Here is a 41053-nt window from a genome sequence, read left to right on the forward strand (position 1 = left end):
GATGCCGAAAAACAACTCGCTATTACTAAAGAAAGAAGCTTGTTAATTGGGCAAATGCTACAGGAAAAAAACAAAGGCGCAGGTACACAACAGCCTACAAGAAAAGAGAAAAAAGAATATCACTGTGATACTTTAGAACAATTATAGGCTTTAGAAAATTCAGAAAGATAAAAAAACATAATATGATACATAAAAACATATATATAATGCTGCTCGCAGTTTGTGCTTCGGTACAAATAAAAGCACAGCAAATACCGGCACCAAAAGAAACTAAATCAGTTTTGATTTTAAATGCTACTGCACATTTAGGTAACGGAACAGTGATTGAAAATAGCGCGATTGGTTTCAAGGACGGAAAGATTACTTTAGTAGCCGATGCCAGAACAATCAGGCTTGCTGCCGATGCATTTGATACTACTATTGATGCCAGCGGAAAACATGTTTATCCGGGATTTATTGTTCCTAATGCAACATTAGGTCTGGTAGAAATTGATGCGGTAAAATCATCTGATGATGAAGAAGAAATTGGAAGTTTTAATCCAAATGTAAGAAGTATAATTGCTTACAATTCAGAATCTAAAGTAGTAGAAACTGTTCGTCCGAATGGTGTTTTAATCGCTCAGATTACGCCTCGTGGAGGCAGAATTTCAGGAACATCTTCAGTAGTACAATTAGATGCCTGGAGCTGGAAGGATGCTATCATAAAAGAGAATGACGGAATTCACCTTAATTTTCCATCAAACTTTAAAAGATCAGGATCATGGTTTGAACCCGGAATAATCGAAGCAAACAAAGATTATCCTAAACAAGTTGAAGAAATAGCTGCATTTTTAATTAATTCTAAAGCTTACAATCAAACTCCTTCAAAAGAACGAAATGTAGTTTTAGAAGCAACAAAAGGACTTTTTGACGGAACACAGACGCTGTATATCCATGCAGATGAAGAGAAACAAATTGTAGATGCCATACAATTGGCCGTTGACAACCAGATTAAAAAAATTGTTATTGTTGGAGGTTTTGAAGCCTACAAATCTGCTGATGTCTTGCAAAAATACAATGTTGGTGTTTTTCTAAGACGTGTTCACGATATGCCGGCAAGTGATGACCAAGATGTAAATCTGCCTTATAAAATGGCTAAAATACTTACTGATAAAGGCATTGTGGTTGGCCTCGAAAACAGCGGAGATCACGAACGTATGAGCGTAAGAAATCTTCCTTTCCTGGCAGGAACTTGTGCTGCTTTTGGTCTGGATAAAGAAAAAGCTTTACAGCTTATCACTTCAAATACGGCAAAATTACTAGGTATTGATGCTACTTGCGGTACATTAGAAACGGGTAAAGATGCAACGTTATTTATTTCTGAAGGTGATGCACTCGACATGAGAACCAATAAATTAACGACTGCCTTTATTCAGGGCAGATCCATTAACTTAGAAACTTTTCAAACTAAATTGAACGATAAATTCAAGGCAAAATTTAATCAGAAATAGATAAACATCTCTTCTTAAAAAAGGCATCATTTGAAAATTCATTTGATGCCTTTTTATTTAAAATCAAAATCATTTTTTATCAATTATTTGAATATTTAAGCATTATTAATCTTAAAATTGAAATTATTATGATTGTTTTTTGTTAACAAAGCCACTAAAAACCTACTTTTTAAAAATTTTCATTAATAAATTCCAAATTTTAAGTTCTTTTTAACAAATACACGCAAAATATAGGGGGTTAAATTTAAAAATTAACAAAAATTAAGTATTGAACTCTATTTTTTATAGGGGTGTCAATTGATTTTATACTTTTATAAAAAATTTAAAACTAAATAACTATGCGAAAAATTATTTTAAGTGTGATTCTTATCACTATTTTGGTACTAACCTTTATATCAAACTTTATCTTAAAAGACAGTCCAATTCCGGCTGAAGCGGTAAAGTTCGACACAGGAGATACAGCTTGGATGATCGTAGCAACTGCATTTGTATTGCTTATGACACCAGGATTAGGTTTTTTCTACGGAGGAATGGTAGGTAAGAAAAACGTTATCAGTACGATGTTACAAAGTTTCATGGCAATGGTAATTGTTACTATCTTATGGGTTGTGGTTGCATTTGGATTAGCTTTTGGTCCTACTATAGGAGGAATCATAGGAAATCCATCTACTAATTTATTCTTTGAAGGCGTTGGTACCAACACTGCATGGAGTCTTGCCCCAACTATTCCGTTTATGTTATTCGCGTTGTTTCAAGCAAAATTTGCCATCATTACACCAGCATTAATTACTGGTGCATTTGCAGAACGTGTACGTTTCTGGGCTTATTTATTATTTATGGTTTTATTTATTTTAGTTATATATGCACCTTTAGCTCACATGACATGGCATCCTGATGGAGTTTTCTTTAAAATGGGAGTATTAGATTTTGCAGGAGGAACAGTAGTACACATGAGTGCTGGTTGGGCTGCATTAGCCGGAGCAATCTTTTTAGGAAAAAGAAAAATTCAGAAAGTTAATCCTGCCAGAATTACTTATGTATTATTAGGTACAGGTTTACTATGGTTTGGATGGTTTGGTTTCAATGCAGGTTCTGCACTTGGGGCAAACGGTTTAGCCGTTCAGGCTTTAGGAACTACAACTGTTGCTGCTGCCGCTGCTGCTATGGCCTGGGTTTTCCTTGATAAAATCATCGGACATAAATTATCTGCTCTTGGAGCTTGTATTGGAGCTGTTGTAGGTCTTGTTGCTATTACACCTGCTGCCGGTTTCGTAAGTATTCCTCACGCTATTTTTATCGGGGCTTTCTCTGCAATTGTTAGTAATCTTGTAGTCAGCAAATTCCCTAAAGGTAAAATTGATGATGCCTTAGACGTTTTTGCTTGTCACGGTGTTGGTGGAATGGTAGGTATGCTGTTAACAGGAGTTTTTGCTTCAAAAGCTATTAATCCTGCTGTTGGAGACAATCAAGGTTTAATCTTTGGAACCCCAACTTTATTCATCAACCAATTAACTGCCTTAGTAATCGTTTCAATCTTCGCTTTTGTAGGTTCGTATATTTTATTCTTTGTTGTAAATAAAATTACACCTTTAAGAGTTACTGAAGAAAAAGAAGAATTAGGATTAGACATTTCTCAACACGGAGAATTTTTATAAGAAATAAACCAAAACCAAAATAAACCAAAATTAAAAAAGCACTCTGAGTTAGACTTAGAGTGCTTTTTGCTTTAATTATTTTAGAGGAAAGAAGATAGATTAAAGAGAATAGAATGAAGAGTAGAATATAGAAAATAGATGCAAGAAGTTAGAAGCAAGAGTAAATGCAAGATAACAAAGCGAAAGAATAGAAACAAAAAAATTGCTAATACAAAAAAGCACTCTGAGTTTGGTAATCAGAGTGCTTTTTGCTTTGAATTAATTTCAACCTTAATATTATAATTTTAGATTTTAGAATTCAGCTTTTAGATTCCCTACCTTCTTTATTCTATTTTCTATTTTCTTTATTCTATTCTCTTTCCTCTAAAAAAATATTATTTAAAATTTCCAATTCCTTCTTTTAGCCAATGCAAATATTCATCTGCATTTACATAACTAATTGTTGGTTTTGTATTGTTTAAATTCTTGCCTTCTAAATCAGTTATAATATATAATGGCTGAGTATTCGTTTTATATTTTGAGATCATAAAATCAGTCCATTTATCTCCAACAGTAATAATTTTATCGCCTGATTTAGTTACAAATTGCTCTTCTTTTGGCAATTCACGTTTATCATCTACATAAAGAGAAATCAAAACAACATCGTTTTTCAGGATTGGTAAAATCGTAGGTTCTGACCACACATTATTTTCCATTTTTCTGCAATTCACACAAGCATAACCTGTAAAATCAAGCATAATTGGTTTGTTGATTGATTTTGCATAAGCTAAACCATCTTCATAATCGTGAAAAACCATAATACCGTGCGGCCCTAATTCAGCTCCGTCAGGCAATCCTTTTATAGATTCGGCATTTCCTGCTGAATTAGCAGAACCTCCTACTCCAAACGGGCTTTCGCTATATTGTGGAGGAGGCGGAAAAGCGCTGATTAACTTTAATGGTGCTCCCCAAAGTCCCGGAATTAAATATACTGTAAACACTAATGTAAGCAATCCTAAATACAATCTGCCAACTGAAATATGTTGTAACGGACTATCGTGCGGCAATGTAATTTTTCCGAATAAATATAAAGTCAAAGCTGCAAAAATAGCGATCCAGATCGCAATAAAAACTTCTCTTTCTAATAAGTGTAATTGTAAAACTAAATCAGCATTTGATAAAAATTTAAATGCTAAAGCCAATTCTAAAAATCCTAAAACCACTTTTACAGTATTCAGCCATCCACCAGATTTTGGTAAAGAATTTAACCATCCCGGGAACATTGCAAATAACATAAACGGCAAAGCCAAAGCCAATGAAAATCCTAACATTCCAATAATTGGTGCAATTCCTCCATTTGAAGCCGCTTCTACTAATAAAGTCCCTACAATTGGTCCTGTACAAGAAAACGATACAATTGCCAGAGCTAAAGCCATGAACAATATTCCTATTATTCCGCCTCTGTCTGCTTGTTGATCTACTTTATTTCCCCATGAATTTGGCAACATAATTTCGAAAGCTCCCAAAAATGAAGTAGCAAAAATGATCAATATAATAAAGAAGATTAAGTTAAACCACACATCTGTAGACAAAGCGTTTAATGCATCTGCACCAAATATCTTAGTTACAATTAATCCTAAAATAACATAAATCGCAATAATTGAAAGTCCGTAAAAAATAGCATTTCTAATTCCTTTTGCCCTGCTTTTACTTTGTTTAGTAAAGAAACTTACCGTCATTGGGATCATCGGGAAAACACAAGGCGTTAATAACGCTGCAAATCCTGATATAAAAGCAATAAAAAAGATCGACCATAAACTTCTTGCCGGAGTCGGACCAGGCATATCTTCTTTTGATGGAGTTTCAGCAACAGCATTTTTTGTAGTTTCAACCTTAGCCGTTTCAATTGTTGGTTTTACTGTATCAACTGCTAAACCTTCTACTTTAGTTTCATCTTTCTTTACTTCTGAAACACTCGCAACCGCATCCATCTTAAAAGTGGAAGGAATTACAATTGAGAATTTTTTATTCGAATTGATACAAACTTCTTTACAAACCTGAAAATCAAATTCAACATCAACTGTTTTCAAATTCGGATTTATAATTGTTATTTCCTGTTCGATATGTGCCTTACCTTCAAAGAAAGTTTCATTTACACCAAAAACATCATTAAAAGCAGTTCTGGTTTTTCCTTCTTTAGCTTTTCCAACTAAATTATAGTTTCCTTTTTGATTTTTAAAGGCAATTTCCAAAGCAAGAGGTCCGCCATCCGGAGTAAATTGCGAATACATATGCCAGTCTTTTTCAATTGTTCCATCAAAAATTAAAACGGCATTATTCCCTGATTTCTTTTCAATTTTTGAAGTCCATTTTACCGGTTCCAGGATTTGAGCATTCCCTTTTGCAAAAGCAAACAAGAAAAACAGGAAAAACACAATGGTTTTATTCCAGATATTTTTCGACATTATCGTTTGATCGTATTGATTAGAGTTCATTATAGTAATTCTATTTTAAGTATTTTATTTGTGGTATTTTCAATTTTAAAACGTTCATCTTGTCTGATTCCAACAACCCAAACAATCTGATTATCTGAACATAAAAGCCATGTTTTTTCTTTTTCTATCAGGGATAACTTTTCATCTTTAAAAAGTTTACTCACTTTTTTAGACTTTCCATCCATCCCAAAAGGGTAAAAAATATCCCCTTCATTCCATTTACGTAAAACAAGTGGAAACTGGATTTTTTCAGCGTCCACAAAGATAGCTTTATTTGAATCTATTGTAATGTCGTCTACTTGACAAAGCTTCAATTTTAAGGGAAAATTAACTTCTTTATCGTTTGCCGAAATTTCAAATTCTTCCTTTTCTGCTATTTCAGAAATCGGGCTTAAAATTAAAGTATTCCTATTTTTTAGTAAACGAAACTCAGCCGAAAGCACTTGTTTTCCAGATTGTCCATCGACTAAATCATAAATATCGTTCCAGGCCAGAAAGCCAAATTCATTCAGCCACTGATATAAGTATGATTTATAATTAGGCAATTTTTTAAGCTGATTCAAATCAAAATGAATATCCTCACCGTCTTCTTTTGCTACTTGCTGATAAATCATAATCGAAGCATCTTCGACCATTTCCTGCGATTCCTGTAAATATGATTGTGTTTTCTTAAAAGCATTCAAAAAATTAGGATTGATTTCTTTCAGCATGGGAACCAAATCATGGCGAATCTTATTTCGAAGATATTTATTAGACGCATTACTGCTGTCTTCACGCCATTCGATATTATTTCCCTGAGCATATTTCAGGATTTCATCTCTGGAAAAAGGCAAAAGCGGGCGAATAATTCGATCGTTTTGTTCTGGAATACCTGTCAATCCTTCTAATCCTGTTCCTCTGGTTAAGTTGATAATAAAAGTTTCCAGATTATCATCGGCATGATGTGCGGTTAGAATATAATCGAATTTCTCTTTTTCTAAAAGTTCATAAAACCAACTGTAACGCAATTCACGTGCTGCAACTTGTGTCGATAGTTTATAATCTTTGGCAAAAGCCTCGGTATCAAATTGTGTGGTAAAAATCGGGATGTTATTTCGATCACAATAGTCCTGAATAAAACTCTGATCACCAAAACTTTCTAATCCGCGAAGTTGAAAATTGCAATGCAAAACAGCAATTTCATACGGTAACTGCTTTAACAAATGCAATAAAACCATGCTGTCCAATCCTCCGCTAATAGCCAGAAATAGTTTTTTTTCTTCCAAAAATGGAAATCTCGATGTAATGTGATTTTGAAATTTTGAAAACATTCGATAAATGTAAAAAATTAAATTCGATCTATTTTTAAATGAAATGTTAAGCGTGTATTTTGTTAATGCTTTTTGTCACGAATTGCACGAATTATCACTATTTTTTTTTCTGCCACAGATTAAAAGATTAGCACAGATTTTCTATATGAATTTCACGCAGATTTTAAAAAGATTTAAGCCGATGAGCGCAGATTAATTTTATAAAAATCTAACTAAATCTGCTTTGATCTTTTTAAATCTGCGTGAAACAAAATCACTTTAATCCTTTAATCTTTGGCTAACTTTTTAAAAATTACTGCAAAACTTCGTGCATTGCTTTCGCTTTCAACAAACATTCTTCGTATTCATTTTCCGGTATTGATTGTGCTGTAATAGCACTTCCTACAGAAAAAGAAACGTATTTATTTTCCTGATTATACAAAATACTTCTGATCACAACATTAAAATCAAAGTCGCCATCCGGTGTAAAATAACCAACTGACCCACTATACAAACCACGTTTGGTTTCTTCCAGGTTTTCTATAATTTTCATAACCGAAATTTTTGGGGCTCCGGTCATACTTCCCATTGGGAAAGTGGTTCTTAAAACATCGATTGGCGAATATTGCGGATCTAATTTTGAAGTTATTGTAGAAATCATTTGGTGAACCTGCAAGAACGAATAGATTCTACAAAGCTCTACAACCTTTACAGAACCTTTTTGCGCTGTGTGCGACAAATCATTCCGAACCAAATCTGTAATCATGATATTCTCTGCACGTTCTTTGGAATCAGATTCTAAAAATTGTTTTGATTTTTCGTCTTCAATTGGGTCCAAAAACCTTTTTGAAGTTCCTTTTATAGGCTGAGAAATCAAAGTCTCTCCTACTCTTTTCAGATAACGTTCCGGTGAAGCTGAAAGCAAAAAATGTTTATGATTTTTAAAAAAAACCGAAAATGGTGCCTTTGAAATTTTATTGAGTTTCTGAAATTTTTCAAGCGGATTTATAACTGCATTTTCCGCATAAAACTCCATACAAAAATTAGCCTCATACATATCGCCTTTATGAATATGATCGAGCATTTTCGAAACTTTTTCTACATACAAATCTTTTGAAATACGCTGTTGCACTTCTCCCGCCGTTCCGACTTCGTTTAGCGTTATAAAAGAATAATTTTCACTTTGAACGATTTCCTCAAAATCATCTTCCACCTCATCATCACACAATAATAAATACTGCATTTCGAGTTCATTTCCTTTTAATGAAATTATTTTTTTTGGCTGAAAGAAAAATAAATCAGGAAAATCTAAACCATCAAAATTGGAAGAACTTACTTGCTCAATATCATTTTTTAAATCATATGAAAGATAGCCAAAAAGCCAGTCTTTAGTGGTTTGTTGATATTGTTTAAGGTCATCAAAAGCATTGTGGAAATCAGTTTTTAGCGAAGTAAAAGCATCCACAGCCAACACGCAATCAAAACTGGAATATTCTTGTGGATACGAATTGCTATCCAAAAAAATAACCTCGCGAAATTGTTGCGACCAGCTTAAAAGTTGTTGTTTAAAATGCTCTGGATTTGAAATATGTTTATGAATGGAAACTCTCAAAAAAGTATAATTTTTAGATTTCAAAATTACGACAAAAAAAATCCTTCGATAAAATAATACTCAAAAATTATTGGCACACTTTTTAGTACACGGAATTAAGAGTTATTATAAAAACAGCTTTTTAACACAAAACCACTTTTAATAAAACCAAAAACATCATTTATCAATTAAATTTTAAAACCTTTATGAAAACAATTGCAAAATTAAGCTTAATCGCCGTGGTAATTACCACATTATTATTTTCTTGCAAAAAAGCAGATGCCACCTCTTCTGCTGAAGAAGCCAGAGAAACTTCAATTACAGCTACAGAAGATCGTGCTGAAACAGAATCTTCAGGAGACAGCTACTCTGAAACCGAAATACAACAGCAAATACAGGCTGGACAAATTACCGCAGGCGAATGGAATGATTTAAGTAATTGGGCATTTTGGGAATCATTGAATGCAAATTCTGAATTTGCTGAAATGAGCAATTACTGGAAGTATCGCCTAAACGACAGAGTTTCTGTAAACATAAAATATGATTCGGAAAATTTAACAGATGTGCCTGTTTCATTAATAAACGCTCAAAATGAAATCGTTTGGTCATCCAGAACAAATAATAAAGGAAATGCAGAATTTTGGCCTCATTTAAAGGATGGAAACCAATCTAATCAACAAAACTTAAAAATTAAAATTGGGGACGAGATATTCAAAAACATCCAAACCTATACTGATAAAAAAGTCAACAGATTAGTTTTGCAAAATTACAATGCAAAAAATACCGAAAAGAAAATTGATATCGCATTTATGGTTGATGCAACTGGTTCTATGGGAGATGAACTGGAATATTTAAAAAAAGAATTGACAGACGTTATTTCTAAAGTAAAAAATAAAAACCAAGATGTTGCTATAAATATGGGAGCCGTTTTTTACAGGGATAAAGGCGAAGATTATGTTACCAAAATATCTGACTTTTCAAATGATATTGATGATACTGTTGATTTTATAAAAGAACAATCAGCCGAAGATGGAGGAGATTTCCCGGAAGCAGTTGAAACAGCTTTAGATAAATCGATTAATGATTTAGAATGGTCTGAAGATGCTACGTCAAGAATATTATTTTTAGTATTAGATGCTCCGCCACATTATGATGATCAAATTATCTCAGAAATTCATGATTTGATAGCAACTGCAAGTAAAAAAGGAATCAGAATAATCCCGATAACTGCCAGCGGAATAGATAAAGAAACAGAATTTTTAATGCGTTATATGGCAATTGCAACTAATGGAACTTATGTTTTTATAACCAATGACAGCGGTATTGGCAACGATCATCTTGTTGCATCAGTAGGAAATTATCAGGTTGAACATTTAAATAAATTAATGGTCAGACTTATAAATGAGACTATAAAATAGCAAAATTTATTATAATATCACCAATAAAAAAACAAGAAAAGTGTTAATAAAACAGTAATTTGATAAGAAAAAAATCGTTATATTTGATATAGTATTAAATTAAACTCAATATACAATTGTATTGCTTACAGAATTCTTAATAAAAAACATTTAAAACACATTTTCATTTTATTAGAGAATTCAGATTTAAAATATTTATCAGCAAGTAAATTATTTTTTAACCTTATTAAATCTAGTATTATGAAAATTGCTACCATTATTGTCCGTGTTTTAATTGGTCTATTGTTGCTTTTTGCTTCTATAAGTTATTTTTTTCATCTAATGCCGGAACCAGAAACAACAGGGAATTTTAAAGCTTTTAATGTTGGTTTAATGGCTTCAACTTATCTAATGCCTTTAGCAAAATCAATAGAATTGCTTTGCGGAATTGCATTTGTAACAGGACGTTATGTAACATTGGCTAATATTTTGATCCTGCCAATTACAGTAAACATTTTGTTTATCAATTATTTCCTGGCTCCTGAAGGTTTACCAATTGCAGGATTACTGTTCCTGGCTAACTTATTTTTGATTTACAGATATTGGGATAATTATAAAAGTGTTTTCACCAGATAATCTATTCCATTTTACAAATAATAGCAAACCCGATAGGTTTTAAAATCTATCGGGTTTCTTATTTAATAAAAATCAACGTTTATAATTTTTATTAATTTGTCTTATTGTGTTCTGTCCAAACCAAATCTGAAACATTATAACCAATTTCCTGTGCTTTTACAAGATAATTGGCTTTTATGCTTTCAGGAATGGTAGTCTCTCTGGAAAGTATCCACATGTATTTTAAGTTTTCACCAGCAACAAGAGCATATTTGTAATTATCATCAATAGCAATTACATTATATCCGGCATAAAAAGGACCAAAAAATGAGACCTTAAGCATAGCAACATCATCTTTTTTGACGAATTTGGCTTTTCCTATGCTTTCTTCCCATTTGTCTTTTTTGACATTGTAGCCCTTATTATCTACTTTTATTGTTCCGTTATTGTTTAGAGAATATTCGGCAGTGACGTTGTTGAGATCTTTTTCATATTTAAAATCCAATCTTGCAATTTCGTACCATTTCCCTAAATATTTCGTTTTGTCAAAATTAGTAACTGCTTTTGCTTTTTCCGGAATTGTTGCTCCACATGAATAAAGTGCAAGCGCAACTCCTGCCCCAATAAGAACTGGAGCTATATATCTATTTTTCATAATATTACCTTTTAGATTTATAAAGGTAATCTGAGAAACCTAAATTTAATTTACAACATTTTTATTTGATTTTATATTTTCTAACTATTGAAATCTTTTATTGGATTACCGTTAAGCTAAATTGTATTAGATATAAAACGCTTCAAAGAAGCTAAATATCTATAGCGTAATTTATTGTCGTCGACATAAAGCTCCAGCGGAGCGACATATGTATCGATTATAAATATGTCGCTCCGCTGGAGCTTGGAATCTTTGCGACAATGCTCTGCTATAAATATTTTGCTCCTCTGGAGCTTTTTTAAATTTTAATAATCTATTTAATGAATGAAATATTTTATCTACTATAAATATGTGGTCTCTACGAGACAAAAAAATGGTAAATGCTATTTTTTCTACCAATATATAATCTCTCCGAGATATAAAATTTATATGTTATGATTAAATATTAGTTTAACTCCGTTAGGAGATTAATGCTGATAGAAACTATCAATATATAATCTCTCCAAAATATAAAATTTATATGTTATGATTAAATATTAGTTTAACTCCGTTAGGAGTTTAATGTTGGTAGAAACAAAATAACCCAGTTGGTAAAAAGTGGCCCTTAGGGACTACATAAAAAATAAAAACCGCCAATTCTGAAATTTCAGAATTGGCGGTTTTTAAAAATATGTTTAACGTAAATTATACGTGTAATGCTCTGTTATCTGTAGCGGCTAATGCAGCTTCTTTTACTGCTTCAGCAAAAGTTGGGTGCGCATGGCTCATTCTTGAGATATCTTCAGCAGACGCTTTGAACTCCATTGCGGTAACTGCCTCAGCAATTAAGTCTGCTGTACGTGCTCCAATCATGTGAACTCCTAAAACCTCATCGGTTTTAGCATCGGCGATGATTTTTACGAATCCGTCAAGATCTCCACTTGCTCTTGCACGACCTAAAGCTTTGAAAGGAAAACTTCCAACTTTGTATTCTGTTCCTGAAGCTTTTACCTGCTCTTCTGTTTGTCCAACTGCAGCAACTTCCGGCCAAGTGTACACTACACCAGGAATTAAGTTATAATCAATATGTGGTTTTTGACCAGCTAAGATTTCAGCAACCATAGTTCCTTCTTCTTCTGCTTTGTGTGCCAACATTGCTCCACGAACCACGTCTCCAATTGCATAAATATTTGGAACATTAGTTTGTAAATGATCGTTTACTTCTACTTGTCCTCTATCAGAAATTTTAACTCCTGCTTTGTCAGCGTTTAATCCGTCTGTGTAAGGACGACGACCAACAGAAACTAATGAATAATCTCCTTCTAAAGTAATAGTTTCTCCTTTTGCATTTTCAGCCTGAACTACAACAGCATCGCCGTTTCTTTCTACTGATTTTACTTTATGAGAAACGTAAAATTTCATTCCTTGTTTTTTCAATACTTTAGTCAATTCTTTAGACAAAGAAGCATCCATTCCAGGAATAATTCTGTCCATGAATTCTACTACAGAAACCTGAGCTCCTAAACGTAGGTAAACTTGTCCAAGCTCGATTCCGATAACTCCACCACCAATGATTACTAAATGTTTTGGAACTTCTTTTAAAGCCAAAGCTTCAGTAGAAGTGATGATTCTTTCTTTATCAATTTTGATGAATGGTAAAGAAGATGGTTTTGAACCTGTAGCGATTACAGTATATTTTGCTTCGATAGTTTCTGATGTTCCGTCAGCTTTTGCAACTGCAATATGTGTTGCGTCTACGAAAGAACCTAAACCATTGAAAACAGTAATTTTATTTTTATCCATTAAGTAGTTGATTCCACCTACGGTTTGATCTACAACTGCTTGTTTACGAGCAATCATTTTCTCTAAATTGATTTTTACATCTCCGGAAACTTCGATTCCGTGATCTGCAAAATGAGCAATTTCGGCATAATGATGAGAAGAAGATAGTAATGCTTTTGAAGGAATACAACCTACGTTAAGGCAAGTTCCGCCTAATGAATTATATTTTTCTACAATTGCAGTTTTGAAACCTAATTGTGCGCAACGAATTGCTGATACATATCCGCCAGGACCTGAACCTATAATGACTACGTCAAATGAACTCATAGTTTGTCTATTTATTTTTAGCGATACAAAATTAAGGAATAAAGTTTTGTTTAAAGTTTAAATCTCAATGTTTTTTGTGTGAAATTTTGGGAGGGAGTTTTTACCGCAAAGTGCGCAAAGATTTACGCAAAGATTAGCAAAGTTTTGTTTTTTTAGTCTCGCGAAAACGCAAAGTCACAAAGTTTTTTGCCACTAATTAAACAAATTCTCTCTAATTATTTTGTCTCGCACAGATTTTGCAGATAATGTAATTTTTTTAAAAAAAACAATGATTGTATCTTCTTATTTGTCATTTCGACGAAGGAGAAATCTCCGCAAGAAGCTCGACAAAGATTGGATTTTCGTTACGGAGTTACTTACGGAGATCCTTCGTTCCTCAGAATAACAAAAATGGCAAAAAAACTTTGCGCCTCTGCGACTTCGCAAGATTATTTTTATCATTTTATGTAGACGCACTGCTGTGCGTCTCTACGAAAAACCGTTGCCTCTTTGAACCTCTGAACCTTTGAACCTACTTTAAAAAATCACCGTCGAATTCTTCACTTCACTAATCATAAACATACTTTGTGTACTGCCTATGTGCTGTAACGAAGTAAGTTTTGTGACCAAAAATTCTCTGTATTCCTCCATATCTTTTACGAGAACTTTCAGGATATAATCGTAATCGCCGCTTACGTGATGGCATTCCAGAACTTCGTTGAGCTTGATGACTTCGCTTTCGAATTTGGTTAAAAATTCTTTAGTATGCTGAATAAGTTTTAAATGACAGAAAACTACAAATCCCTTATCGATTTTGGATTTATCGACTAACGCTACGTAGTTTTTGATTATGCCTTCGCGCTCTAACTTTTTGATGCGTTCGTAAACTGCGGTTACTGACAGATTGAGTTTTAAGGACAATTCTTTGGTTGTCTTTTTACTGTCGGTTTGTAATAAAACGAGGAGTTTTTTATCGGTGGCGTCTAAAGTCATTTTAGTTGTTGGTTAGTGGTTGATAGTTGTTAGTTTATTGAAATGAAATAAAATCTATTGATTTAGGTTTTGCAAATCAAATTTAGAAAAATAAACTTTCATAAGTAATTTTTATAGTTTTAAAATCTAATTAAATACTATACAGTTGATTAATTTTCTTAATAACCGTTATTTTGAATAGAATTTCTTTTGAAAACGAGTTTCATAGCCCTGATAGAAGTGGAAATCCTTTTGTGCCGGTCCCGAGGCTTCGGGAGTTACAAAAGATTGAAACGTCCCGTCCCGAAGCTTCGGGATCGGGAGCAGGAAATAGCTCCTGAAAATTCCAAAAATCAATTTCAATAACAAAAACAATAATACTAACCAGAGGAGATTGCTTTTTTCCTCGTAATGACATAAAAATGAAAAACTTTAACCCAGCAGACAAAATTCAGGATTTGCAGTATTTTGGAGAATTTGGAGGAGTGAATCCTTCGATTTCTGATTCATCAACTTATACGTTTCTTTCGGCAAAAACGATGTTCGATACTTTCGAGGGAAATATGGAAGGCTGTTATTTGTATTCGCGCCATTCTTCGCCCAGTAATTTATACCTTGATCAGGCTTTGGCAGCGATGGAAGGAACGGAAACTGCAAATGTTTCGGCATCAGGAATGGGTGCAATTACACCTACTCTACTGCAATTGTGCGGTGCTGGTGATCACATCGTTTCAAGCAGAACAATTTATGGCGGAACTTATGCTTTTTTGAAAAATTTTACGCCAAGGTTCGGGATTGAAACAAGCTTTGTAGACATTACAAAACTGGATGTTGTTGAAGCTGCAATTACACCAAAAACAAAAGTTTTGTATTGTGAAACCGTAAGCAATCCTTTATTGGAAGTGGCTGATATTGCCAGTTTGGCTAAAATTGCCAAAAAACACAATCTGAAATTGGTTGTTGATAATACCTTTTCGCCATTATCAGTTTCTCCTGCAAAATTAGGCGCTGATATTGTAATTCATAGTTTAACGAAATACATAAACGGAAGCAGCGATACGGTTGGCGGCGTGACTTGTGCATCGAAGGAATTTATCAATGCTTTGAAAAATGTAAACTCGGGAGCAAGCATGCTTTTAGGGCCAACGATGGATAGTTTGCGATCAGCATCTGTAATGAAAAATCTGCGCACGTTACATATCCGAATCAAACAACACAGTCATAATGCCCATGTTCTGGCAGATAAATTCGAAAAAGACGGACTTAAAACGGTTTATCCGGGATTGAAAAGTCATCCGAGTCATGAACTATACAAAACGATGATTAATCCGGAATATGGTTTTGGCGGAATGATGACAATCGATGTTGGAACTTTGGCTAAAGCCAATGAATTAATGGAGTTAATGCAAGAAAGAAACTTAGGATATCTGGCTGTAAGTTTAGGATTCTATAAAACATTATTCAGCGCTCCGGGAACTTCGACTTCGAGTGAGATTCCGTTAGAAGAACAACACGAAATGGGATTGACAGATGGTTTGATTCGTTTTTCGATTGGATTGGATAATGATATTGAACGTACTTACGAAATGATGAAGGCTTGTATGGTAGAATTAGGAGTTCTTTGATTGTTTATTTCGCAGAGAGTCACTTAGAGTTTTCGCAGAGATTCACAAAGGTTATTTCATGCAGATTTAAAAAGATTTAAAGCAGATCTGCGCAGATTTATTTATTGCTTAAGCTTAAAAAAAAATCTATTTTTATCTGCTTTTATTTGCAAAATATGTGTGAAACAAAAATCTTTTAATCCATTAATCCTTGGCAAAAAATAAAAAGCCGTTTTGAAATCATCTTCAAAACGGCTTTTTCATTTATAATTTATAATTCACAATTAAATAATTATCTAGGCTTCTGCAGGGAAATTCAGTTTACTGTTTTTTCTACTGTATGTAAAGTAAATAAATAACCCGATTAGTAACCAGATCGTAAAATAAATCCAGTTCCAGACGCTTAATTCAGCCATCATATAAAGACAGCAGATTAATCCTAAAAGCGGAATTAAAGACAGGTTTTTTCTAAAGGCCCAAACGGCTAATCCAACCAAAACGAATAAGAATATCCACATTGGGATCTTGTGTTTGAATAAACTAAAACCTGATTCGTATTTTAATGAATCATTGATTGGCAATCCTTTTACAACCTCAGCATATTTAGCATCGTCGTCTTGATATTGGCTTAATAAATGTTCTAAATCGGCAGTTTCTGCAGTTTTATTATGCACATCAATGCTTTCTAAATAATTGAAAACTTTAGCAGATTGTTCTTTATCCAAAGAGGTAATAATTGTTGTTGCATCATTTGTTTGTGCCTCGTTATTAATAAAAGCCATTGTAGCTTTATTATTAAAAGCAAAAGCATAATATAATCCGGCGATCATTAAAACTGGCAAAATAAATTTTGAATTGATATAAGGCGTTTTAAATTTTCCTCTTGGTATTTCCGGTTTATTTTGCAAAACCAAAACTCCCGCACAAACCAGTACAAAGGCAAATAAAGTCCCGATACTGCATAAATCAGTAACCATTGTTAAGTTAAGGAACAAAGCAGGAACTGCGACCACAAAACCGGTTACGATTGTTGCAAATGATGGTGTTTTAAATTTTGGGTGAACGGTCGAAAATTTCTTTGGCAATAAACCATCACGGCTCATACTCATCCAGATACGAGGCTGTCCCATCTGGAAAACCAATAAAACACTCGCCATAGCAATTACAGCACTAACGGCAATAATTCCCGACATCCATTTAAGGTTTAGTTTATCGAAAACAAACGCCAGAGGATCTCCTACATTTAATTCGTTATAACGCACCATTCCGGTTAAAACCAAAGCAATGGCAATATATAAAATAGTACAAATGATAATAGCCCACATCATACCTCGCGGTAAATCACGTTGCGGATTTTTACATTCCTCAGCAGTTGTTGAGATCGCGTCAAAACCAATATAGGCAAAGAAAACAGCCGAAACTCCTTTTAAAACTCCGCTAACTCCATTTGGTGCAAACGGATCCCAATTGGCAGTATCTACATAAAATACACCAACTGCAATTACTAAAAGTACAATACAAAGTTTTACAATAACCATTAAGTTACTCGCATTACGAGACTCTTTCATTCCTCTGTAAACCAAAGCGGTGATTAAAACAATGATAAACAATGCCGGTAAATCTGCCACAAAATGGAAAGATCCAATTGTTGGTGCTGTTGTCCAGGCGGTATGAGCTGCTTGTAATGAAGTGCTTAAATTTTCGAAAGATTTTCCACCCTGCATTAAAGCTGTGGCGTCTTTAAATCCGTTTGAAGCCGTTAGATAATCCATCTGGATCCATTGCGGGAGATGAATTCCGCCGCTCTGGAGCAGTCCTGTAAAGTAATCACTCCACGATATGGCGACCGTTATATTCCCAACTGCATATTCCATGATTAATGCCCAGCCAATTATCCAGGCAATTAATTCTCCAAAAGCTACGTATGAATAAGTATAGGCACTTCCTGAAACCGGAACCATTGAGGCAAATTCGGCATAAGCAAAAGCGGCAAAACTACAGGCTAATGCGGTAAATAAAAATAAGAAAATTACAGCAGGACCACCATCTGCACTGGCTTTCCCGATGGTACTAAAAATTCCTGCTCCTACAATAGCAGCAATCCCGAAGGCTGTTAAATCTTTGGTCGTTAAATGTTTTCCTAATGCATTATGACCATCTGCTTCGTTTTTTGCAACTTGCTTCAGAATATCTTGTACCGTTTTTTTTCGGAATAAACCTGATAATGCCATATATGAGTTTGCTTTATAAATTAATATTTTTCGGTCTTTGTGGTTTTATTTTGCAAATAATGCAAAAATTATCCTGATTTCAAATATATAAAACCATTTTGTTTTATCTGTATATTTTTTGCCCAAGGATTTTACAGATTTAACTGGTTTGCGCGGATTTATTTTTTGTGCCACGAATTTCACAAATTAGCACGAATTATTTTTTGCCACTGATTAAATGATTAAACACTGATTATTTTAATATTTATCAATTAAATCTGCAGAATCTGCGAGATAAAAAATATTTTAATCCTTTATCTGTAGCTAAAATTTTTCACGCAGATTTAAAATGATTTAAGCAGATGCGCGCAGAGTGATTTTAATAAAAATCTAAATTAAATCTACTAAAATCTGCCTAATCTGCGAGAAACAAAAAAAATCCGTGTACATCCGAGTTTTCACGAAGTGAATCCGTGTCATCCGCGTGCCATTTCTCAACGCAAACAATTCCTTAAAATACTCACAGGATGTTGTGCTTCACGACTCGTTCCGTCAAAAATTTGATGGCGACAACTGGTTCCCGCAGCAGCGATTTTTACGTTTTGAGCCGTGGCGCGCACTTTAGGGAATAAAGTATCCTCTCCCATTTGCATGCTTACCTGATAATGTTCTTTTTCGTAACCAAAAGATCCCGCCATTCCGCAACAACCCGAATTGTAAATCGTAACCGTATTATTAGTCGGTAAATTTAGCATTGCGAAAGTCGCTTCGACAGAACTCAATGATTTTTGATGACAATGTCCGTGAATTTTAATTTCCTTTTTTTCTTGTGAGAAAGAATCGGGAGTGATTTTTCCGTCGATAATTTCTTTTTTAAAGAATTCTTCGATTGTAAAAGCGCTTTGAGCCACTTTTTCAGCTGCTTCTTTATCATCTGCAAGACGCAAATATTCGTCTCTAAAAGTCAAAATTGCCGATGGTTCTATCCCTATTAATGGCGCTTTCGCAGAAATTAGATCTTTGAAAATATTTACATTGATATTCGTAATTTTCTTCGCTTCTTCCAGAAATCCTTTCGATAAATAGGTTCTACCGCTTTCTTCGTGATTTACGATTAAAACTTTGTAACCTAATTTGGTCAATAATTCGAAAGCATCGATGCCGATATTTACATCGTAATAATTCGTGAATTCGTCATTGAACAAATATACTTGTCCGTTTGGGAAATCGTTTTGTTGTGGTTTATGATTTTCATACCACTTTTTGAATGTGCGTTTTGCCAATAACGGAACTTGTCTTTCGGGTGCAATTCCCATACTTTTTTTCACCAGCGACTGATTCGAAATAAAATTCGTAATCGCAGGAAACAAACTTCCCATTTTATTCAGTTTTGCGTTGTGGGCAAAAATCTTATTTCGGGTCGAGAAACCGTTTGCTTTTTGGTATTGGTATAAAAATTCTGCTTTAAGCGTTGCAACATCTACATTACTCGGACATTCGCTGGCGCAGGCTTTACAGCTTACACACAATTCAAAAACTTCGTAAAGTTCTTTCTGGTCAAATTTATTTTCTTTCTCAGAATAGGTCAAATATTCACGTAACGCATTCGCTCTCGCACGCGTTGTTTCCTTTTCATTTTTAGTAGCACGATAACTCGGGCACATTGCGCCTCCTGCCGATGGTAATTTTCTGCAATCTCCGGATCCGTTGCATTTTTCGGCAGCGCGCAGAATTCCTAAACTGTCTGAGAAATCCTGAAACGTTTTAATATCCGGTTCAACCCTGCCCGAAACGACACGATGATTTTCGTCCATTTTCAAGGCATTTACAATCTTCCCGATATTCAAAACCGAATTCGGGTCAAATGCCAATTTGATTCTTTTCAGCAATTCATAATTCGTTTCGCCAATCATAAACGGAATAAATTCTCCGCGCACGATTCCGTCTCCATGTTCACCACTTAAAGAACCTCTGTATTTCTTCACCAAAATCGCAACATCGGTCGCAATGGTCCTGAATAATTTTAAATCAGATGTTTTCTTCAAATTCAAAACCGGACGCAAATGTAGTTCTCCCGCTCCGGCATGTGCATAATAAATCGCTCCTTGCCCGTGACGTAACATCATCGCCGAAAACTCGGCAATATAAGCCGGTAAATCGCTTAATTCTACCGCAGTATCTTCTATAGAATCGGCAGCTTTATCATCGCCTACAATACTTCCTAAAAGTCCGAGACCGGCTTTTCTAAGTTCATTTACTTTCTCGATATCCGCTCCGTAAATTTTTACAAGTGCATAACCAAAGTTGTTTTTCTCTAAATCAGCCACCAAAGCATTTGCTTGGTTTTCGGCATCTTCGGGATCATTCGAAGCGACTTCAAACATCATAATCGCTTTGGGTTCTCCTACCAAAAAGAATCTGTTTTTAATGTGTTCTCGGCTCGTTTTCGTACAATCCAAAATCGTATCATCGATCATTTCGCAAGTATACAAATGATGTTTCATTGCTATTACCACAGATTCCAGCGATTCCTGAATGCTATGATAATGCGCCACGACCATAATATTATTCGCTGGCGGTAAATCATCAACTTTCAAAGTGATTTCGGTAGTAAAAACCAGAGTTCCTTCGCTTCCGCAAAGTAATTTCCCAACGTTAATTGTAGGTTCTGTTCCGCCAAACAAGTCCGATTTTAATAAAATATCAACCGCATAACCTGTATTTCGTCTGTGAATTTCAGGTTTAGGAAACTCTTTTATAATTTCGTCCTGCGTTGCTTTAACAGAAAGCTCGTCGTAAAGACTTTTATATATTTTATTTTCTAAAGAATTGCCTTTGGTTTTCTCGATAAATTCAGCCGAAGTCAATTCATGAAAAACTACCGGAGAACCATCGCTCAAAATTCCTTTTATTTCTACAATTTTATCACGCGTAACGCCATAACGAATCGAGGTTGTCCCGGAGGAATTATTCCCCACCATTCCGCCAATCATACAACGATTTGTTGTCGATGTATTAGGTCCAAAAAATACGCCGTGAGGTTTCAGGAATAAATTGAGTTCATCGCGAATTACGCCGGGCTGCACCGTAACTGTTTTTTTAATAGGGTCGAAATTCAGGATTTTGGTAAAGTTTTTCGAAACATCGACCACAATTCCGTCACCAACCGTTTGTCCGGCAAGCGAAGTTCCGGCAGTTCTTGGCGTAATCGAAATATGATGCTGCGCCGCAAACCTGATTATTTTACTAATATCTTCGATCGTTTTAGGCACGGCAACCGCTTTGGGTTTTATCCGGTATACAGAAGCATCTGTCGAATAAAGCGTTTTATGAAGTTCGTCGTATAAAAGTGTGCCTTCGAGCGTGCCGGCGAATTGCTCTAACTGAGATTGGGTCAACATGTAAATGGTGCGTTTTAAAAAAATATTCCCTCAAAAACTGAGACAACAAATATAAATATATAGCATCGTAAAATGATACAAATTGGCAATTTATGTAACTGTTTAACTCATATTTTATAAAATTAAAGCCTAATTCTGTAAAACGCGCCAATTGCAAAATCCCTACTTTTAAAAATATACATTTTACGCCTTTTATAATTATGGAAAATTTTCTGCAAGACGTCTTCAAACACGTAGAAACTTATTATTACAGCATTGTCGATCTTACACCAAAATTTATTCTTGCCGTTGCCGTTATTCTCGTCTCCTGGTTTATTGCAACACGAGTAGGGATTTTTGCCGGAAACCGACTCAAAGTAAGAATGCACGACAGACTTCTGGCTACTTTTATTGCGCGACTTATAAAATCTGTCCTTATTATTATTGGGGTTTTGATCATGTTTAAGATTATTGGTCTCGACGGAATCGCACAAAGTATGCTTGCCGGTGCCGGAATATCAGCTTTTGTGATTGGTTTTGCGCTTAAGGATATTGGCGAAAATTTCCTTGCCGGAATTCTGCTCGCTTTCAAACGTCCGTTTTCTATTGGTGACATTATCGAGAGTAACGGCGTAAAAGGCGAAGTTATCAACCTCAACCTTCGTGATACCGAAGTTAAAAGCGATTCGAAAATTATTTATATCCCAAACGCTCTTTTAATAAAAAATACGCTGATTAATTACAACAGCGCCGGATTTCTACTCCAGACTTTTACTGTAGGACTCGAATTTGGCTCTGATTATAATCGTGCCATCGAACTCGTAAAAGAAGTTATGGAACGCAACGACGACGTAACCGACAAAGAACACAACGATTCGGCCATAATTACAGATGTTACCGCCGGAGTCGCCCAACTCAACATTCGCTATTGGGTTCAAACCGGCACCACAACCAACAAGGCCGAAAACCGCTCGAAAATTATTTCGGAAGTTCTAAATACTTTAAAAGAAAATGAATTTGTCCTGAAATAGGTTTTTAAAAAGGGATAAAAGGACAGAGTGGCAAAGGGACAGAGGTTTCTCTTCTACACGATTGTCGCGAGGCTTCCGGAGAAGGATTAGAAGCTATTTCCTTCACCCGAGCCTGAAAGTGCGAACTGGCGAAGCAATCCCTTCCAATCTTTTCCTTGCTAAAGAAGCAAGAAAAAAGGATTTCCACTTCTATCAGGGCTAGGGTTCTAGTTTCCATAAGAAATTGATAAATTTATACAAGGGAAATCCCATAATTTTGTCATTTCGACCGAAGGGAGAAATCTCCACAAACTGAGCACGCATTGTTGTGGAGTTTCTTACGAAGATTTCTCCTTCGTCGAAATGACAAACTACCTAAAGTCTGGCTAAGTTTATCTTTTCTCAAAATGACGTTTTATATTTACATCACAGAAATGATTTAAAGTGTTCAATCTCATTTTTTTTAAAACCAAAAAATAATATTTTTCTTACTTTTAATTATTGTTTTTACTATATTTACAACTTCTTAAACTACGACACTGAGAAATTAATTAAATTTTACCCTTGTGGTACGGTGCCAATTATTATAAACAACGATAATGCTATTAAATGATTGCAACACCTTATTAACATGGGTTTTTATTCAACAAATGTCAAGTTATGAGTACAAACACCCTTTCAAAAGAAGCCCAAACAAGGCTTACAGATTTTTTCAACAAAACAATTGAGCCAGAAAGTATGGCAAAAGCACTAAGACAAGTAAATTATATTCTCGCTTTAGGAGTTATTCGAGAAGATGAAACACTTCAACAAGAAATTATCAAATTAGAAAACAGCTTTTATTGGCTCAATGAATTAGCCGAGATTTTAAATCCTTATTTGGATGAGGAGTAATTTCTAATAATCATTTTTTACAAAAAAACCTCGATCTTAAAAAGTCGAGGTTTTTGATTATATTCTATTTTTTTAATCTATTTCATCACAACGATAGCGCGGATTTGCAATCCGTGCCCGCAAAGATTTGACAGAATAAAAGCTAAAAAATTATATACTTTATGGGCACGGATTGCAAATCCGCGCTATCGGGTTGTAGAGTAAGATTTGATTTTATAATAAATGAAAAACCCTCGATTTTAAAAAGTCGAGGGTTTTCGTTTATTCTGCTAAATAATTTATTGTGACAGATACAAAGTTGGGAGATTTCAGAATCATTTTCTTGATTTCCTATTTGTACTATAAGTCGTTGAAGGGCTTTTTTCGGCTTTAGCTTTTGTTACGTACTGTCCACTTTTGGCACTTCTGTATTGTTTTTTAGCTTGAGCATTTGAACTAAATGCAAATAATAATGCAATAATTAAAATTAAATTTTTCATAGTTATATATTTATTAATATTCTTGAAATAAATTTATTTTTCTAAAATCTCAATATTTGGCTCAGATACTATCTTGTGCTCTGCGAAGTAGTGAGACTTCGTAACGACAACGATAATTAAACAAATATAAGAAAGAAATCCAAAATATAATTGGAACGGGTGCGAAGTCGGGAGACTTCGCACAGCGTACAACTTTTAATAATATTTTTGGTTTCCAGAAGACTTTGAAGAGCTGATGACAAAAAAATAATTAGAAAAGACAAAAAATAGCAAATAAAAAAGCCGTTTCACTAAGTTGTGAAACGGCTTTAGATAGTTTATATAAAAATTATCCTTTACTGCTGAAAATCTTGTTCTAGTAAATCCAGTTTTCGCTTTTTTCTTTTTCTGTAATATTTGACCAAAAGGACAATAAAACTTGAAAAGAGGTTAAGCAGAATCATAAATAAACACAACTGAAAACCGAATAAATTCTTACCAATAATCAAATCTAATTTAGTAGATATAATCTGCTGGTGATTATAGAATTGCCAATTCTCGTAGTTAGTGTATTCATCATAATTACTATTTATTACTTTTAGAAACCAAGCGCATATTATAAAAATAAATATCGAAACGAATACGGATATTCTGTTATTGATATAATAAATTATGCCCGAAAAAATTACGCTGGCAATACTTCCAAAAAGTAATACTGGTGTAAAAAATAATAAAAACACCGCAGGAGAATCGAAAAAAGTGAATAATGCAATTATAAAAATAACACTAATCGAAATTGCAATTTGTATCCGTAACTGTTTCATTATTTGTTAATCTTATATATTATAAACGCATCAAATTATTTCTTTACAAAGCAGTAAAAAACCACACTATTAATATAATGCTAAAAACCAGCGAACCAGATCTTAAGTGCTTATTAAGATTGTTTGATATTTCGAATGTAAGTGTAAACAGATAGAGAAAAAGTCCAACAAAAAACAAAATAAAGGTTGAGATAATCATAAAAAATTTCCCTTCTCCTACCATTTTACTGACTGTAAAAATTTCATTTAAGGTATAAAAGAAAAAACACACAAACCAAAACCAATATAAAAAATGGAATATATATGCGAATGTTGATTTCATTTTTTTATTTTAAACTTTGTTTTTAAACTAAATAATTGTTCTTTTCCCCAAATTCTCGTATTCAAATCCAGTTCATGAACAATATCATGCATAAACTGTACAATCGAGTCATCTGTAAGTAAATCAGAAACTAAAAGCGAAGTATAAACATGCGCTTCGAAGTATTTTGTGCTTAACAGAAACGCGATATACATTTTTGAATTTATAATCGAAATCGTGTCATTAGAATTGTTATTTAGGTTCAAATATAAATAAAAAACAAAACGATTCTTCTTATTTTTATACCTTGAAACCTGCATTTAGTAAAACAGTAAAATATCAGCATTTTCGCTACATTTATATCCAAATAAATCTGATTTTAGCGTTATCAAATAAAACGTGTTCCTAAAACATTATTTAATGAACAAAAACATAAGTGCTCTCTACGAAATTGCTCAAAAAGAGACCCGAAAAATAATAGGTTTAATGTCCGGAACTTCGCTTGATGGTCTTGATATTGCACTTTGTGAAATTTCTGGCGCAGGCGAAAATACAGCCGTAAAAATTCTGAAGTTCGAAACCATCAATTATACCGAAGACATTAAAACCGAAATCCGTAAGGTGTTTGCCAGGAAAACAATCGATTTTCAGCATCTGGCTTTGTTAAACGAATGGATTGGAATTTTGCATGCTGATATGGTCAACGATTGTCTGCAAAAATGGAATATTCCAGCAAACGAAGTCGACTTAATTGCTTCGCACGGTCAAACGGTTTTGCATGCTCCGAAGTTTTTACATCAGCAGGAAAAATTTCCAAATGCGACTTTACAAATTGGCGATGGTGATCATATTGCGGTAAAAACCGGAATTATCACTTTGTCAGATTTCAGGCAAAAACACGTTGCGGCTGGCGGTGAAGGTGCTCCTGTGGCGGTTTATGGAGATTATTTGCTCTTTAGCAAAAAAGGCGAAAACCGCATTATGCTGAATATGGGCGGTATTGCAAATTTTACTTATTTGCCCGCTTCGCTAAATGCCGAAGACGTTTTTGTAACGGATACCGGAACTGCAAATACTTTAATAGACATTTATACCAAACATTATTTTCCTGAAAAAAGTTATGATAAAGATGCTCAAATTTCTCAAAGCGGCACCGTAAACCTAGAGCTTTTATCAGAATTAAAAAAGGATCCTTTCTTCCGGAAAAGCTTTCCTAAAACGATTGGTCAGGAACTATTTAATTTTGATTTTGTACAAAATGCACTTTTAAAAACTGGTTTTAGTACTATTTCGGCACCAGATTTGTTAGCTACTTTAACACGTCTTAGCGCTGAGACCATTGCTGAAGCGATTGGGTTTGTAATAAAAAATACCGGAATACCAATTGCAGAATTTACGGTTTATATGTCCGGCGGCGGCGCAAATAACCCTTTATTAGTACGATGGTTAAAGGAATTACTGGCTTGCGATTTTCAAAAAAGCGATGATTTGGGGATTGCGGGCGATGCTAAAGAAGCGGTTTTATTTGCCGTTTTAGCCAATGAAACTGTTGCTGGCGGAGATTATAATTTTGGTTCAAAAAAAGGAATTCCGTCTGTTACAATGGGTAAAATTTCTTTTCCTGATTAAAAAGACTAACACAGCTTATTTTTAATCTGAATTTCACGCAGATTTGAAAAGATTTAGGCAGATCCGCACAGATAATTTATAAAAATCGAAATTAAATCAGCTTAAATCAGGAGAATCTGCGTGAAACAAAATCATTTAAAAAATGATTCGGAGAAATTCGTTTAATTGCTTTGCCTATTTGTTATTGCTCAGTCGTGTTAAAAAAAATATTAAAGAATCCTTTATATTAAAACTGGATAAATACCGTTCAAATTATAATTTATTAATTATTTACTATAGTCCGCTAAAAAAACTATTTTTGGTTTCTGTTAAAAAAGATTAAAATGCATAAAAATCAGCAAGTACTTTTCTCTATCCTATTTTTATTTTTCTTTGGATTAATTTCTAATGCACAAGAAAAAATATTATACCCTAAAAACGAATTTAGAGGTGTATGGATTGCAACCGTCGTAAATATTGACTGGCCTAAAACTGCAACTGACGGTGTAGAAAAAGAAAAAGCTGATTATCTGGAGATTTTAGAAGCTTATAAAAAGCTAAATTATAATGCCGTAATTGTTCAGGTTAGAAGTGTTGGTGATGCTTTTTATCCATCAGAACTTGCGCCTTGGTCACGTTTTTTGACAGGTAAAGAAGGTCTGGCCCCAAACCCGTATTACGATGCATTGGCCTGGATGATTGACGAAGCGCATAAAAGAGGTTTTGAATTTCATGCCTGGCTGAATCCGTATCGTGCAACTTTCGATTTAAACAAAAATCTTTTAAGCCCAAATCACGATCTTTTTAAACATCCGGAATGGATGATCGAATATGGCGGAAAATATTATTACGATCCTGCGTTGCCTGAAGTTCAGGAACACTTAACAAAAGTCGTAAAAGAAGTGGTAGATAAATACGACATTGACGCGATTCATTTTGATGATTATTTTTATCCTTACACTGTTCCGGGGAAAGTTTTTAATGATACGGCATCTTTTAGAAAATATGGTTCAGGCTTAAGTCTTGCTGATTGGCGCCGTGCGAATGTAAGCAACTTTGTACATACTATTTCGACAACTATAAAAGCCAGTAAACCGTGGGTACAATTTGGAATTAGTCCGTTTGGCGTTTGGCGTAACAAATCAGTAGATCCTAAAGGTTCTGAAACTCAATCAACAGCAAATTACGACGATTTGTATGCTGATCCTGTTTTATGGATGGATCAAAAATGGATCGATTATATTATGCCCCAGTTGTATTGGAGCATGAATAACCCAAGAGCTTCTTACTCAAAATTAGTAAAATGGTGGTCTGAAAACTCTAATAATACAGCGCTTTATATTGGTCACGCTTCTTATAAAATTAGAGGTGACAGTGATAAAAGCTGGAATTTTGCAAGTGAAATCCCAACGCAGATTGATTTTGCCAGAAGTTTCAAAAAAGTAGGCGGAAGCGCTTATTTTAGCGCAAAATGGTTCATGAATAAAAACTTTGATATTGTTCGCCTGCTGGAAGAAAGCCAATATAAATATCCTGCGCTTCCAATAGCAGTTCCTAACTTAAGACGTATTGTAATTGATATTCCAAACGTGACCGAATATGCCAAAGACAGTATAAAATATACGTTTACGATCAAATCTCCTTTAAACACAAAAGTGCGTTATATGGTGGTTTACGGCGCAGAACATATCTCGAAAATTGATACAAACGATGCTACAAAAATTATAGATAAAATTACTATTTGTGAAACAAACGGGTTAATTACATTTTCTGTTCCGGCAGAAAAAATGAATCAGTATAAAGCTTGTGCTGTGACATTTATTGATTATTTTGCGAACGAAAGTACCCCAACTACGATCGACTTAAAAAAGACATTTAAAACCTATTTACCTGCTCAGCCTAATGAAAACAGATAATAAACCCTGGTTCTGGATTCCGCTTCTTAATTTTGCATCTGGATTGCCCTATGCTGTCATTATCTCAGTTTCGGTCATTATGTACAAAAATCTGGGAATCTCAAATGAAGATATTGGAGTTTATACCAGTTTATTATACTTACCGTGGGTTATAAAACCGCTTTGGAGTCCGTTTATTGAATTGCACGGAACCAAAAGAAAATGGTTTTTATCGATGCAATTGCTTATTTCTGTCGCCTTTTTACTCGTTGGTTTTACAATTCCCGCAAGCGGTTTTTTCATCATGACTCTGGCGATATTCTGGGTTGCAGCTTTTGCTTCGGCTTCTAATGATATTGCCAGCGACGGTTTTTATTTATTGGTTTTACCGGAAAATCAGCAATCATTCTTTTTAGGAATCAGAAGTACATTTTACAGACTTTCATTACTTGCCGGAAACGGATTAATCGTGCTTCTTGCCGGTTATCTGGAACACAAATACGGAGACAATACAAAAGCATGGTCCTATACCATGATTGCCGTAGGTTTATTAATGACTTTTATAACCGTTTATAATTTTATTTTTACCCCAAAAAATGAAATTAATAGTATTGATGATAAAAATGCACACCATCATCAAAATTTTTCAACTGTATTTGTAAGCTTTTTTAAGAAAAAGCAAATTGGTCTTGTCCTGACTTTTATCTTGGTTTTCAGACTTGGAGAATCTCAGCTGCTTAAAATGTTAAGTCCTTTTTTACTGGATAAAAAAGAATTGGGAGGAATGGCTTTGGAAACGGAATCTGTCGGGATCATTTATGGAACTTTAGGAATTCTGGCATTGACAATTGGCGGAATTTTAGGTGGTATTGCTATTTCTAAACACGGCCTTACAAAATGGATGCTTCCAATGTTTTTAGCGATGCACCTGCCAATTCTTGGTTTTATAGGATTGGCGCATTTTCAGCCTGAAGAACTTTTTCATCTTCATCTAAATTTTTATTTTTTCGAAATAAATTCCCCTCTTAATCTTTATACCTGCATAACCGTAATCCTGGAACAATTTGGCTACGGATTTGGTTTTACGGGTTTTATGATGTTTTTAATTCATGTTGCCGAGGGAGAATCAAAAACATCACATTATGCTCTTGCAACTGGTTTTATGGCATTGGGAATGATGCTTCCGGGAATGTTAAGCGGTTTTATACAACAATATTTAGGCTATCAAAACTTTTTTATATGGGTTTTCATAGCGACAATTCCGGGATTGATTCTTTCGAGATTTTTAATTTTCCCAAAGGATTTCGGTAAAAAAACAGAATAATAGCAATACAATATAACGCCCATGGAAATCAATGAAAACATCCAGGTTGAACGAAACCTGAAAGCAATTGAATTTGAAAAAGCAGGAGAAATTGAGAAAGCAATTGCGTTATACGAAGAAAATATTACCGAAGGTTTTAAAGGAAATCATCCTTATGACCGATTGGCAACTATCTACAAAAACCAACTTGATCTCGACAATGAGATTCGGGTTTTAGAAAGAGCCATTATCGTTTATGAAGAAATAACTATCGAAGACCGACTCGAAGGTTTACCAAAACTTTTCCGTTTTAAAAACCGACTCGAAAAAGCCTTACACACTAAAACACAGCTTGCCAAACAAAAGAAAAGCAAGCTTAAATAAAAGAATAATTTTTAGCGCATTTTATCATGATTAGTTTAAAAAGAACCGACTCTGACGATGTAGATTTTCAAAATCTGGTAGTTCTATTGGATCAGGATTTAAAAATCAGGGACGGAGAAGATCACTTATTTTATAATCAGTTTAATAAGACTGATAAAATAAAACATGTCATCGTTTTTTATGAGAATGATATTGCTACAGGTTGTGGTGCTTTTAGAGAAAAAGAAACTGATACGGTCGAAATCAAACGAATGTTTGTACATCCTGATCATAGAAAAAAAGGAATTGCATCGCAGATTTTAAAAGCTTTAGAACTCTGGGCAGCAGAAATAAAATATCCTTACACTGTTCTGGAAACAGGAAAAAAACAACCCGAAGCAATTGCTTTGTATCAAAAATCAGGTTATACCATAATCCCGAATTATCCTCCTTATGAAAAAATGGATAATAGTGTTTGCATGAAAAAGACTTTATAATAATGAAAATGACAGCTCAGGCATTAAGACAAAAAGTGGGACAATTTTTTTTTCCCGCAGTATTCATAAACGATACCGAAGAAAATATTCAGGAAACGGAACGTTTGATTGCAGAACATAATATTGGCGGATTGACTTTTTTTCATAGTCGTGCCAGCGCTGCAACCAATTACGAAAGCAAGAAAAAAGTCGTTTTTAACGATGATAGTTATCAAAAAATCAAAGACCTGATTATCAGGTACCAAAAAGCCGCTTCTACCCCACTTTTAATCAGCATTGATGCCGAATGGGGTTTGGCAATGCGTATCGAAAAAACACCGCAATATCCGTACGCAATTACACTTGGTGCATTACCCCAGAGTAAATCGAATTTGGTTTATGAAGTTGGAAAACAAATTGGTTTAGATCTTAAAGCTGCCGGAATTCATTATAATTTATCGCCTTTGGCAGATATCAATAACAATCCTAATAATCCGGTGATTGGCTATCGTTCTTTTGGTGAAAACAAAGAAAAAGTGGCTGATTTTGCAGTTGAATATCTTAAAGGAATGTCTGAAGTTGGAATTTTAGGCTGTCTGAAACACTTTCCAGGACACGGAAATACTAATGTTGATTCGCATTTAGGATTACCTGTTTTAAATGAAACGCTTGAAGAATTACTGGAAAATGAATTATATCCTTTTATTAAAGGGATCGAAAATAATGTCGATTCTATTATGATTGGGCATCTTGCTGTTCCAAGTTTAAACGACGGAAAAAACACATCGGCTACTTTATCAAAACCAATAATCGAAAATCTTCTACGGGAGAAACTAGGTTATGATGGTTTAATAATTTCTGATGCGTTAAATATGCACAGCGTTTCGAAATTATACGAAATAAAAGGAGAACTGGAATGGGAAGCTTTTAATGCCGGAAATGATGTTTTATGTTTTGCCGAAAATGTTCCGGAAGGAATTGAAGCGATTCTTAAAAATGCTTCACCGGAACGTATCGAAGAAAGTTTTAACCGAATCATGAAAGCCAAAGAAAAAGTTGGAATTCTGTCTGATACTAACTTTACTTCAGGTGAATTAAATTTCGAACGTGCCTCAGCATTAAATCTTGAAATTGCTCAAAATTCAATCACAAAAATTATTGATAACTCAAATACTGATTTGGCTTTTGAAGCTCAAAAAAACAATCAGTTAGTAAAATTGAGTTTGTATAAAGGTGTTGAGAATACTTTCTTTAAAACCATAAATTCAAAATTAACTTCACCTGAATTTGCATTTGAGAATTTAGAAGTTTCAGATATTTCATCTGTCAAAAATGAATTAACAAATTTTGAAGCCATGATTATTTCACTATTTGTTCCAAAAGCAAAACCTCAGAATAATTTCGAAATTAATAATGAAGTTTTAGAATTACTTTCAGATCTTTTGCAAACCAAAAAATGTATTGTTTATGTTTTCGGAAATCCGTATGTTTTGCCTATAATTCCGAATCTTAAAAAGGCTTCAGGATTAATTCAGGTTTATCAGGATTTTAATGAGTTTCAAAAAAATGCCGGAATTCAATTTATTGAAAATTCAACATGCAACGGAAAAATACCCGTAAATATTGACTTACAATAAGTTACAAATCAATAAAAAGACACCATAGCCAAATACTATCAATCAATAAATTTTTATAATCACAACTTATTGTAAGTAACCTTACTTATACCCTACTTTTGCACCAGAAATAAATTTTTAACGTAAAAACGAAAAATATGTCTTTAGTAGGAAAAAAATTCCCAAGTATTGCAGTAGATGCTATCTCAGAAATGGGTGACAACTTAAAAATCAACATTTTTGAAGAAGCAGTAAACAACAACAAAAAAGTATTATTGTTTTGGTATCCAAAAGATTTCACTTTTGTATGTCCAACTGAATTACACGCCTTTCAAGCTGCATTACCAGAATTTGAAAAAAGAAATACTATCGTTATCGGAGCTTCATGTGATACAAACGAAGTACACTTTGCTTGGTTAAACACTCCAAAAAACAATGGTGGAATCGAAGGTGTAACTTACCCAATTCTAGCGGATACAAACCGTAACTTATCTAACATTTTAGGAATTTTAGATATTGATTCTACAGAATACAGCGAAGAAACTGACTCAGTTATCATCGAAGGTTCAAACGTAACTTACAGAGCTACTTACCTTATTGACGAAACTGGAAAAATCTTCCACGAAAGCGTAAACGATATGCCATTAGGACGTAACGTAAACGAATATTTACGTATGGTTGATGCTTATACTCACATTCAGGAAAAAGGAGAAGTTTGTCCTGCAAACTGGGAAGCTGGAAAAGAAGCTATGTCTGCAGACAGAGTTAGTACTGCTGAATACTTAAGCGCAAACTAATTTTTTATAAGTTTCTAAGATGCTAAGGTTCTAAGTTTTTTAATACTTATAACCTTAGTAACTTAAATCTCACTGCCTAAAAATATCAAAGAGAACTGACGAAAGGAGCTAAAGAACTTAGCAACTTAGAGACTCAGTGCCTCAGAACCTTAAAAAACAAAAACATGTTAATCGACTTAAACGAAGATACGTTAGCAGATTTAGTTGCTAAAAACGAAAAAGTAGTAGTACAATATTCAGCTTCATGGTGTGGAAATTGTCGTATTATGAAACCAAAATTCAAAAAATTAGCAACAGAAAATGAAGCTATCACTTTTGTTTTGGTTGATGCAGAAAATGCTCCGGAATCAAGAAAATTAGCCAATGTAAGCAACTTGCCTACATTCGCAACTTTCGTAAACGGGCAATTAGTTGGCGAAACTCAAACCAACAAACAAGAAGTTCTAATCGACTTGGTAAACGCAATTGCTTAAATTTAGATTAGTTAGACTGGCTTAGATTTTTAGACTTCTTAGATGTTGTCTTAAATTTTAAAAAAGTCTAAGGAGTCTAAGAATGTCTAAAAATCTAAGAAATCTAAACATGAAATTACCCGTAATAAAGCAATTGACCCAATTTATCGAAGAAAACGATCAGGATTATATCATTGAAACAATCGAAGTTCTGGAAGCGATGACTGAAATTCCGTCTCTAAAAGATGAAGAATTAGATGTAATTGGCGAATTAATTTCAAATATGTACGGTGCGCTTGAAGTACACAAAATGGTAGTTCAGGGCACAGATAAAAAAGAAGCTTTAAATGCGTTTATGAAACGTGTTTTAGGCTCAATCGATAAATAATCGGCCAATTTCCTAAGAAGAAATTAAAAAAACATGACTTAAAAGACGCTTTCATTCCAAGGAGGCGTTTTTTTTTGTTTTCAGTTTTCAGTGGCAGTTTTCAGCACAATCTTGTCATCCTGAGGAACGAAGGATCTCCACAAGAAACTCTACAATCAAAATCGCCAATCTGTGTAGAGCTACTAACGGAGATCCTTCCTCCGTCGAGATGACAAAAACGAGACTAATAATGCGTATCAGTCCGTTTATTCAGTATTATTCGTTTGCTAGCCACAGTAAGATTGCTTCGTTCCTCGCAAAGACAAAACATCATGTTCATAACATAAATCCTCAAATTATTCGTTATCTTATTACTAGCTTAATTGTAGCGACAACCCACAACAAATACTTTTAGATTCAAATTTTAATCCTTACTTTTGAACCTCATTAAAAAAAATTATCATGGCTTCAATAACATTAGGAGGAAATCCTGTTCATACATCAGGTGAGTTACCAAAAGTGGGATCACAACTTGCTGATTTTAAATTAGTACAAAACGACTTATCTGTTGCTTCATTAAGTAATTTTGCCGGAAAAAAATTAGTTTTAAATATTTTTCCAAGTGTTGATACAGGAACATGCGCGACTTCTGTTAGAAAATTCAACGAAAGTGCGAGCGGATTAGAGAACACTACTGTTTTATGTATCTCAAGAGATTTACCATTTGCACAAAAACGTTTTTGTGGAGCTGAAGGATTAGAGAATGTTGTAAACTTATCTGATTTTCAAGAAGGAACTTTTGGAAAAACAAATGGTTTAGAAATCGTTGACGGACCTTTGGCAGGTTTACATTCAAGAGCTATTATTGTTGTTGATGAAAACGGTAAAATCACACATACAGAACAAGTTGCTGAAATTGCAAACGAACCAAATTACGAAGCAGCTTTAGCAGCACTATAATACCATTAAATGGAATTTAAAAAAGATAATACTTTTGTTACAGGTCGATTAAAAAGCATGACATATGCTTTTAATGGAGCTGTAAAACTTATAAGAACAGAACACAGCATCATGGTACAATTCTCTTTGGGGATTTTTATGACCATTGCCGGGTTCTATTTTCATATTTCACAAACCGAATGGCTTTGTCAGACCTTAGCAATTGGTTTAGTTTTAAGTGTTGAAGGATTGAATACGGCAGTTGAAAAAATTGCCGATTTTATTCATCCCAATTATCACGAAAGAATTGGATTTATTAAAGATATTGCTGCAGGAGCGGTATTTTTTGCCGCAATGACAGCAATAGCAATAGGCTTGATCATTTATATCCCAAAATTTATATAGGCAACAGGAACGCAAGAATGGCAAAATCAACAAAAAAAGAAACTGTAGACAAAAAAAACGCACCAAAAACCGAGATTCTGAAATCTTGGAGACCTAATAAACAACAACGTTTTGTTTTGGGTTGCCTTTTGGTACTATTTTCTATCGCATTATTAGTTGCATTTATTTCTTTTTATGTCAACGGACAATGGCAAACAGATCAAAGTGCGGTAAGCCAGCTTGGCGATCGCTCTGAAGTAGTGCAAAACTGGCTCGGAAAATTCGGTGCCTTTCTTGCCGATCTTATTGTATATAAAGGTTTCGGAATTGCTTCTTTCGTATTAGTTCGGTTATTTTTTCTAACCGGAATGTTTTTAGCATTAGAACTCTCTACCAAAAAATTAAAAAGCATTTGGTTCTGGGATTTATTTGCCATAATCATTGTTTCAGTTTTATTTGGATTTTTTGCCACTTCAGCACCTGAATTAGGCGGAACAATTGGGTATGAACTAAATTTATTCCTGCAGGATTATATAGGAAAAACAGGTACTTTACTAGCATTGCTTTTTGGACTAATCATTTATCTGATCTTTAAAATAAAATTATCCCCGGAGAAAATTCAATCTTATTTTGATTCTACTAAAAAAGAATTCAAATCTGAATTGGGCTCTCTAAAACCTCAGGCAGAAAGTGCTTATAATCTGGAAGAATTTGCGATCGAAGAAGATCCTGAATTAGATAATATTCACTTAAAATCTGACGTTACACAATTCGAAATCAACAAAGAAGCTTTAAAACCTACCATAAATCATTCTTCTGAAATAGATTTGAATCCGGTTGTAAAACCAGTTCAAATGGATATAAAACCAACAACAGTTGCTCCTGTGGTTCATACGGAAGAATTTGTTATTGAAAAAGCAGAGGAAGAAGATATTATAGAAGAAAATCTGGCTTCGCGTCTTGTAGCTGATTTTGGATTATTTGATCCAACGCTGGACTTATCAAATTATAAATTTCCAACCATCGATTTATTAAAAGAATACTCGACTGGCGGAATTACCATAAATCAGGAAGAATTAGAAGAAAATAAAAACAAAATTGTAGATACACTTCGTAACTATAAAATAGAAATTGCACAGATTAAAGCAACTGTTGGTCCATCTGTAACTTTATACGAGATTGTACCGGAAGCAGGAATCAGAATCTCTAAAATTAAAAGTTTAGAAGATGATATTGCACTTTCATTATCTGCATTAGGAATTCGTATTATCGCGCCAATTCCAGGAAAAGGAACGATTGGTATTGAGGTTCCCAACAAGAACCCTACAATGGTTTCGATGAAAAGCGTTATTGGATCCGCGAAGTTTCAGGAAGCCGAAATGGAGCTGCCAATTGCATTAGGAAAAACAATTTCGAACGAAACATTTGTGGTCGATTTAGCCAAAATGCCCCATTTATTGATGGCAGGAGCTACAGGACAAGGAAAATCTGTTGGATTAAATGCCGTTTTAACTTCACTTTTATACAAAAAACATCCGGCCGAAGTAAAATTTGTTTTGGTTGATCCTAAAAAAGTAGAATTAACATTATTCAATAAAATAGAAAGACATTATTTAGCCAAGCTTCCGGATACTGAAGACGCTATTATTACAGACAATGCAAAAGTGGTGAATACCTTAAATTCACTTTGTGTTGAGATGGATAATCGCTATTCATTGTTAAAAGATGCAATGGTTCGTAATATTAAGGAATACAACGATAAATTCAAAGCCAGAAAATTAAACCCGGAAGCCGGACATAGATTCTTACCTTATATTATATTGGTTGTCGATGAGTTCGCCGATTTGATTATGACTGCCGGTAAAGAAGTCGAAATTCCTATTGCCCGTCTGGCCCAATTGGCCCGTGCAATTGGTATTCACTTGATTATTGCCACACAAAGACCATCTGTAAACGTAATTACAGGTTTGATTAAAGCGAATTTCCCTGCCAGAATTGCTTTTAGGGTAACTTCAAAAATTGACTCAAGAACTATTCTTGATACACAAGGAGCTGATCAGTTAATTGGTCGTGGAGATTTATTATATACTAACGGAAACGATGTGGTTCGTGTACAATGTGCCTTTATCGACACTCCTGAGGTCGAAAAAATTACGGATTTTATTGGTTCGCAAAAAGCTTATGCCACAGCTTATTTGCTTCCGGAGTTTGTTGGAGAAGAAACTGGCATTAATCTTGATATGGATATTTCTGAAAGAGATACCTTATTTAGAGAAGCTGCTGAGATTATTGTCAATGCGCAACAAGGTTCAGCTTCATTATTGCAAAGAAAATTAAAATTAGGTTACAACAGAGCCGGTCGTTTGATCGATCAGCTGGAAGCAGCAGGAATTGTTGGACCGTTTGAAGGCAGTAAAGCAAGAAGTGTGAACATATCTGACTTAAGTGCTCTTGATCAATTTTTTAATAATGAACAAAATTAATCCAATCATGAAAACAAAAATTCAGGAAATCCAAAACAATTCTATTACTAAGATGACTAAAAAGTGCTTTCAAATAGCCGTTATATTGCTTTTGAGCTTCACTTCTATTCAGGCTCAGGATAAAAAAGCCAAAGATTTATTGAACGAAGTGACTAGTAAAATAAAGAGCTACGACAATATTGTTATTGATTTTAAATATTCCTTGAATAATGCTAAAGAAAATATAAATCAGGACAGCAAAGGAAATGTAACCATGAAAGGCAATCAATATGTATTGAATTTTATGGGCGTTACTAAAATTTTCGACGGACAAAAAACATATACCATCAATCCTGAAGACGAAGAAGTTACTGTTTCTAAAGTAAACGAGAAAGATGACAATGCAATTACACCATCCAAGATGCTTACTTTCTTTAATTCCGGATATAAATACAACATGGATATTGTTCAAAATGTAAAAGGAAGAAAAATTCAATACATCAAATTAGCACCTACCAGCGCAAAAGATCAAAGAAAAGAAATTCTTTTAGGTATTGATGTTCAGACAAAACACATCTACAATTTAATTGAAACTGGTAAAAATGGAACAAAAACCACTTTAACCGTTAATTCTTTTAAAACCAATCAGCCTTTATCAAAAAATCAATTTACCTTTGTAGCGAGCAAATACCCAAAATACTACATCAACAAATTAGACTAATTAAGGTTGAAAATTTTAGACAAATACTTACTAAAAACATTTCTGATTACATTTACTACGGTATTTGTAATCCTTTTTTTTATATTCATACTTCAAACCGTATGGCTTTTTATCTCTGAACTTGCAGGTAAAGACCTTGATTTGCTATTGGTTATAAAATTTCTTTTATTCTCAATGCCCCGAATAATTCCATTGGTATTACCATTATCGGTTTTATTGGCCTCTATTATGACATTTGGAAATCTAGCCGAAAATTATGAATTTGCGGCCATGAAATCTTCCGGAATTTCACTTCAGAGAGCGATGCGTGTTTTGATAATTTTTATCTTCGTTTTGAGTTTTGTTGCGTTTTGGTTTGCCAATAACGTGATCCCATACGCTGAATACAAATTTATTAATTTTAGAAAAAACATCGCTCAGGCAAAACCAGCTATGGCAATTGCTGAAGGACAATTTAACGATGTTGGTTTTTATAATATTAAGGTAAATAAAAAATCCGGCGAAAACGGAAATATTTTAACAGGAGTTACTATTCACGAAAAACCTAATAACGTTGGCGAAAATAAAACGGTTATTAAGGCAAAAGACGGAGTATTAATGAGTAATGAAAAATCCAGCATTTTAAAACTTGTTTTAAATGACGGGTATTATTATCAGGATGTTACTCCAAAAAAATACGAGGATCGTGCGAAATTACCTTTTGTAAAATCTTCTTTTAAAAAGCAGGTTATTAATATTGACTTGTCTGAATTAAACAAAACCGACGAAGACAAGGAGAATATAAACGGTACAAACGCAATGCTAAATGTTAACGAGTTGCGCTATACTTTAGATTCTTTGAATAAAAACCTCGACAATGAGATTATATCTTTCTCAGAAAACATCAATCAACGTGTTGGAATTAGAAAATCTCCAGTCGTTATAAAATCAGATAAAAAGAAAAAGGCACTTCCTGACAATCTTTTATCGATGTATACGAATAAACAAAAATCAGATATCCTGAAAATGGCTACCGGTAATGTAACCAGTAACATTTATTCGATTGAAACCACTCAAAAAGATTTAAAAGACAAACAACGCGAAATAAACAAACATTTAACGGCTTTGTATGAAAAGTTTGTCATTGCTTTTGCCTGTTTTTTAATGTTTTTTATTGGTGCTCCATTAGGCGCTATTATTCGAAAAGGAGGACTTGGTTTACCAATTGTCTTTGCCGTTTTAATTTTTATTACTTTTCACTTTATCAATACTTTTGGAAAAAGAGTTTCGCAAGAAGGCGGTATGACTCCGTTTATGGGTTCATGGATGTCCTCTTTTATATTGTTGCCATTGGCTGTATTATTAACGTATCGTGCGACAAACGACAACGGATTAATCAACTTTGACGCCATTACTACTCCAATATCACAACTGTTTCAAAAAATTTCAGAGCGGTTTTTCCCTGCTCAAAATCAAAAATAATTATGTCAACAACAAAAATACAACTGAATACCATTGAAGAAGCTATAGAAGATATTCGTCAAGGTAAAGTAATCATTGTAGTCGATGATGAAGATCGTGAGAACGAAGGTGATTTTTTGGCTGCAGCCGAAAAAGTGACACCTGAAATGATCAATTTTATGGCTACTCACGGACGTGGATTGATTTGCTCTCCTTTAACTGAAAGCCGTTGCAAGGAATTAGATCTAAAGCCAATGGTTACCAATAACACAGATCATATGGAAACTGCTTTTACAGTTTCGGTTGATTTAAAAGGACATGGTGTAACGACAGGAATTTCTGCTTCAGACAGATCTAAAACTGTTTTAGCATTGACAGATTCTAACATCAAACCACATGAATTAGCACGACCAGGACATATTTTTCCTTTAGTTGCCAAACAAGGTGGAGTTTTAAGAAGAACTGGCCACACAGAAGCTGCTATTGATTTTGCGAGATTAGCAGGATTTAAATCCGCTGGTGTTATCTGCGAAATTTTGAATGAAGACGGAACTATGTCACGATTGCCTGAATTGGTAAAAGTGGCCAAGAAATTTAATTTAAAATTAGTTTCTATTGAAGATTTAGTTGCCTACAGAATGCAACACGATAGCCTTATTGTTAAAAAAGAAGATTTTGATATCGAAACACGTTTTGGAACTTTTAGATTAAGAGCTTACGAACAAACGACGAATAAACAAATTCATATTGCTTTAACAAAAGGAACATGGAATCTTGGAGAACCAATCTTAACGAGAATTAATTCTTCACAGGTAAATAATGATTTATTAGGCACTTTAACCAATAACGCCGAGCAGCAACTAGATGATATGTTTAAGGTTATTAATGAAAACGGAAAAGGCGCTGTATTATTCATAAATCAGGATATGACTGCTGTAAATTTATTAAACAGAATTGCTGAACTTAAAACATTACAGTCAGAAGGTACAATGAAAGCTCCAAAAGTAATTATCGACAGTAAAGACTACGGAATTGGAGCTCAAATTTTACATGATATTGATATTTCTAAAATTAGATTGGTATCAAACACAGAGCAAACAAAACGTGTCGGAATGATTGGATACGGACTTGAGATCACAGAATACGTAAGCTACTAACATATGGGGACATTAGAAGAAAGAATTGTAAAATCTGAAACACATATCTTTAAAGCGGTTTTTCCAAGTACAACAAACCATTACGACACTTTATTTGGTGGAACAGCGCTTCATCTTATGGACGAAGTTGCTTTTATTTGTGCCACGCGTTTTAGCCGTAAAAAAGTAGTTACAATATCGACTGGCC

Annotated in this window: 34 protein-coding genes (1 of these 34 cut by a window edge); 24 read left to right on the forward strand and 10 right to left on the reverse strand. The window is 34.1% G+C overall.

Features of this window, described 5'->3' with window-relative positions; translation table 11 throughout:
- From RC62_RS22265 to RC62_RS22275, 3 genes are all read left to right on the forward strand, one after another.
- On the forward strand, positions 1-147 hold the end of the coding sequence (locus RC62_RS22265; protein WP_055098541.1) for an amidohydrolase family protein. 2853 nt of this gene lie to the left of the window's left edge; the window shows 147 of its 3000 coding nt (coding positions 2854-3000); its start codon lies beyond the left edge, outside the window; it ends in the stop codon at positions 145-147.
- A 35-nt stretch (positions 148-182) separates the two neighbouring features.
- Entirely contained in the window at positions 183-1490 is a 1308-nt protein-coding gene (locus RC62_RS22270; protein WP_055098542.1) for an amidohydrolase family protein, read from the forward strand.
- A 338-nt stretch (positions 1491-1828) separates the two neighbouring features.
- Entirely contained in the window at positions 1829-3145 is a 1317-nt protein-coding gene (locus tag RC62_RS22275; protein ID WP_055098543.1) for an ammonium transporter, read from the forward strand.
- A gap of 374 nt (positions 3146-3519) precedes the next feature.
- Here the strand turns inward: RC62_RS22275 and RC62_RS22280 are convergent, their stop codons facing one another.
- The 3 genes from RC62_RS22280 to RC62_RS22290 form a co-directional block, all read right to left on the reverse strand.
- Positions 3520-5619 (reverse strand): protein-disulfide reductase DsbD family protein, encoded by a 2100-nt coding sequence (locus tag RC62_RS22280; protein WP_055098544.1) that lies wholly within the window; start codon positions 5617-5619, stop codon positions 3520-3522.
- Complete coding sequence (gene tilS, locus RC62_RS22285) at positions 5619-6929, reverse strand: tRNA lysidine(34) synthetase TilS (protein ID WP_055098545.1); 1311 nt, start codon at positions 6927-6929, stop codon at positions 5619-5621. The genes RC62_RS22280 and tilS overlap by 1 nt, the downstream gene beginning before the upstream one ends.
- A gap of 292 nt (positions 6930-7221) precedes the next feature.
- Positions 7222-8520, reverse strand: a complete 1299-nt coding sequence (locus tag RC62_RS22290) for an anthranilate synthase component I family protein (protein WP_055098621.1) — start codon at positions 8518-8520, stop codon at positions 7222-7224.
- A gap of 185 nt (positions 8521-8705) precedes the next feature.
- Here RC62_RS22290 and RC62_RS23055 point away from each other — a divergent pair, with 185 nt between their 5' ends.
- On the forward strand, positions 8706-9917 hold the full coding sequence (locus RC62_RS23055) for a vWA domain-containing protein (protein ID WP_055098546.1): 1212 nt from the start codon (positions 8706-8708) through the stop codon (positions 9915-9917).
- A 240-nt stretch (positions 9918-10157) separates the two neighbouring features.
- Complete coding sequence (locus tag RC62_RS22300) at positions 10158-10532, forward strand: DoxX family membrane protein (protein ID WP_055098547.1); 375 nt, start codon at positions 10158-10160, stop codon at positions 10530-10532.
- A gap of 91 nt (positions 10533-10623) precedes the next feature.
- Here RC62_RS22300 and RC62_RS22305 read toward each other — a convergent pair whose 3' ends face one another.
- The 3 genes from RC62_RS22305 to RC62_RS22315 all read right to left on the reverse strand — a co-directional run bounded on the left by RC62_RS22305 (position 10624) and on the right by RC62_RS22315 (position 14226).
- Entirely contained in the window at positions 10624-11166 is a 543-nt protein-coding gene (locus RC62_RS22305; RefSeq protein WP_055098549.1) for a lipocalin family protein, read from the reverse strand.
- A 684-nt stretch (positions 11167-11850) separates the two neighbouring features.
- Positions 11851-13254 (reverse strand): dihydrolipoyl dehydrogenase, encoded by a 1404-nt coding sequence (lpdA, locus tag RC62_RS22310; RefSeq protein WP_055098550.1) that lies wholly within the window; start codon positions 13252-13254, stop codon positions 11851-11853.
- Between the two features lie 516 nt (positions 13255-13770).
- A complete protein-coding gene (locus tag RC62_RS22315) occupies positions 13771-14226 on the reverse strand; it encodes an Lrp/AsnC family transcriptional regulator (protein WP_055098551.1) in 456 nt (151 codons plus the stop codon).
- Positions 14227-14627: 401 nt separating this feature from the next.
- On the opposite strand from RC62_RS22315, the gene RC62_RS22325 reads away from it, so the two are divergent.
- Positions 14628-15830, forward strand: coding sequence for an aminotransferase class I/II-fold pyridoxal phosphate-dependent enzyme (locus RC62_RS22325; RefSeq protein ID WP_055098553.1), 1203 nt, complete (start codon positions 14628-14630; stop codon positions 15828-15830).
- A 275-nt stretch (positions 15831-16105) separates the two neighbouring features.
- On the opposite strand, the gene RC62_RS22330 is transcribed toward RC62_RS22325, so the two are convergent.
- Entirely contained in the window at positions 16106-18040 is a 1935-nt protein-coding gene (locus RC62_RS22330) for an amino acid permease (RefSeq protein WP_055098554.1), read from the reverse strand.
- A 473-nt stretch (positions 18041-18513) separates the two neighbouring features.
- Positions 18514-21420, reverse strand: coding sequence for an FAD-binding and (Fe-S)-binding domain-containing protein (locus RC62_RS22335; RefSeq protein WP_055098555.1), 2907 nt, complete (start codon positions 21418-21420; stop codon positions 18514-18516).
- Positions 21421-21620: 200 nt separating this feature from the next.
- Between RC62_RS22335 and RC62_RS22340 the strand changes: the two genes are divergently transcribed.
- Together RC62_RS22340 and RC62_RS22345 are read left to right on the forward strand one after the other, a co-directional pair.
- Positions 21621-22430 (forward strand): mechanosensitive ion channel family protein, encoded by an 810-nt coding sequence (locus tag RC62_RS22340; RefSeq protein ID WP_055098556.1) that lies wholly within the window; start codon positions 21621-21623, stop codon positions 22428-22430.
- A gap of 639 nt (positions 22431-23069) precedes the next feature.
- A complete protein-coding gene (locus tag RC62_RS22345) occupies positions 23070-23303 on the forward strand; it encodes a hypothetical protein (RefSeq protein ID WP_055098557.1) in 234 nt (77 codons plus the stop codon).
- A 314-nt stretch (positions 23304-23617) separates the two neighbouring features.
- Here the strand turns inward: RC62_RS22345 and RC62_RS22955 are convergent, their stop codons facing one another.
- Entirely contained in the window at positions 23618-23782 is a 165-nt protein-coding gene (locus RC62_RS22955) for a hypothetical protein (RefSeq protein WP_157472611.1), read from the reverse strand.
- A gap of 1121 nt (positions 23783-24903) precedes the next feature.
- Positions 24904-25101, reverse strand: coding sequence for a hypothetical protein (locus tag RC62_RS22355; protein ID WP_157472612.1), 198 nt, complete (start codon positions 25099-25101; stop codon positions 24904-24906).
- 205 nt (positions 25102-25306) lie between these two features.
- Here RC62_RS22355 and RC62_RS22360 point away from each other — a divergent pair, with 205 nt between their 5' ends.
- The 16 genes from RC62_RS22360 to RC62_RS22435 all read left to right on the forward strand — a co-directional run.
- Entirely contained in the window at positions 25307-26515 is a 1209-nt protein-coding gene (locus tag RC62_RS22360; protein WP_055098560.1) for an anhydro-N-acetylmuramic acid kinase, read from the forward strand.
- Positions 26516-26838: 323 nt separating this feature from the next.
- Positions 26839-28410, forward strand: a complete 1572-nt coding sequence (locus RC62_RS22365; RefSeq protein WP_055098561.1) for a glycoside hydrolase family 10 protein — start codon at positions 26839-26841, stop codon at positions 28408-28410.
- The gene (locus RC62_RS22370; protein ID WP_055098562.1) at positions 28397-29713 is read left to right on the forward strand and encodes an MFS transporter; all 1317 of its coding nucleotides are present in this window, start codon (positions 28397-28399) and stop codon (positions 29711-29713) included. Before RC62_RS22365 ends, RC62_RS22370 begins: the two co-directional genes overlap by 14 nt.
- Before the next feature lie 21 nt (positions 29714-29734).
- Positions 29735-30076, forward strand: a complete 342-nt coding sequence (locus tag RC62_RS22375) for a hypothetical protein (RefSeq protein WP_055098563.1) — start codon at positions 29735-29737, stop codon at positions 30074-30076.
- A gap of 26 nt (positions 30077-30102) precedes the next feature.
- Positions 30103-30552 (forward strand): GNAT family N-acetyltransferase, encoded by a 450-nt coding sequence (locus RC62_RS22380; protein WP_055098564.1) that lies wholly within the window; start codon positions 30103-30105, stop codon positions 30550-30552.
- Between the two features lie 2 nt (positions 30553-30554).
- Positions 30555-32168, forward strand: coding sequence for a glycoside hydrolase family 3 protein (locus RC62_RS22385; RefSeq protein ID WP_055098565.1), 1614 nt, complete (start codon positions 30555-30557; stop codon positions 32166-32168).
- Positions 32169-32305: 137 nt separating this feature from the next.
- Positions 32306-32944, forward strand: coding sequence for a peroxiredoxin (locus tag RC62_RS22390; RefSeq protein WP_055098566.1), 639 nt, complete (start codon positions 32306-32308; stop codon positions 32942-32944).
- 164 nt (positions 32945-33108) lie between these two features.
- The gene (locus tag RC62_RS22395) at positions 33109-33417 is read left to right on the forward strand and encodes a thioredoxin family protein (RefSeq protein ID WP_031453681.1); all 309 of its coding nucleotides are present in this window, start codon (positions 33109-33111) and stop codon (positions 33415-33417) included.
- A gap of 109 nt (positions 33418-33526) precedes the next feature.
- Positions 33527-33784 (forward strand): DUF6952 family protein, encoded by a 258-nt coding sequence (locus tag RC62_RS22400; protein WP_017495510.1) that lies wholly within the window; start codon positions 33527-33529, stop codon positions 33782-33784.
- A 441-nt stretch (positions 33785-34225) separates the two neighbouring features.
- The gene (tpx, locus tag RC62_RS22405; RefSeq protein WP_055098567.1) at positions 34226-34723 is read left to right on the forward strand and encodes a thiol peroxidase; all 498 of its coding nucleotides are present in this window, start codon (positions 34226-34228) and stop codon (positions 34721-34723) included.
- Between the two features lie 9 nt (positions 34724-34732).
- Positions 34733-35107, forward strand: coding sequence for a diacylglycerol kinase (locus tag RC62_RS22410; protein ID WP_055098568.1), 375 nt, complete (start codon positions 34733-34735; stop codon positions 35105-35107).
- A 17-nt stretch (positions 35108-35124) separates the two neighbouring features.
- The gene (locus tag RC62_RS22415; protein WP_055098569.1) at positions 35125-37569 is read left to right on the forward strand and encodes a DNA translocase FtsK; all 2445 of its coding nucleotides are present in this window, start codon (positions 35125-35127) and stop codon (positions 37567-37569) included.
- A gap of 7 nt (positions 37570-37576) precedes the next feature.
- Positions 37577-38269, forward strand: coding sequence for a LolA family protein (locus RC62_RS22420; protein ID WP_082421351.1), 693 nt, complete (start codon positions 37577-37579; stop codon positions 38267-38269).
- 6 nt (positions 38270-38275) lie between these two features.
- Positions 38276-39730, forward strand: a complete 1455-nt coding sequence (locus RC62_RS22425) for an LptF/LptG family permease (protein WP_055098570.1) — start codon at positions 38276-38278, stop codon at positions 39728-39730.
- 2 nt (positions 39731-39732) lie between these two features.
- On the forward strand, positions 39733-40866 hold the full coding sequence (ribB, locus tag RC62_RS22430; protein WP_055098571.1) for a 3,4-dihydroxy-2-butanone-4-phosphate synthase: 1134 nt from the start codon (positions 39733-39735) through the stop codon (positions 40864-40866).
- A gap of 3 nt (positions 40867-40869) precedes the next feature.
- The coding region (locus RC62_RS22435) for an acyl-CoA thioesterase (RefSeq protein ID WP_410501014.1) at positions 40870-41053 on the forward strand (184 nt) is incomplete at its 3' end.

Origin of the sequence: Flavobacterium aquidurense, assembly GCF_001404985.1 — a bacterium.
Classification (GTDB): domain Bacteria; phylum Bacteroidota; class Bacteroidia; order Flavobacteriales; family Flavobacteriaceae; genus Flavobacterium; species Flavobacterium aquidurense_B.

What these genes read in the sequence shown, in the direction of transcription:
- RC62_RS22270 (WP_055098542.1), top strand. Translation starts at nt 183, where the DNA reads ATGATACATAAAAACATATATATAATGCTGCTCGCAGTTTGTGCTTCG.
- RC62_RS22275 (WP_055098543.1), top strand. Translation starts at nt 1,829, where the DNA reads ATGCGAAAAATTATTTTAAGTGTGATTCTTATCACTATTTTGGTACTA.
- RC62_RS22280 (WP_055098544.1), bottom strand. Translation starts at nt 5,619, where the DNA reads ATGAACTCTAATCAATACGATCAAACGATAATGTCGAAAAATATCTGG.
- tilS (WP_055098545.1), bottom strand. Translation starts at nt 6,929, where the DNA reads ATGTTTTCAAAATTTCAAAATCACATTACATCGAGATTTCCATTTTTG.
- RC62_RS23055 (WP_055098546.1), top strand. Translation starts at nt 8,706, where the DNA reads ATGAAAACAATTGCAAAATTAAGCTTAATCGCCGTGGTAATTACCACA.
- RC62_RS22300 (WP_055098547.1), top strand. Translation starts at nt 10,158, where the DNA reads ATGAAAATTGCTACCATTATTGTCCGTGTTTTAATTGGTCTATTGTTG.
- RC62_RS22305 (WP_055098549.1), bottom strand. Translation starts at nt 11,166, where the DNA reads ATGAAAAATAGATATATAGCTCCAGTTCTTATTGGGGCAGGAGTTGCG.
- lpdA (WP_055098550.1), bottom strand. Translation starts at nt 13,254, where the DNA reads ATGAGTTCATTTGACGTAGTCATTATAGGTTCAGGTCCTGGCGGATAT.
- RC62_RS22315 (WP_055098551.1), bottom strand. Translation starts at nt 14,226, where the DNA reads ATGACTTTAGACGCCACCGATAAAAAACTCCTCGTTTTATTACAAACC.
- RC62_RS22325 (WP_055098553.1), top strand. Translation starts at nt 14,628, where the DNA reads ATGAAAAACTTTAACCCAGCAGACAAAATTCAGGATTTGCAGTATTTT.
- RC62_RS22330 (WP_055098554.1), bottom strand. Translation starts at nt 18,040, where the DNA reads ATGGCATTATCAGGTTTATTCCGAAAAAAAACGGTACAAGATATTCTG.
- RC62_RS22335 (WP_055098555.1), bottom strand. Translation starts at nt 21,420, where the DNA reads ATGTTGACCCAATCTCAGTTAGAGCAATTCGCCGGCACGCTCGAAGGC.
- RC62_RS22340 (WP_055098556.1), top strand. Translation starts at nt 21,621, where the DNA reads ATGGAAAATTTTCTGCAAGACGTCTTCAAACACGTAGAAACTTATTAT.
- RC62_RS22345 (WP_055098557.1), top strand. Translation starts at nt 23,070, where the DNA reads ATGAGTACAAACACCCTTTCAAAAGAAGCCCAAACAAGGCTTACAGAT.
- RC62_RS22955 (WP_157472611.1), bottom strand. Translation starts at nt 23,782, where the DNA reads ATGAAAAATTTAATTTTAATTATTGCATTATTATTTGCATTTAGTTCA.
- RC62_RS22355 (WP_157472612.1), bottom strand. Translation starts at nt 25,101, where the DNA reads ATGTATATCGCGTTTCTGTTAAGCACAAAATACTTCGAAGCGCATGTT.
- RC62_RS22360 (WP_055098560.1), top strand. Translation starts at nt 25,307, where the DNA reads ATGAACAAAAACATAAGTGCTCTCTACGAAATTGCTCAAAAAGAGACC.
- RC62_RS22365 (WP_055098561.1), top strand. Translation starts at nt 26,839, where the DNA reads ATGCATAAAAATCAGCAAGTACTTTTCTCTATCCTATTTTTATTTTTC.
- RC62_RS22370 (WP_055098562.1), top strand. Translation starts at nt 28,397, where the DNA reads ATGAAAACAGATAATAAACCCTGGTTCTGGATTCCGCTTCTTAATTTT.
- RC62_RS22375 (WP_055098563.1), top strand. Translation starts at nt 29,735, where the DNA reads ATGGAAATCAATGAAAACATCCAGGTTGAACGAAACCTGAAAGCAATT.
- RC62_RS22380 (WP_055098564.1), top strand. Translation starts at nt 30,103, where the DNA reads ATGATTAGTTTAAAAAGAACCGACTCTGACGATGTAGATTTTCAAAAT.
- RC62_RS22385 (WP_055098565.1), top strand. Translation starts at nt 30,555, where the DNA reads ATGAAAATGACAGCTCAGGCATTAAGACAAAAAGTGGGACAATTTTTT.
- RC62_RS22390 (WP_055098566.1), top strand. Translation starts at nt 32,306, where the DNA reads ATGTCTTTAGTAGGAAAAAAATTCCCAAGTATTGCAGTAGATGCTATC.
- RC62_RS22395 (WP_031453681.1), top strand. Translation starts at nt 33,109, where the DNA reads ATGTTAATCGACTTAAACGAAGATACGTTAGCAGATTTAGTTGCTAAA.
- RC62_RS22400 (WP_017495510.1), top strand. Translation starts at nt 33,527, where the DNA reads ATGAAATTACCCGTAATAAAGCAATTGACCCAATTTATCGAAGAAAAC.
- tpx (WP_055098567.1), top strand. Translation starts at nt 34,226, where the DNA reads ATGGCTTCAATAACATTAGGAGGAAATCCTGTTCATACATCAGGTGAG.
- RC62_RS22410 (WP_055098568.1), top strand. Translation starts at nt 34,733, where the DNA reads ATGGAATTTAAAAAAGATAATACTTTTGTTACAGGTCGATTAAAAAGC.
- RC62_RS22415 (WP_055098569.1), top strand. Translation starts at nt 35,125, where the DNA reads ATGGCAAAATCAACAAAAAAAGAAACTGTAGACAAAAAAAACGCACCA.
- RC62_RS22420 (WP_082421351.1), top strand. Translation starts at nt 37,577, where the DNA reads ATGAAAACAAAAATTCAGGAAATCCAAAACAATTCTATTACTAAGATG.
- ribB (WP_055098571.1), top strand. Translation starts at nt 39,733, where the DNA reads ATGTCAACAACAAAAATACAACTGAATACCATTGAAGAAGCTATAGAA.